Below are 57,671 nucleotides of genomic sequence, written 5' to 3' on the forward strand. Positions count from 1 at the left end.
TTGGCGAACCAAAAATATTTTAGCACCACGGGGAAGTTTTTTTAATACCACGCTGAAAGCTTTTTGGAACCCCGGGCCTAGCCCGGGGTTTTCGTTTCCATAATAAAAAACAGCGCTCGCTCGCGCTGTTTCGTTCGATCTTATAGTCCTTCAGGTTCGAATGTTTTGCAATCTGTTTCACGGCTCGTATCCGCTTCTTTGCCGCGGTGGCTTACAACGAAGATTTGGTCAGCACCACATTTCATTCCTTCTTCGTTGTACACACAATTACTTACCTCACATAAAACGTCCTGTGCCATCGTCTAACACCTCCCCTACGGATAGGGTAAGCAAAAAGAGCGAGGGACATTCGGATTCCAACTTGGCAAATCCTTGAATCATTTTTAGCTTTTCTTAATAATGGCTGTTTTTCTAATAAGCTGATTTATCACTTCGGAAAAAACGATTCCCATAGCAATTGCTCCTGAAATCAAGAAGGCTTTTGCCGCAAGTGCTAACGCAATATTATAGTCATTTTCAACAAAGTTTCGCATGGCGTCATATGCCATTCCACCCGGAACAAGTGGGATGATTCCTGCAACAATAAATATGATAATCGGCGTTCGATACAGCTTAGCAAACACCTGACTAGCCACAGCAATAACAAAGGATGCTATTAACGTCGCATTTACTGCATCCGCACCATTCATCGTAAAAAGAATATAAATAATCCAACCAAGCATGCCAACAAAACCTGATTGTATTAGGGAAGATTTAGGAGCGTTAAATATAATACCAAAAGCGGCGGCAGCCAAAAAACTAAAGAGCAGATGTTGAAAAATGTACATTGGCGTATCGCCTCCTTTTAAAGAAATGATAATACAACAGCAATTCCTGACCCAATCGCAAAAGCAGTTAGTAGTGCTTCTGCTCCTTTAGAGATGCCCGAAACCAAGTGTCCCGCCATTAAATCTCTAACCGCATTGGTTAAAAGCAAACCCGGAACAAGTGGCATAACTGATCCGATAATAATTTTATCTAATTCCACACCCATACCCATACGGACAAATAAAAAGGATAGAATTCCGATAATAATTGAACCAATAAACTCAGAAAAAAACTTGATCGGAACGACTCTGTGAAAATACATCACACTCGTAAATCCAATTCCACCCGTTAGGCAGGCTGGTAAAAAATCGTTCCAACTACCATTAAACATAATTAAAAAACAGCCACTCGCCATTGCTGCTGCTAGAATTTGAATAGTAGTTGAGTACGTTAATTGAGATTCCTCTACCTCTGTTAACGCACGAAAGGCCATTTCTATATCCAGTTCTCCACTCGTTATCCGACGAGATACCCCGTTTACCAAAGCCACTTTATGAAGATCCGTTGTTCTTTCTGTAATTCGCACAAGCTTTGTTTTGGTAGGCTCTGTGCTTTCAATTGAAAAAATAATGCCTGTTGGTGTGACAAAACAATGGGCCTCTCTAACTCCAAAGGCTCGAGCGATTCTCTCCATTGTGTCTTCCACTCGGTATGTTTCAGCCCCGCTTTGGAGCATGATTTTCCCCGCTAATAAACATACTTCCATAATGTCGTAAACGACTTGCTTTTTCTCCACTTTTATCACCTTACTGCTGACTTTTTGAATGTAAAGACTACTTTATCATATTTTTCAGATTAGTGGGTCAACACTTTTTTATGTTATATTTAGAATATCGAAATTTTCAAAAAAGTAGGTGCCACTCTTTGAGAAAACTTGTCGTTACTCATAATCTAGAACAAGTATATGTTAACGAAATGCAAGCTATTTTACCAGACTGGGAAATTGTAGTGGGAAAAGAAATCTATCAAGAACATATTCATAATGCAGAAATTATTTTAGGATGGAAAAAGGATATAAAAGACTTACTAAGAGACTCCTCGACTCTGAAATGGGTGCAAACTTGGAGTGCCGGTGTGAATAATTTACCTCTCCCCATTCTTCATGAGCGTGGAGTAACGGTTACAAGTGCGAATGGTGTCCATGCCTTTCCTATTTCGGAAACCATCTTCGGATTGATGCTTGCACTTACTCGAAATATTCATACCTATGTCCGAAATCAGTCCTCTAAACACTGGCATCATGCTGGCTTAAAGCTTGAGATTCACGGAAAAACGATTGGAATTATCGGTGTTGGAGCGATTGGAAAAGAAACAGCAAAGATTGCAAAAGCGTTTGGAATGAAAGTACTCGGGGTCAGGAACTCCCGTTTGTCTGTGGAAAATGTGGATGAAATGTACATAACAACGGAACTGGATACAGTCCTTCCACAATGTGATTATGTCGTTTCTACCCTTCCTTTAACGAAGGACACAAAAGGATTATTCTCTATGAAACAATTTCAGCTCATGAAGCCCGATTCCTTTTTCATTAATATTGGTCGTGGCGAAATTGTGGTGGAGGAAGATCTTATTCAGGCACTTCAAACCGGGGAAATTGCAGGGGCCGGATTAGATGTATTTGAGGTCGAACCTCTCCCTGAGAACAGTCCTTTATGGGAAATGGAAAATGTGATTGTCACTCCTCATACTTCGGGGTCAACTGAATACTATGACCGTCGAGTAGTAGAAGATATCTTTTTGCCAAACTTGCGACAGTATATAAAGAGTGAGAAACCATCAATTAATGTGGTTGATTTTGTGAAGGGATATTAAAAACACAGGCCCCTTAGAACCTGTGTTTCCGACTCGATGGGACTTTAACCCACAAACGACGCTACCCGTATCAAGGATACGAGAGGTTGCTCTGTTCTTTGAGCTACAAGTCCTTATTATTGTGTCTCAAATACAAGCATATTATGCAAAAAAGGATGTCACACTGTGACATCCTTTTACAGTACCTTACTTAAAAATGATTTGGTTCGTTCCTGCTGCGGATTGGTAAACAGCTCTTCAGGTACATTTTCTTCCACAATATAACCGCCATCCATAAAGATGACCCGATCGCCCACTTCTCTAGCAAACCCCATTTCATGTGTCACCACTACCATGGTCATGCCTTCTTTTGCTAGCTGTTTCATAACCTCTAGCACCTCACCGACCATCTCTGGGTCTAGTGCGGAGGTCGGTTCATCAAAGAGCATGATTTTTGGTTCCATTGCAAGTGCTCGAGCAATCGCCACACGCTGTTTTTGCCCACCTGATAATGAATCAGGATAGGCATCAGCCTTGTCCTCTAGACCCACTTTTCGTAAAAGGTCTAATCCCTTTTGACGAGCCACTTCTCCGTCGATCTTCTTCACCTTCAAAGGGGCCAACACAATATTTTCAATCACGGTTTTATGTGGAAATAGGTTGAATTGCTGAAAAACCATTCCTACATTCTGTCTTACTTGATTGATGTTCACACTTTTATCAGTAAGATCCACACCTTCAATATATACATGACCGCCTGTTACGGATTCCAACAAGTTCAAACAGCGAAGAAACGTCGACTTTCCTGAACCAGAAGGACCGATCACCACGACCACTTCTTGCGGTTGTATTTCAGCATTAATGTTTTTTAGTACTTCGTTGTTGCCAAATGACTTTTTTAGATTACTTACTTTAATCATTCTGTCGATAACCTCCTCTCAAGACGATTTAACAAGAAGCTCAAGGTTAATGTGATAACTAGGTAAATAATAGCTACAGTTATATACGGTTCCCACACACGATAGTATTGTCCTTGCATAGCTCGTCCCCAGTACATAATCTCAGGAGCCGCAATGACTGCTGCTAAAGAGGATTCTTTTATAAGCACGATAAATTCATTTCCTAATGGAGGAATCATTCTCTTAAACGCTTGTGGAAGAATGACGTGTCTCATAGCTTGTACATGAGTCATGCCAAGTGTTCTAGCTGCTTCCATTTGCCCTTTGTCAATCGATTGAATTCCCGCTCGGAAGATTTCTGCAATGTATGCTGCTGCATTCAGTGATAATGCAAGAATAGCCGCTGTCACTGGCTCCGTCTTCCCTGTAAACAATGGAACGAGACCAAAGTGAATGAGCAAAATCTGAACAAATAAAGGAGTTCCTCTGAAAAATGTAATGTATAAGTCAAAAGGCAGTGATAACCACTTGTTTTTCACCATTTTCCCTAACCCAATAGCCAAACCAAGTGCGGTTCCAATGACAATTCCTGCGAGTGATAAACCAAGGGTAAGCAAGGTTCCCTTTAAAAACAATGGCGCATAGTCCATGATGAGATCAAAACGAAAGTCCATCATACTCCTCCTTTACTAGGATGAAAAAAAATGGCGTAACACTATGCAAAAGAGTTACGCCCTAAATAATTCAGTAACCAATTATTGTTGTGCTTTTAAATCTTCAAGGTCCGGCTCAGTCCCAAACCATTCTTTATAAATTTCTGCATATGTTCCGTTTTCATAGATCGTGTTAATGGCTTCATTTATTTCTGCTCTTAACTCACTATCTTTCGGGAACATTAATCCATAATACTCAGCTGCGAATGCGTCCGGATCTTCAACGACAACAAACTTATCATTCGGGTTATTTTTCGCGTACTCTTCAACCACAGTGTTATCGGCAACAACCGCGTCTGCTCCGCCACCTTTAAGCTCCATAATTGCTAGAACGGTATTTTCAAATTTTTTGATATTAGGATTGTTTTCTCCTAGTACACTCTCAATTGCTTCTTGACCTGTTGTTCCGTTTTGAACAGCAACTTTCTTGTCCTTTAAGTCTGCAGCTGATTTAATATCACTGCCTTCTGGAACGAGAATTTTATTTGTTGATAGGAAGTATGCGTGTGAGAAATCATAGGATTCTTTACGCTCATCATTAATGGTAATGGCAGATACAGCAAAGTCAGCAATTCTATCCTCTAATTCTACAAAAACAGGATCCCAACCTACATGAACGATATCAACCTCATAGCCAGCTTCTTTCGCAACTGCATTCACGAAGTCTACATCAAATCCAACAATTTTATCGCCATCCATGTATTCAAATGGTGCGTATGCTGCATCCGTTACGACTCTTAATGTTTTCTTCTCTTCACTAGTTCCCTCATCAGAACCATTGTTCTGATCGCTTGTTCCACAAGCCGCCAACAGCATACTAAACACTAACAAAAATGATAATAAAGATAGTTTTTTCACTACATTGCCCCCTTGAAAATGGTTTTATTTTTTATTGAATCTTTCTCTAGCAAATACCTTACAACTCTAAATTTTCAGTATATTTTGACATGAAACTATTATAACTTTTATCGTTTTTTTATGCAACAATAAAAACTTTGTTAGGATAATTTATTATCACTCTACTGAATTAATGGGCAAGTACTGGTATTCCTACCCTTTTAAGTATTTAAAAATATCTTTAATTAACATTTTCACTATCATTTTTACTGTCAATCAATCTTACATATTCATTGACAACTGCATAAAAGTCACAAAAAACATACAAAGGAAGGGAGAATATCTTTTCATTCTCCCATATTAGATTTAATCCTCATCCTTGATGTCTCTGTCTTCTGGAATGGGCTCGTTTTCTAGCTCTTTGACGAGGTTTTTATATTTTTCAAGCTGTTCAAAATGGGTTTTGAACTGATCTTTGTAAATCATGGGCACACCTTCACCATCATGCAATACCCGAATTTTTCCCTGTAAAATTAAATTTTCTACATACTGAACGGAAACCGATAAATACTCTGCCGTTTCTTTCACTGTTAAGTACATTCATACGTCACTCCTACTATCTATATGAAGCTATTATACCTAATTACTCCTTTTTAACCTATCACTCTAAAGATAATTGGGATTCTAGATGAGCAAAAGCTTGCTCAAGATCAGCGATCAAATCTTCGGTATCCTCGATTCCGACCGATATACGAACGAGCCCTTCAGGTATTCCTAACTCCTTTCGTTCTTCGAGGGTACACTCCACATGACTCGTGGTTCTTGCTGGTCCATAAATCGTCTCTACAGCCCCCAGATTACCGGCTCGATTTGCGTACTGTAACTTTGGCAGTAGAATTTTGATCGCTTTCATCTCCTCTTTTAAAACAAAACTAACGATTCCCCCAAATCCCTTCATTTGTTTTTTCGCAATTTCATGATGACAATGTGTTTCTAATCCCGGATAAAACACTTCCTCTACATGCTTCTGATTTTTCAAATACTGTGCAATTTCGATCGCGCTCTTTTCTTGCTGTCTTACGCGAAGTTTTAATGTTTTCATTCCTCTTAAAATAAGATAGGCGGACCAGGGATCCATCGTGGCGCCATTAATCTCTCGGTAATGATACACTTTTCCCATCAGTTTCTTTGGACCGCATACCACTCCACCCATCGCATCTGCGTGACCACTTAAAAACTTAGTGGCACTATGAATAACGATGTCTACTCCCAGTGATAGAGGGTTTTGATTTATTGGAGTGGCGAATGTATTATCAATGATCACCAAGGCTCCTACTGCTTTTCCTGCCTTCACCATTCTTTTTATATCTGTAATCTTTAGTGTCGGATTTGTTGGTGATTCTAGATATAATACCTTGCACCCCTTCGCCACTTCCGCCTCCATTTCTTCGTGGTTTCCCGTATTACATAACGTCACATTTACATCGATATTGGGTAGAAACTCGGTGAAGATTTTGTTGGTTCCTCCATATGTGTCCTTAACAGACACGACTCGATCGCCTGGCCGTAAAAACGTGTATAGCGTACTGCTAATGGCGGCCATCCCCGATGAAAAGCCGACTGCTGCTTCTGCACCTTCCAGAATTCGTACTTTTTCCTCGAAAGCTTCCACGGTTGAATTTGTCATCCGATTGTATATGTGTCCAGGTTTTAACCCCAGTGCTACATCCTGCCATTCATCTATATCATCATAATTATAGGCAACACTTAAGACGACAGGCACTTGGGTGGCATGAAAAGCAAGAGATGCCTCTTCTCCTGCCCATACCGCTTTTGTTCCGTCCTGTATATGTAAAAAGCTTTTTTTATCCATTGAATCACCTCATTTTATTTTGTCTATTGTATATTGTATAATATACAGAATATTATAACAAATAATAAAGAAAAATAAATTGTTAGATCGTTATAGATTCTACCTTTTTATACTTAAGGTATAATAAAGTACAGATATATTAGCCTTCAGTAAGGAGGAACCGATGATTCATAAAAGATATCGCTCGTTAAAAGATCATGTGTATGATTATATTGCTACAGAAATACAGAACGGAAACTTACTTCCTAATCAGAAAATAAATGAAGTGGCTCTAGCTGAGAAATTGGAAGTGAGCCGTACTCCTGTAAGAGAAGCTTTAATACAGCTTGCATCCGAAAACTTGCTTGAATTTTTCCCTCGAAAAGGATTTATCGTAAAAGAACTTACGATAAAAACCAAGCTTGATGTGTTCCAAGTAGTTGCTGTCCTTGACGCATTAGCAGCTTCTTTATCCTTACAGCTTCTTACAGATGAAGACCTACATAAGATGGAAGAGCTAGTGAAAAAAATTGACCAAGCAATTTCTCAGCGAGATTATGCTGATTATCAAAAATATCAATTCGAATTTCATCAGGTTTATATTGAGAAATGCGATAATGAAACATTAATCGAACTGCTGCAATCATTACAAAATAGTTTTGTTAGACAGATTTACTTAAGTAAGGACGAAGATAAGCTATTTTCTGTACTCACACAAATGAACGAGCAACATGCAAAAATAGTTAAACTTTTTAAGAACAAAGATAAGGACAACCTTGAGCAACTGATTAAAAATGAACACTGGAAAATCACTCACATGGATATGATTTAATCGAACAGACTACGCGTCTGTTCTTTTTGTTTTTCCTACATATTAGTTACATTTCTGTGAAAGATAAGAATAAATGTTTGACATATATGAAAGAAAACATTAACCTAATATAGTTTTTTAAAATAATTAATCCGATAAACTTAGTGGGGGTTTAAACATGAAAAAATTATTATTCGTGCTGTTCACACTCCTTCTTTCTCTAGCTTTAACTGCTTGTGGAGCAAAGGAAGAAGAAGAAAAAACAGCAGCAAACTTATACGAAGAAATTAAAGAAAAAGGTGAGATTACCATCGGTACGGAAGGTACTTATGCACCTTTTACTTTCCATGATGAATCTGGGGATCTAACAGGTTTTGACATTGAGATCGCTGAAGAAGTATTCAAGCGCCTTGATATTAAGCCCGTTTTCGTAGAAACCAAATGGGACGGAATGATTGCTGGACTTGATGCCAAGCGTTATGACATGGTTGCGAACCAAGTAGCGATTCGTGAAGATCGCCTCGAGAAATACGATATGTCTGAACCTTATATTTCGTCAAAAGCGGTACTTATTGTTGGTGAAGCAAACGAAGACATTAAAACATTTGAAGATCTGAATGGAAAAAAAGTAGGACAATCTCTAGACAGTAACTATCGAAAAATTGCAGAAGCAAATGGCGCAACAAACACAGTGGTAGATGGATTTAACCAAGCCATTGATTTAATCACTTCGGGTCGTATTGATGCAACAATCAACGATAATCTATCTTACCTGGATTTAAAAAAGCAACGTCCTGACCTTGCGATTAAAAAGGTGGATGAAGAAGCAGATGTAACAAGCAATGCCTTCTTATTCCGTAAAGATAACAAAGAGCTAGTTGATGCGGTGAACAGTGCATTAGCTGACATGATCGAAGACGGAACATACCTTGAAATCTCAACTAAATGGTTTGGCGAAGACGTATTGAAGTAAAGGACTGAATCGAAATGGTCTTAGATGAAAGAGCGGAACGAATTATAGGAATCCTTAGCGATTCCTTTTTTCCTATTTTAAAAGCTGGTTTATATTTTACGGTTCCATTAACACTGATCACATTTACACTTGGTCTTATATTAGCGTTTTTCACAGCAATAGCTCGCATATCAGGGATTAAACCTCTCGTTGCGATTGCAAAATTTTATGTGTGGATCTTTCGGGGTACACCGTTACTTGTTCAATTATTTATCCTATTTTACGGTCTTCCAAGTGTGGGAATTACGCTTGATCCATTCCCAGCTGCCGTACTTGGTTTTACCTTAAATAAAGGAGCGTATAGCTCGGAAATTATTCGTGCCGCGATCCTGTCTACTCCTAAGGGACAGTGGGAAGCAGCCTTTTCGATTGGTATGACTCGGGCACAAGCCATGAGACGAATCATCCTCCCACAAGCCATTAGAGTATCGGTTCCACCACTTGGAAACTCTTTTATCAGCCTGGTAAAAGACACTTCCCTTGCTGCAACGATCACGGTTACAGAGATGTTTCAAAAAGGACAACAGGTGGCTGCAGCTACGTATGAACCTCTTTGGCTGTATATAGAAGTGGCATTTATTTACTTAATGTTTAGTACGGTGCTGTCCTATGCTCAATCCATGCTCGAACGTCGCTTTGACCGTAGCGTAGCCAAGTAGGAAGGGAGAGTATTGGCGATGATTAAACTAGAAAATTTATATAAAAGCTTTGGAGAGATTGATGTTTTAAAAGGAATTGACTTAGAGGTGGAAAAGGGGAAAACGGCTGTAATTATTGGCCCCTCTGGTTCAGGGAAAACCACCCTTTTGCGCTGTCTGAATTTATTGGAGATTCCAAACCAAGGGTCGATTACCATTGGAGAGAAAGAACTTCAGTTTCAATCAGGAACGAAGCTAAAACCGACTCAAATGACCCTCTTTCGTCAACAAACGGGCATGGTGTTTCAATCGTACAACCTGTTTCCACACTTAACGGTTGTTGAGAACGTAATGGAGGGACAGGTCGTGGTGTTAAAACGCTCAAAATCGGAGGCCAAAAAGCGTTCTCTCGATTTACTCGCCAAGGTTGGACTGAGCGACCGAGCGGAAATGTACCCTCATCAATTATCAGGTGGCCAGCAGCAACGTGTGGGGATTGCCAGAGCAATGGCGATGGATCCGAAAGTCTTATTGTTTGACGAACCCACCTCGGCGCTAGATCCGGAGCTTGTTGGTGACGTGTTAAAAGTCATGAAGGATCTTGCTGAAGAAGGAATGTCGATGGTCGTTGTTACCCATGAAATGGAGTTCGCTAGAGACGTAGCAGACCAAGTCATTTTCATGGATCAAGGACTAATTGCAGAAAAAGGAACACCAGAAGAAATCTTCACCCTCTCCACCAACCCAAGAACGCAGCAGTTTCTAAACAAAGTCGCACGCTGAACTAAACAACAAAAGGGGTAAAGTGTCCTTTCCAGAAGGACGCTTTACCCCTTTTTGTCCACGTGCGGTGACAGACACCCTCCGTGGACACTTTGGCCACATTTGTCTTTTTGTGGTGTCTGTCACCGCCGTTAGGCTGCTTTTTTGGTTTTTGTTTTTTGTTTGTGTGCTCTTGCTACTGGGCCGTAGAAGAAGATTCCACTTGCAAGGAGAGCCACTCCGAACATGAAGGTTTTGATGTCTGCTGTACCCGCGTAGATCACCCATACTGAATATAAGGTCGCTAGTAAAGCAATGACACCGTCCACCACTTTTGATCTTGCTTGGCCTTCATACGTTTCACCTGTGATCACTAGCTTTAACTGAAATACAGCTGCAATGAAGTACGGAACCAGGTAAGATAAGGTTGCAATATAAATAACAAAGTCAAACGCCGCAGAGATGGAATTTGAAATCGTTGAGAAAATAAATAACTGTCCCAATGAGTTTGTGATAATCATTGATAACACCGGAATATTCTTCTCATTTTCCTTTAAGAAAGAAGGTAAAAACAGACCTTGCTTGGCTGCTTGGTACGGAACTTCTGCACTTAACATCACCCAACCAATGGTAGAACCAAATAAGCTGATTAATCCAATACCTGCTAACACTTTTCCAGAAACAGGTCCAAGCACGGAGACAATCGCATCAATTAATGGCTTGTCCGACGCAATTAACGCCTCTTGGCTTAATAAGCCCATCACTAATGTACTTACTCCAATATAGATGGCTAACGCGATGAACAACCCTAGAATCGTTGCACGCTTGACGTCAATTTGCTTCTTGGCACGTCCCGCAAAAACAACCGCCGATTCCACACCGATAAACGCCCAAAGGGTAGCAACCGCTGCATTGCTAATCTGACCCATAAGCCCGACCGTTGCCCCACTCTCATCGAAACGTGGCTCAACCATAGGAAGCATATGCGAAGCCTCAAATGCAAACAACGCAACAATAATGAAGATGAAGAAACCTGCCACCTTAGAAGCTGTTGCCATGAAGTTTAACTTCCCTGCATTTTCTAACCCACGTAAAATAATGAAGTGAGTTCCCCATAATAAAATCGAACAAACCACAAAAGTTAAGGCATTACCAACCTTTAAAGTAAACGAACCAACGGTAAATAACTCAGCCTGACTCGTTAAAATCGGAAAGAACGTTGATAAATAACTTGCGAATGTTGTAATGATCGCAATATTTCCCGCTAAGTTACCAATCCAATAACCCCAAGTCGCCATGAACCCAGAAAGAACAGACCCTCTAGAATTTGGCTTAAAAAGCTCTTTCGCATAAATTTGTGGTCCACCATTTAAATTTGGCTTTCTCATTCCTAAATTCCCGAATACAAGTGCAGTAACTAACACTCCCGCTCCTGTAAATAACCAAGCGAGAATAACCCCCGCCGGACTTGCCGCTTCTGACAGTGAACGTGGCAGCATAAAGATACCCGAACCAACCATATTTCCAACGACTAATGCCGTTAATATCCATAAACCTAACTTCGTTTGTTTTCCCATGATAATATTCCTTTCTATTATACTTCCCCATCTCTCAAGTATAGAGGCACTAATAGACATAAAAAAACACACCAAAACGTGAGTACAGTGTGCTTTACAATAACCGCATCAGGCAAATGGATAGTTCAACATAGCTTTACGAGCTATGACAGTCCTACACCTATTCGATGTAGTCCCAGCTACTATAGTCAGAGAATTATAGTGCTTCGGCGAAAATTCCTTTCAACTGAAATCATGGAGCTCCTCTGGCTCTCATCCAACCTACTAATATTTTCCGCAACCTCTACCTCATCTTGAGCTGATGAGGATCATATTTAATTTAAAATGCTTTACTAGAATAATTCATGGGCGTTTTTATGTCAATGGGATTAATTGCTATTGTACCGTTCGAACATCACTAAACGGATAAAACACAAACTCACTAACTCCGACAATCTTTTCCTTCTTAATAAAACCAAGACCATTCCTTGAGTCCATACTGCGAAGTCGATTGTCACCCAATACAAAATAATGACCTTCCGGAACCATAGTAGGTCCATAATCTCCCGTTAACACACTACCTTGTTCATGCGCCTGCTCCCGATTACTCTCTAAATACTCTTCGCTGTGAACAGCGCCATTGATTAGTAACTGATCATCCCTGATTTCGATCATATCACCAGGTAAACCAATAATTCTTTTGACGTAATTTTCGCCTTCTCCTTTAATAATCACGATGTCCTCACGTTCAATTTTGTCGGTATTGACTTTGTTAACAAATATTTTCTCTTGATCGTGAAGAGTTGGTTCCATGGAGGCACCATCCACAATATAAGGAGCAAAGACAAATGTACGAACGACGACTACGATAGCGAAAGCAATAAACACCGATTTACCCCAGCTAATTATTTCTTGCCTCTTCTTAGTTTCTCCCATCCTATTCTGCTCCCTTTTTATGTAATAAACTTGTTTACATTTTATCATAATCACTTATTACCCACGGTTACCAAAGCTCACTCTCAGCCCATAAATCGTTAGACAAGATTCACCAAAAATATCTAGGAAATGCCAAATAAAAAAGTCAGCACTAGTGCTGACTTCTCATCTATCCTTATTGCTGACTCTTCAATTTTCTGTATTGATACATTTTCCATTGATAATGAATAAAGCAACCAATACAAAAACCTAAAAGGGCAACGGTCGCAGCAATCGCGACTAATATCGTAAATATATACCCTACCACTGGCAGATTAAAGGCAAACCCTATAAAACCTGCCCCTAAACATAGAATGGCGATTTTTTGATTAAACTGCTGTTGCTCCCAATCTTCTTGCAGGTACCTTGATGGTTCCCTTTTTAAAAACCGCTTCGCTACCTCCATGATTGGATTTATACGAAAAATAACTCCACATACACCTGAAAGTAGAGGAATCAATAAAATCCATTCCATATTTGTCACCCATGTAAGGATAACGGAGAGTACAATGATCGACTGGTTGATTTGAACAAGTGGCTTGGGAATCGTACGAACGACGTTAGCTGACATCTATATCACACCTTTATTATAGGATTAGTTGGTAATTTATTTTACCGAATATCCAGGCATTTGTATACAAATTAGGATGACACTAATAGAAGGAAAAAATGATAATTGGCCTAAATCTTTTCTGTAAAATAAGCGGAGGTTTTCCGGTTAAATGCAAAATGGTGCAGGTTTCGTAGTAAATAAGAGGAGGTTTTCCGATTATGCAAAGCAAAATCCCCCATTTTCGAAGTTTTAAAGTCAATAGGCGGAATCTCTCCGTCTATTGAAGCCTTCTTTAGTAATAGTTACTAGTTTAAACGAAAATTTTCCGTCTATTTATCCGCTCCGGTGCTTAACCTGCTCCCCCAACCGATAAGTGAGGACCCCACTTGAACCCAGATGCAGGAGTCAGCAACTTTTATGCTAATAAAGAAACTCGCCAATTTGGCGAGTTTTCCTATTTTTATATACCAATAATGATGCTAATACGACATAGCGCTCCTTTTTTACACACCCTTTTGTTGCTGTTGTTCCTTTAAAATATCACGAATTTCCGAAAGCAATTTTTCCTCCGTTGTTGGTGCCTTTACTTCCGATTTTACTTCTTGCTTCTTTCTAAACTTCTGTAATAATCTTATAAAGAGGAAAATGGAAAAAGCAATAATAAAGAAATCAACGACATTTTGTATGAACTGACCGTATTTAATGGTTGCATCATCATATGTATATTCTAGCTTTGTAAAATCAAATCCACCTAATAAGAGCCCTACAATCGGCATAAGGATATTGTCTACAAGGGAGCTAACAATTTTACTAAACGCACCACCAATAACCACCCCGACAGCCAGGTCAATCACATTTCCTTTTAAAGCAAACTTCTTAAAATCCTGCCACATTTTATGTCCTCCTATTTAAATGTATACATACAGACTAGTATATCTTGAATTAGGGAACGTATGTAAAATTATGCTCATGAAACGAAGATGTCTACATTTTTCGAATTGTTATAGGGTTTTCCAGTCATTTCTTTTGAAATTTTTCTTGAAACATGACATTTGTCATGTCCTACTCTATACATTTATGCCTTTTCATGATCAGCTCATAAACACTACAATAACAGTAGATAAATTCAAAACCTTGTAGGAGGCTTTTATGAGCAAGCAAAAAACGGCTGAATTAAGAAAAAGCGTTGTCCCTTTTGAAAAGTCAGATATAAGTAAAAGTATAAAACAAATGATAAACACATTTATTCCTTTCTTTGGTTTATGGTACTTAGCGTACGCAAGTCTTTCAATTTCTTATTGGCTAACGTTGCCACTCGCTATTGTTGCGGCTGGTTTTGTGATTCGAATCTTTATCATTTTCCATGATTGCTGTCACCAATCGTTCTTTAAAAATCGTAAAGCAAACGCCATAATTGGAAACATCAGTGGGATTATAACGATGTTTCCTTATGAACAGTGGAAGAGAAGCCACAATATCCACCACGCAACAAGTGGAAATTTAGATAAGCGTGGCATTGGTGACATTTGGGTGATGACAGTTGAAGAGTATTTAGCTGCTACACCGACTCAACGTCTTCAATACAGAATGTACCGTAATCCGTTTGTTATGTTCGTTCTAGGACCGATATTCTTGTTCCTTGTTACCAACCGTATTAATGTAAAAGATGCAAAACGTAAAGAGCGTCTCAACACTTATTTCAATAATATTGCGATCGTTGTGTTGTATGCGTTTATGATTTGGTTAGTTGGCTGGAAAGCTTTCCTTCTTGTCCACGCTCCTATTTTGTTTGTTGCTGGTGCATTAGGAATTTGGTTATTTTACGTACAACATCAATATGAAGACAGCTATTTTGAACACGAAGAAGAGTGGAACTATGTGAAGGCGGCTGTTGAAGGAAGCTCTTATTACAAGCTTCCAAAGATCTTGCAATGGGTAACTGGAAACATCGGCTTTCACCATGTGCATCATCTAGCACCTAAGGTTCCGAACTACAATCTAGAAAAAGCACATGAATCAACGCCACCATTACAAAAAGCAACAACCGTTACTCTAGGTACAAGCCTTGAGTCCATTCACTTCAAATTATTTGATGATGAAAATAAGCGCTTTGTAAAATTTAAAGACATTCAACATCTTCTCGAAGAAGGAAAAGCTAGCCTGCACTTAAGCAGAAAGCACCCTACAGCTGACGAGAAATAAATAAAGTAGAATGCTCACCTGGTTAGGTGAGCATTTTTTGTTAGATTTCTTTTACATATCTTTCATCTGGAATCTTGTTTAGCATCACATACAAGCTTGTATTGCCCCCACCATTCACGAAAGACATTTCCTCTTCCCCAGTAAAATGAATCACATCATGTTTGGATACAGCCAAGCTTTCTCCATCCACATGGAAGGTTCCTTCTCCCTCTACCACCTGAATGAACACATTTGTTCCAGGGTGTTTATGGGCAGGCAGTGCTTGATTTTCCGAAAAGTTTAAGACGAATACCGTACTCTCCCCTTCTTTAAAAATGATTCGTTTCGTAAATTTTTCTTCATTATATGTGATAAAAGTAGATAAGCTTTGTTTTTGCATCATGATCAGTTCCTTTCCTTCTATATGAATCAATCATATCGTGTTACGTAATATTTTGATGTGATTTGAATCAATCTTTTTGAGAAAACGGTAGAGGAAAAAAGGGGGATTTTGTCGAATGCATAGATGATGCTAATAGAAAGGAAGATGCCAATTGATTGTAAAAGAATTAACGGTTCCATTAAAGCTTCAAGCGGTACAGTGTTTAGAAAAAAGAATATTGTCTACTCATCATCAGTATCCACAAATACTAGCTGACTTAGCCAAACGAAAAGCCGGCTATTATGGTGAACGATCTCTCTGTTATTATTTTCACCAACTTCCCCCAACCTCCTATCTCTTTCATAACCTTCGCCTCGAACAACATGAATCTATATTTGAGATGGATGTTCTCATCCTTTTTCCTACCTTTGCATTAATCATTGAAACCAAGAACATTATCGGAGAAATTCATTTTGACTCTCAATTCGGTCAACTTATTCGCACATGGAATGACAAAAAGGAAGCTTTCCCAGACCCAATAGCCCAAGCACGTAGGCACCAATCTCTAATGGGAGATTGGCTCTTTCAACAACTAGGTTATAGCATGCCGGTGGAATACCTAATTGTAGTTAGTAATTCATCTACTATTATTAGTACAGATCCCGGAAAAGCTTATCTTTTTAAGCAAGTCATTCACGCAAATAAGCTCCCTCTACGATTAACGGAGCTTCAGTCAAAATATAAATCGGAGATGATGGAAACCTCACAACTTAAGAAATTAAGTAGAAAATTATTAAAGGACCATAAAGAAGCTGAATACGATGTGTTAAAGAAATTCCAAATTCAAGCAGATGAACTTGTAAAAGGAGTTCAATGTCCTAGCTGTCAATTATTTAGGATGCAGCGTAAAAAAGGTCGCTGGACATGCATGAACTGTGGCCATTCAGATCGCCTGGCACATCTTGAGGCGTTGGATGATTATTGGTTACTAATCTCCCCTACGATAACGAATGCAAAATGTCGTGATTTCCTTCAAATTGACTCTCCTTTTGCCGCAAGTCGCCTCTTAAAATCACTACATTTATCTGAAAGTGAAACCCTCAAAGGAAAAAAGTATCATTTTCCGAAAAAAATGAAGTTCTTCCCTGAGAAAAAGTAAGGATTTTTGCGATCCTGAGAATTTATTTGCGATTCTCAGGATTTATTTGCGTTTCTGAAATTTTATTTGCAATTTTCGGAATTTATTTGCGATCCTGAGAATTTATTTGCGATTCTCGGAATTTATTTGCGATCCTGGGAACTTATTTGCGATTCTCGGAATTTATTTGCGATCCTGAGAATTTATTTGCGATCCTAGGAACTTATTTGCGCGCCAGGCATTTTATTTGCGATCCTGAGAACTTATTTGCACGCCAGGCAACTTTTATTTGCGATTCCCAGAACTTATTCCCGCCCCCCAAACTTCTAATCCCCAATCGCCCCCTCCACCGAATAGCGACTCACATCAAGAACGGTTTCCTCTCCAAGAACGAGTTTTGCGAGCTCGCTACCCAAGAACGGGCCGCTCGTCAGGCCAGAGGCTCCCAGTCCATTCGCGACGAAAACACCTTTCAGTCCAGGAACCGGCCCAATCACTGGTAGAAAGTCGGGGGTAAATGGACGAAAGCCCACTCTCGTTTCAACAACCGTCGCTTCCTCTAAGTCCGGAAACAACTCCAATGCTTTTCCGATCATTTCATTTAAGCCACCAGCTGTGACTCTCGTATCAAATTCTTTATTGTCTTCATGTGTAGACCCGACAACGACGCGACCCTCTTCAAACGTTAGTAAGTACTGATTATTCGGAGGCATAACAACCGGCCAATCGGATGTGTCCACACCCGGTAACTCTAAATGAACAATCTGTGCTTTTTGGCCCGAAACTTGAAAATTCACTCCAACAGGCTCCAACACCTCTCGTGCCCAAGCTCCTGTGGTGACAAGCACTCCATCAGCCTCTAACCGCTCTCCATTAACGACCACGCCGCTCACACCATTATCCTCACATACGAGTGTAGCATTCCCACGAACGTATTTCGTCCCCAGCTGAACCGCAGCCTTTACTAATGCATCCCTTATGAGTCTTCCGTCTACCCTAGCTCCGCCGGAAACATAGACCGCTCCATATCCTTCTGCAACGAGAGGAAACAACTTCTTTGTTTCTTCATAAGTTAGGATGTTCACCTCACCGATCTCCGGTGCATCCTCTCTCCGTTTGATGGCCCTATCTGCCATTTGTTTCAGTTTTTCCTCATTTGTATGAAGGCTTAAGGCTCCAACTTTTCGATATCCTGTATTCCCTACTCCGTAAGAGGATAATTTTTCAACTAACTCAGGGTAATAACGCGCCCCGTGCTTCACTAACTCATACCATGCCTTATTTCGCCTTTGCGAAATCCATGGGCATATAATTCCCGCGGCCGCATTCGTTGCTTGTCCCAACTCGCCACGGTCAACAAGGACCACTTTTACTCCTTTTGATGCTAAGTGAAAAGCTGTCGAAGCACCTAATATTCCTGATCCTAATACAATCATTCTTCCCATCATGAACACCTATTTCCTATTGTAATAACATTAATATTACTAAACGTTCTTTATCAGCTCAAATCCTGTCTAACTCAAAAGAATAGTAAATCGAAAAGTCATTGTCTATAATAGATTTATCACCATTTTTATGTAAAAATGTACATATATTTAGGTTAACGAATGAATTATAGAAACGGGATATTCCTGAATGGGAGTGGATGGTTATGAGCACACCTCTTGCGGAACAAGCTCCACCTTCTGAAAAAGGGAAAGAGAAAATATGGACTCGAGACTTTATTCTGATTTGCTTATCTAACTTTTTTGTTTTCCTTGGCTTTCAAATGACATTACCCACCATTCCATTATTTGTGGAAAACCTCGGTGGAAATGATCAGCTGATTGGAGTGGTTGTGGGAATCTTTACTTTCTCGGCTCTTCTAATTCGACCTTACGCTGGGCATGCACTAGAAAGTAAGGGGCGCCGATTTATTTATCTTGTTGGATTAGGAATTTTTGTCTTATCCACTGGAGCATTCGGGATTGCTGGAGGTCTTGTTCTCTTATTTATTTTAAGAATTATTCAAGGAGTAGGGTGGGGACTTTCCACGACTGCTTCAGGTACAATCGCGACCGATCTGATCCCACCCACACGTCGCGGGGAAGGAATGGGGTATTACGGCCTTTCTGGTAACTTAGCCCTTGCCATGGGGCCAACACTCGGACTAGCGCTTGTAGGTTATCTTAGCTTTACTGAACTCTTCTTAATTTGCGGAGTACTAGGTGCAGTTGCGATCGCCTTATCTTCTCGTATACGATTTAAACCCGTAGAACCAGTAACTACGACCAATCATAAAAAGCTCGACCTTTACGAAAAAACCGCCTTGCCTCCTTCGATATTGCTTCTTTTTATCACTGTGACGTTTGGTGGAACCGCTTCATTCCTTCCTTTATATACAGTGAAAAAGGGAATTGAAGGAATTGAATGGTACTTTCTTCTTTATGCCATTGCTCTTCTCATCTCAAGAACCTTCGCTGGAAAGCTCTATGATCAAAAAGGACATCACTTTGTATTCCCGGCTGGTTCGATCATGATTATGGCTGCCATGATCCTGCTTGCCTGGGTTCCGAATAGCACGATCCTCTATTTAGCGGCCATTATTTATGGGTTAGGCTTTGGGACCGTTCAACCAGCTCTTCAAGCTTGGAGTGTTCAAAATTCTCCTATTAGTAGGCGCGGAATGGCTAATGCTACCTTTTTCTCCTTCTTCGATTTGGGCGTGGGAATTGGCTCAATCGTGTTCGGACAAATTGCTTTCTATTTAGACTACCATAGCATCTACATCGCATCAGCCATTTCTGTCCTTATTGCAATCCTTCTTTACTACACTGTATTTGGAAGAGAAAAGGCGAGAGCGCATTAAGCACTCCCGCCTTTACTTATTCCACAAATTGATCGTAAATCTCATCAAAGATTCTTGCCATTTCCATATCCAGCGAAGTAAGACCTCCTGCATTCCAAGAGCTTAGTTTAATCGTTACTACTTTATAATCAATCGAGATGAACGGATGGTGATTACGCTGTTCCGAATAATTTGCTAGTTCATTCACAAAGGACACACCCGTTAAATAGTTTTGAAAACGATATTTCTTGCTCATCCATTTACCCTCGTCCCATTTCCAGCCAGGCAAATTTTTCACATATGTAATGATTTCTTGTTCAAGCAATTTCTCCACATACATTCCCCCTTAAAAAGCTAAACCATAAATAGAAAATCTCTCAAACTGATTTGCTTGTGAACAAATCACCTCAGATCTCAGCTGAAACATGCCCATGTTTTCTAAAAAGTCGATATACTCTTCACTTGCATAGTACAAAATCAGCTTGATATCTCGATCATTCTCCTCAACCGATTGAAGGATACGATGAATTATATTCCGAAAAATATGAATAGAGAACGGGTTAAAAAAGTAAAAAATATGATCTTGCTTGTGAATCGGATATTCCTCTGCAAAACCGAAAAAAAAGTGAATAGGATTATCTGAGCCATACTTTTTTCGATAATTTTTTCTATTTTTCAATGCAAGCTGATAATACTCCTCATTCATTTCCACACCAGTTACCGTTGCTCCTGTATAGTGATAAAGAAAGAAATTCAGCCTTCCTTTTCCACAGCCAAAGTCCACGATACGGTCAGATGCTTTGAATTCGTACTCACGAATGAGTTGATGCAAATGCAAATAGGGGGTGGCTTCATACCGGTGAAATTGCAAGGACTTGTAAAAATGGAGTTGTTCACCTGTTGTGACGATATGTATGCTCTTATCAATATCCTGCTCTCTCATGTTAGCTCCTCTGGTACGTAAAATTTCCCTTTAATCCCACTTGCATGATAAAAACCGTCTATAAAGATTTTATTAAGGAGAACCTGTTGTGCCCGATACTGGATGGCTATAACAGGATGTCCCCCAAAATCATAGCTGGGGTCACCTAGCACAGTAAACTGATTCACTACCACATTACGATATGCTGATATCACCATCGCTCTTGGAGTGGACGCTTCATACAAGGAAGTAAAGATAGGAGCTATGGCAACCAAATTCATGGCTTTTATGTTATAAGCCGTTTTCGACTCTGGGTCATTTCCTTTATGATGACCGATATGCCGAAAATTGAAGGCACGATTATCATGAACCGACAGATGTCCAAGGATGGTGACATCGGAAGCCGCTGAAGCATTGTGATGAGCCTTGATTTCCACTCCTCCAAAGCATCTAGTTGTGGTATTGTTTGCAAGCCACACATACCTGGAGCCATCATCTATTTCAATGCCGTTTGAATTCGAAAATCCAGGTTCATGCGCTCTTCCACTCGGATCACATATATGCGAGTTCGATATAAAAATATAATCACTGTGATGAGTGGTAATTCCGTCATCTCCAAATCCATATCCATTGCATTCATCAAGCCAGATATACTGACTTCTCCCTGGACCAATGAATCCGTCTTTTATGTAATAGTAAAGAGTAGAAGAAAGGTCAAAGGCATGTAACCCTGCATCAATGGCTTCCACCTTTCTCACCCACCCATATTTCACATGAGCAAAGGTGAAGCAACTCGATCGATTGTTTCCACTCGCTGTTTTTTCATCGCTTGATAGTCGTTTGACATTCCAATCTAGGGTCATCCCTTCCACATAAATATGGTGATTCCCACTTATGTGGTGTTTATTGGTGATAAGAATGGCGGATTTTAGGGCATCATGATGGAGTTTAATGGTTGTTTTTCCCTTTCCTGCCCCAACAAGGATGGTGTTGGAGGGAAGTTTGATTCCTTTTGTGACAAATACACCTTCAGGAATGATGATCTTACAGTTGCCTCGTCCGATTGCTTTTCGAAAAGCATTTGTATTGTCGGTCACTCCATCACCAACTGCCCCAAAGTCGACCACATTTCTTTCGTACTTTATTTCACGTTGAAGCTTGTGTAATTCAACGTCTAGATCTGGAAGCCATGAGGGGATCGCCTCCCCCTTTTCATTTACGAGGGTACTCAGGTTAGTAAATGAAGGACTATGACTGGTGATTTTTTGAAAAAGGGTGTCAGTCTCTCGGATCAGTTGATCTAAAGGGGTTGAGTATCTTGACCAACACCGAATCAATTCAGGATTTTGTTCTGGACTATGATGCTTTGTTAGGTGAAGCAGAACCTGTCACCTCCAGATGAAGATAGTTTATACCTTCATAGTAGTACACCATTCGTTACAATAACAAGGATTGGGTGCAAAATTGAGGGAATAAGTGGGGAGATTTCTTAGAAAGGCATTTTTTATCTTCTAAAGAACTGCCTTTCTAATAATTTAACAATGTCTCTAGCCAAACTTTCTGCATTTCCTTCAAATAATTGAAACATTAATGATTGCAAAATATGTTGGAAGTGACTATCCTCCGACCCCTCTGCCGGCAAAAAGATCGACCAGTGTATTTCAGGTATGGCCACAATAAATCCATTTGAATCCAATTTGTTCATATATACATCTGTCACTTTTTCAGAAGAGTGAATAGGCAATTGAAAAATCATCCATTATCACCACCTTTTTCTATATATTTAGTGATTGGAGGTAATTTTTTGAGGGTAATAAAAAAAGAGCACTCAAATATTGAGTGCCCTTACCTACTTTACACCATAATTTTGCAAATATCGTTTGTAAATTCAACTGGATCTTCGATTGGTAACCCCTCAATGAGCAATGCCTGATTGTAAAGAAGCCCTGTAAACAAGGCGAGCTTGTCCTTATCATTAGCAAACGCATCCTTTAAGGAAGCAAATACTTCGTGGTTCACGTTGATCTCTAACACTTTGTCTGCTTTAACATTTTGGCTATTTGGCATCGCTTGGAGCACTTTCTCCATCTCAATGGACACGTCACCTTCTGTTGTTAAGCAAACAGGATGAGATTTTAGACGCTTGGATACACGTACGGCTTTTACCTTTTCTCCAAGGGCCGATTTCATGTATTCAAACAGTTCTGCGTTCTCCGTTTGTTCTGCTGCCTCTTTTTCATCTGCTTGCTCTTCAATTCCTAAATCACCACTAGAGACGGATTTGAATTCTTTTTCCTTATAATTCATCAGCATACGAATCGCAAACTCATCAATGTCGTCTGTGAAATAAAGGATTTCATAGCCTTTATCCGCCACAAGTTCGGTCTGAGGAAGCTTTTCAATGCGCTCCACTGACTCACCTGATGCATAGTAAATATACTTTTGATCCTCTGGCATTCTTGATACATACTCATCTAACGTAACAAGCTTCTTTTCCTTTGATGAATAGAACATGAGGAGATCCTGAAGCGTCTCTTTATTGCTACCAAAATCGCTATAAACACCAAACTTTAATTGGCGGCCAAAGGATTGGAAAAAGGCTTCGAACTTTTCACGGTCATCCTTTAACAAGCTTTGTAGCTGACCTTTAATTTTGTTTTTGATATTTTTCGCAATGAGTTTTAATTGGCGATCATGCTGTAACATTTCTCTTGAGATATTAAGAGATAAATCTTCTGAATCAACCATCCCTTTCACAAAGCTGAAATAGTCCGGTAATAGATCTCCACATTTATTCATGATGAGAACACCGTTTGAATAAAGCTCTAAGCCTTTTTCATACTCCTGCGTGTAGTAATCAAATGGAATTTTTTCAGGTATATATAACACTGCATTGTAGCGGACCGCACCATCTACGCTGATATGAATATGCTTTAATGGTTTATCAAAGCCGTAATGTTTTTCCGCGTAAAAGTTTTCGTAATCCTCTGTTGTTAATTCATTTTTATTCTTTCTCCAGATCGGCACCATGCTATTAATGGTTTGCTCTTCTGTAACCTCTTCGTATTCCGACTCACTGCCTTCTTTTAAACGACTGCTCGTAGTATCCATTTTAATGGGGTAACGAATGAAGTCTGAGTATTTTTTAACAATGGATTTGAGACGATATTCTTCTAAGAACTCATCATAGTTATCGTCTTCTGTATTTGGCTTAATGGTAAGGATGATTTCCGTGCCCACTTCACTTTTTTCATACGGCTCAATGGTATACCCATCCGCACCTTGCGACTCCCACTTATAAGCCGTGTCGCTTCCTAGTGATTTGGTGATCACTGTAACCACGTCTGCCACCATGAAGGCAGAATAAAACCCAACACCAAACTGCCCAATAATGTCGTGACCATCCTTCAGCTCGTTTTCGGATTTAAAGGCCAGTGAGCCACTTTTAGCGATGACCCCAAGATTGTTTTCAAGCTCTTCCTTGGTCATACCAATACCTGTGTCGGTAATCGTTAGTTTTCTGCTCTCTTTATCAGCTGCAATCTTTATAAAATAGTTGTCTTTGTCAAAAGTGATGTTATCGTCTGTTAAGGCACGATAATAAATTTTATCAATCGCATCACTTGCGTTTGATAACAACTCACGTAGAAAAATTTCTCTGTGTGTGTAAATGGAGTGAATCATCATGTCTAACAATCTCTTTGACTCTGCCTGGAACTGCTTCTTTTCCATTCAAAAATCCCCTCTCATCAATCAATGTATGTAATCCCTTTAGCACTCTACCACTCAGAGTGCTAATCACTAATTAAATATCACAAAAAAGCTCCCCCTGTCAACAGATTCGAAAGACCTTCCGGTGACAGACGCCGCCCGTGGACAAAATGCCCCTTTTTGTCCACGAAGGGTGTCTGTCACCGCTCGTGGACACTTCGGTCCCTTTTGTACGCCTGGGGTGGACAGTTTAGTTGACATAGAGTGCTTCGCCTTCTATTTTCAACCCTCCAGGAGCTTTTATATACAACACATCCATTCCAATGTTGCCGTACGAGCTATTTTGAAACAAATTAACCTTTTCTGCGGAGAATTGTTGGAATGGGAAACCACTTGATATCTCCGCTAATGTGACCGATACATGAGAGGGATTCTTGATTTCAAGTTCATTCCCTTGCATCTCTAATTGAACTTCGCCTCGTTTTTCCGTAAGATCCATTCCGTTCACAATGGTTTTTCCCGCATAATGAGTAATCTGAATTTCTTCCCCCATATCCGGGCTTTTCTCTATAAACACTTGAACGTAATAATCATTAACGGGAGTAATTCCAAGCTCGTCACTCGCAAGTGGAAATGTCCACTTCTCCACCACATCTAATCCATTCTCCTCCTCAAAGGACCCTCTAAACGCCTCATTCATCACTTGATCCTGAAGCTTCATACTCTTTTCCACTTCCACTTCAGACAGCATGTTGATGGAAGCACTATTCATAGGCAGAATCAACGAAGCACCAGCTAGCAGAATCAGCATACCTACATAACCAAGAAGTAGTAATCTTGTGGTTTTCAATCCGATCCATGCCTTTTTCTTCGATTTGGACAGTTGCGAAACGACTGCAGCTATCACCAAGATTAATAGAATAATGGCCCACATCATACCCCCACCTCCAAACGATTTCCTAACATACAAGCTCCTAGAAAAAATAATACGGAAGTGATGACACTCTTAACCGTAAATAGAAGAAACGAAGCCTCCATTACATAAAATCTCCCTATATCGACTAATAATGCCCCTTCTCCCCCTAAGTACGCTTGGATAGTAATAACAACAATAAGAAGCACCGGAAGTAAAAATGCAACGATCTTATTCATTTGTGCAAGCATTCCAATAAAATAACCAACGCTAGCAAACAGAAGAATATATAGAAAAAATCCTACTAATCCCTTACATACATCTAACGCCGATAGCTGATCGACCGCAACCGCAGGTGTTTTCAATACCTGTGTAACCAGTAATCTTAAAACATAAGTTGTTAATAGCCCTGTTATGGCAGCAATCGCACTTGCTGTCATGAGAAACAATGCATTCGCATAATGGCTTACCTGTCGTGTCGTTACAAAATTGAAGTCATCGTATCTATGCTGTTTTGTGGTCAGTGAGATCCCGTTTGAGAAAGCCCAAATCAAAGTAAAAATAGCTACCAAACTACCACTATAGGTTCTTACATCGTAACTAAAGGTACCGGCACTACCTCCCATAGAGCCCGTTCCGCTAATCGAAAATAATACCCCAAGCACTTGGATAAACATTAAAGAGGTAAAAACCCCTAAATAAGCCTGCAGTTTATAGCGATACTGTTTGAAAATCACGTCTTGAACATTACTCTCTGTCAAATACATGATCAATCCCTCCCTTTGACTTGCTAGTTATATACATACATAAATCACTAACGGAAACAGGTGACAGCTCAAGCCCTTGCAACCTTGCTTGCTGCTCTAATTCTCCCCCGCGTTTCACGACAGCATAGGTCTGATCAATCCCAACGGCTTGCTGAAAAATTACCTCATCATTTTTTAATAACACTTCCACAAGGGGAGTTCTTCCGGTAAAACCAACCGCATATTCTTTCAAATTCCCCATACTTTCATGAAGATGAACGGCCCCTTCTTTTACTAACAAAATCTCCTCAAAGAGTTCCTCCATTTCATTTAACAGGTGACTGGATATGATGATCATTCGTGGAAAGGCTATATAATCTTTTAAAATAGCTCGGTAAAAATCCTTTCGAACGGCCGCATCCATTCCTGTTGTTGGTTCATCAAATAAGGTTAGTGGCGCCCTAGTTGACAGTCCCATTATCGTGTTGAACGTGCTTCGCATCCCTTTCGAGAGACTGGCGTGGTAGGACTGTTGCGATATAGAAAAATAATCTAATAGCCGATGAGCTAAATCACGATTCCAATTTGGATAGAAGCTTTCAGCAGCCTTTAGAATTTCTTCTAAAGTGAGCGCAGGATTAAAGGTAACTTCATCACTCATAAAAATGGTGTTAGCAGACACTTTTAAGCTATTAAATGGCTCTTCCGAAAAAACATTGATCTCCCCAGATGTTTTTTCAAGAAAGCCTGCCATTAGTTTTAATAGAGTGGATTTACCAGCTCCGTTACGACCAATCAACCCTATGATCTTTTCACCCTCTAGAGAAAAAGAGATATTTCTTAAAGCTTGATTCCTTCCATATGTTTTGGTCAGGTTCTTGCATTCAACGATATTCATTACTCCTCCCCCTCCTTTTGAATCATCTTCATTAGTTCTTCCTTACTTACTCCTAATTGACGCGCTTCTCTAACGGTTTCTTCAATGAGCTCCTTCAGTTTGGTGTTGGTTCGTTTTGTGAGGATGATCTTCTTTGCCTCTGTAGCCACAAACATTCCAAGCCCTCTCCTTTTGTACAAAATGTCTTCATCCGCTAACAAATTCAACCCTTTTGCCGCTGTAGCAGGATTAATGTTGAACATTTCCGCCAGCTGATATTGAGAGTAAATTTTTTCGTCAGGTCGAATGGAATCACTTAATATCTCCCCTTCAAGATACTCAGCAATTTGTACATAGATTGGCTTCATACTATTTGAGTTTAAGATCACGTTCCTCACCTCCTATATTCATATGGTATGCTAGTGCATTACTGATGTAATGTACTATATATGATAAAAATGGAAAAATCAAGAATATATTGAACAACGTAACAATTTGCAACTTTATTCATTTTTTATTTTTACCGTCCATATAATGTAATGAATGTATTCGAACTAGAAATATGACAGCTTGGAGGAGACCGCATGAATGAGTTTCTCGAAACAATGCAGCGAAAGCTTGGGGAATTAAAAGATCAATCATGGACGGTGGAAAGCCTGCTCGATAAAATTGCAACTGGCACACCTATTCGTATGTCAGAAGAGCTTGTCAACCGCCTGCTACATCTTCAGCCATTAGAAGGAACCTCCAATTTACAATGTTCGTTCGAAGGGGAGCATCTCGTCTTAACAGGAAATACAAAGGTGATGCTCGTACCTGTTCCCTTTCGACTTGAACTGAAACCTATTATGGCAAAAGGCAGACGGATACAGTTTGAAGTAGTCGACTTAAAGCCTAGTCTAAAGGAATCCATGAAAAAGAAACTCTTAAAAGATGCGGATGGAGTCACGTACGAAGATAACAAGCTCACCATTAACTTTAATGACATTGAAGTCGTTCGAGACATACCGTTCGGAAAACTAGCTGGTGTAAGAATTAAAGACAAAGTCCTTTGGTGTAAAATTGTTATGTAATAAGAAAAGCGCAAGAGTAATCAATAAAAAAAGAGAGTCGGTCAAATTTCAATCGACTCTCTCTATTATTATGCTAATTCATAAGGTGTCACATTTCTCTCAATAACTCTGATACCTTTAGGGGAAACCAGCTGTCCCTTCGCACTATAAAATGCGTTTGAAGCAACAATTTGATCCATCGCAATCTTCACAGCAGCCGTATCAACAGGTTCTTTTGGAGATTCCATACTAATGGTTGTTGTTTCACCTGTTTCTGTTATGAATTGTAATTCCAATGTTTTGGCCAATTTACTCACCTCCTAATGTTTAATCACTCAACTCCACTTACGCGTTTACCAATTCAAAATTGTCAGCTCGTTCAATATTCACTACTGGTAGTGAACAAAGACTTGCTAATGCTTGACCCGCTTGAAAAAGTTGATCCGCAGTAGCCTCCTTACGCACATTACTAAATGTCTTCGTTTTAATGATTACTTCTCCTTTTGAATTTAGTCCATTTTCAAACAATACTTTAAGCTTCGTATCCATGATCATCGCCTGTGCCATCTCTATCACCTCCTCTCACCTTCTATATAGAAAGAAAAGAGGCATTTGGACAGGTTGTTAATAATTTTTTTTAGTTATTCTTTCTACAACTCAATTATGTGGATAATGTGTATAACTTTGTTTATAAAATGTGGATAGTGTGGATTATTTGAGTTATATACAGTTTATTAACAACATTTTCACAATAGTAATCCACAACATGTGAGTAACCTGTTAATTAGTCAAAAAATTGAAACTTTGTTGTTATTAAGAACGTCATAGATTATGATAAAAATAGAAATATATACCAGTAGAGTTGTTCCCTTCTAAGGAGTGAAGTTCATGAAGAAAAAAGCAAGCAAAAAGAGACATGTTCCCTTACGAGTAAATCTCCTATTTTTTATTGTGTTTGTCTTATTTGTTATCCTCATTGTGCGCTTAGGCACTGTGCAAATGGTTCAGGGAGTAGCCTACAAGGACGAACTCGAAAGGACCAATGAAATCGTTGTAAGCCAACCTGTTCCACGCGGAAAAATGTACGATCGAAACGGTAAAATAGTCGTAAATAATATTGCTCAAAACGCGATTACATACACAAACTGGGGAGCCAGTCAGGAGGAAATGTTAAAAACAGCAGAAAATCTCTCCCAACTCATCAAGATGGATACAAAGAAGGTGAGAGATCGTGACAAAAAAGATTATTGGATCCTAAAAAATCCTTTATTGGTGAAAGAGAAAATTTCCAAATCTGAAGAAGAGGCCATGAGAGATGCAACAAAGAGTGAAAAAGAATTTAACAAAAAATATTATGACACTTTGCTAGAAAGAATCACCGCGGAAGATCTAGCCTCTCTAAAAGAGAAAGATATACAGGTCATTGCCATTTACCGTGAATTTGCGAGTGGATACGAGTATACCCCTCATCTCGTAAAGAATGTTGGGGTAACAGATGAGGAATTCTCAAAGGTAAGTGAGAATCTCAACTTTTTACCTGGGGTAGATACGGTTACGGACTGGGAGCGAACGTATTCATTCGAAAATACCTTAAAAACAATATTAGGAAAAACCACTACTAGTGAAGAAGGGATACCAGCCGAACAGCTAGATTACTATCTCTCTCGTGGCTATAGTAGAAACGACCGTGTCGGAAAAAGCTATTTGGAATATCAATATGAAGATGTTCTGCGCGGAAATAAATCCAAAATTAAATATTTAAAGGACAAATCAGGAAATATCGTCGGAACGGTCCCTGTATCCGATGGTACGCGCGGCAAGGATCTCATTCTAACCATAGATATGGACTTACAGCTCGCGGTTGAAAAAATCCTTGAAGAAGAGCTTCTCGCTACCAAACGTGGATTTGGTGGAACAAAGTTTCTAGACCGCGCCTTTGTTGTATTAATGGATCCAAATACCGGAGAAATCCTAACAATGGCTGGAAAGCTTTTAGCAAGAAGCGAAGAAACGGGTAACCTAGAAATCCAGGACTTTGCACTTGGCAACATTACTACCTCCTATAATGTCGGTTCCTCCGTGAAGGGAGCAACCGTGCTTACCGGATACCAAACAGGTGCAATTTCTCCGGGTACTTCCCTTTATGACGGACCAATTGCCATTAAAGGAACTCCCGTGAAAAAATCTTGGAGAAATATGGGTACGATTAATGACTTATACGCACTAGAACAATCCTCTAACGTCTATATGTTCCGTACCGCTATAAAAATTGGAGGAGCACAGTATGTACCAAATGCTCCATTAAGCTTAGCTCCAGATACTTTTTCAAAAATCAGAGATTCCTTTGCTCAATTTGGCTTAGGTGCAAAAACAGGAATTGACTTACCAAATGAAATGACCGGCTTTAAAGGCCCTTCAACGAAGCCAGGTTTTGCCCTTGACTTAGTTATTGGACAATACGATACGTACACAACGATGCAGCTTGCTCAATATGCCGCAACGATTGCTAACGGAGGCTACCGCATTCAGCCGCATATTGTAAAAGAAATCCGGGAGCCTAGTACGACTAGTGATAAGCTTGGCCCCGTTTACCAAGAAATCCAACCAAATATCTTAAATCGTGTAAGCATGAAGGATGAATGGGTCGAACGAGTTCAAACCGGCTTCCGCCGAGTGATGACCTCCGGAACAGGAGCTAAAGCTTTCGGTTCTGCCCCTTATAGCCCTGCAGGAAAAACAGGTACCGCTCAATCCTTCTACGACGGGCCGGACCGCGATCAGTATCCAAAGAATGCACCACCTGAAGTGATGAATGTTAGCTTAGTCAGCTACGCCCCATCAAGTAACCCGGAGGTAGCCATGGCCGTCATTGTTCCCTGGGTGTATACAGGAGACACAGGTCCCTCTCCGAACTTAACCATCGGGCGCAGGGTACTAGATACGTATTTTCAGATGAAATAGACTGAACTCCCGCATGGTGGCGGGAGTTTTTTCACTTATAGGGGAGTTTTGACCCTTCGCAACGAATTATCGATGGTTTTAAATGGATTTTTAATAGATTGATTGTGATTCTGGCGATTTATTTGCGATTCCCAGATTTTATTTGCGATCCTGGAAATTTATTTGCGATTCCCAGATTTTATTTGCGATCCTGGAAATTATTTTTGATTCCCAGATTTTATTTGCGATCCTGATCATTTAATTACACCCACAAAACCTGTCCCCTTCCAAACCTATAAGCTCCCCTTATCCCCAATCATAATATTTCCATATTGTACTTATTACCACTTTCTTCCTACACTTAAACTATCAAACACCGAAAGGACCGATTGTATGAACTTTTCATTTTTAAAAATTGATCATATTCAACTTGCTGCACCGGATGGCAGCGAGGATCAAGCAAGCTGCGATTAAGCAAAGGGGAATTAAAGATAAGAAACAATTAACCAAATATACATTAAAGGCAGCACTTGTCCCTGACGTTCTTCTCTCACTCGTTTATGTAAACCTAGGATTTTTACAATCGGTGGCAAAGGTATTACCATTTGCCTCTGTTGGTCTCGAGTGGATTACTCCTGCTTTAGTAGGAACAGCTAATGGATGGCTACTCGGAACTTTCGAAAAGAAGCCTGTTCAATCTCATCTAGTAGAAACAAAAGCATCCTAATTTCTTAATCATAGAATGGAACCACTTTCCATTCTATTTTTTTTATAAAAATGAAACCCTTTCTTCTCTCACTCGTATACAATAGAGTAGTAGAAATATACATTACAGGGGGAAAACAAAAGGAATGAAAAAGTTACTATCAGCTTTGCTAATGGCAGCACTCATTTTTTCACCAGTTGGAAACATTGTATTCCAAGACACCACTACGACAGTGGAAGCAAAATCGTATAAATCAGGAAAGAAAAGCTTCAACAATAATTCAAATACAACAACCAATAACAACAATTCATTCTTTCAAAATAAAAAATCAGATTCCACAACGACAAAGTCTTCAACAACAGCAAATAAGGGGTTCTTCTCCGGCGGTCTGATGAAGGGGCTTATGCTTGGTGGGCTTGCGGGTCTATTATTTGGTAGTCTATTTGCAAACATGGGAATCTTAGGTTCCATCCTTGGATTCATGGTAAATGTGTTTGCTATTATCGCCTTAATTAGTATCATTCGCATGGTTTTTACCGCTCTTAAAAAGAAAAAGAAGCAAGAGAACACAAACCCATGGAGAAGTTAATTATTTCTGAACAAGAGATTATTAATGCTATTTGTGTTTATATCGCTAAAAAAAAGCAAATAAACCCTGAAGCAGTCGAAGTAGAGCTTATGTATGACGATGATTACGGCTTTTCTGCTGAAGTGTTTGTAGATGATCGAAAACAAGTGCTTATCACTGCAAATTTAATTGAAGCGTTACGCCTCTGGATCGATGAGTATTTAGGAAGAGATCCCTATGCTCCTATCAAGCTACATTTAGACGACAACGAAGGAATCATCGCTTATACTGGATAAAAATAATAACCTCATCCACCTTTGGATGAGGTTATTGTATGTTACTTAAGCTTGGTAAAACGACTTCAATGGTTGTTCCTACATTTACTTCACTTGAGATATGTACGGTGCCACTATGGCCTTCAATAATATTTTTACTCACCATAAACCCTAAGCCCGTTCCCGTTTCTTTCGTTGTATAAAAGGGCTGCCCGATCTTGGATAGAACTTCTTTCGGTATTCCACAGCCAGTATCTTTGAAACGAATGGTTATACTAGAAGTGAGCATACAATTTTCCATTTCAATATGTAAATTGCCTCCGTCAGGCATGGCATCAAAAGAATTTTTCATAAAATTAATGAACACTTGCTTTATTTGGTTCTCATCGCAATGAATATTTGGTAGATGACTCTGGTGCTTAAAATCTACCTGAACACTTTTCAAATTCGCTTCTGCATCTAACAGTGAAATACATTGCTTTAAGGTTAAGCGTAAATCGGTCTCTTTAAAATTGTTTTTTTGTGGCTTTGCAAGTGATAATAATTCACTTAATATCAGTTCAATTCGGGCTATTTCTGATTCTACAATTTCATAATATAGCTGTTTTTCATTGGAGTTTTGTAAGAGCTTTAAAAAGCCTTTGATAGCCGTGATAGGATTTCGAATTTCATGTGCAATAGCTGCTGACAATTGTCCGGCAATAGACAGTTTTTCCGACTGAATCATTAGTTCTTCTGCTTGTTTCCGGTCTGTTAGATCACGAAAACTAACAGCGATTCCGTTTTTGATTCCCTGATGGTCTTTAATCGGAAAGCTTGTGAGCATTACATCCATCGCCATTCCATTTTTCTTCTTTATAGATGTTTCGTACCCTTCCACACATTCTCCACGAAGGACCTTTTCCTTTAACTTCTCTTCTTCATCTGCTAAAAATCTCACATCTTGCATTTTAACCCCGATTAATTCCTGAAGATTCCAACCAAACTCTTCTTCAAACGCCGAATTTGCTTTTGTTAAAATCCCTTTTTCATCGAAAATCAAAATTGGATCTAAATGATGATCCATAAAAGAATTTAACTGGGATTTAAGCCTTTCCATTTCTGGTTCCATCTGTTTACTAGATGTGATATCGACCACTTGGCCAATAATATAATCTGCTTGAGACGTACTCACCTTGTGGGCACTGATTGAACCCCAAATTACTTCACCATTCTTATGTACAAACCGCTTTTCTAATTGAAAAGAATCTTTCTCTCCAGCTAGTAACTTTCGATAATTTGAATCTATCGTTACATAGTCTTCTTCATATAATAAATACCTTAGCCCTAATTGAACCATTTCTTCATTTGAATATCCCGTAAAACGACAAAAGGACGAGTTTGTTTTCACAATCCTCCCATTTATTCCCACCAACACCATTCCTAATGGCGCATGGGTAAATGCCTCAAACAATAGTTCTTTATCCATCGCATATAATTCCAAGTAAGTTTCTGTCAATTCCCTATCCCCTATGAACGAAAATTAGCGGATTCCCTTAAAGGTTTGCTCCTGCAAATATATAGGATCGCCCTTACTTCTCATTATTTTAACCTGCCAAACCTGCTCCTAAAGATTTCTTATCTATCTAATAGTATTTGGCCAAAGGTCAATCACTGCTCAATGAAATAGTTCTCTACTAAATGTCTTAAATTTCTTTTGTCTATCTCTTCCTCTAACAACTGTATAAATTCATGATCTAAAGCCAACTTCAATGCTGCAGCATAAGCATCCATCAACTCTTTGTCTGATATTTTCAAAACTTACTATACCCCTTTTTCCATTAACTTGCTGCAATCCGAAAGAATGTACTAGTTAGGATTTTTTAATCATGCAGCGTAAATACTATTAGATTGTTTCTTCTCCCTTACGTAAGTCATTTATAATAAAGGTAGAGCAACAATGAAGGTTGTACCTTCCCCAGGTTTACTCGATACCTCAATAATTCCACCATGATTTTCTACTATTTTTTGACATACTGATAGCCCGATTCCTGCTCCTCTTTCTTTTGTGGTGAAAAAAGGAGTGAAAATTCTTTTTATCGTTTCCTCTTCCATACCTGAACCATTATCTTTTACAGAGATCTCAATGGTATTTTCATTAAGTTTTGTTCTTAGAATAATGCTCCCTTTCCCTCTGTTTTTACTAGCCTGGATCGCATCCATCGCATTTCGAATCAAATTTAGCACTACTTTTTTCATTTGCTTTTGATCTAGTTCCTGAACAGGGAGTATTTGTTCCTTCACATACTTGATTTCACAATTTATTTTCAAGGCTTCTTTTTGAGAAGTTTGAATCACTTCCATTAATACCTTTTGTATATTTACTTGCTGTTTATTAGGAGCTGTTGGTCGAGTAGAACTAACATATTCATAGATTAAATTATTTGCATAATCTACTTCTTCAAGTGCAATATCGGCATAATGGTCTTTACCGGTCTCTATTAGATAAGGCTTTAGCAATTGAAGGAAGCCCCGAATACTTACTAATGGTTTTTTCAAATCTCCGGCTATAATAGAAGCAATATTCCCAAGGCTTGAAAGGTTATCATGCTTCATAACCACTTGCTCCATCCTTTTTAAGGTGGCTTCAAGCTGTTCTTGTTTCTCAAGCAACGTAAGATTTTCACTCTCTAGTTGAGTTTCTAACTTTCGAATGATGGTTTGTATTTGCTGAATACTTTCCTGTTTTTCTATACAAAACACATATAAACGATTTTCATCTTCCCACTGGGTATACACATCGAATAAAGTAAGATTGAAATCCTTTCTGACTAAATTCAGTTCTACCTTTGTTTTTGCGAATACTGGTTTTAAGAATCGTTCCGCTTTCTTCCTACTTCCTAAATCAACAAGTTCAAGAAAGCTCCTTGCATTAGGAAATTGGAGTTGCGTCTCTTCTGAAACTCCTATAATAGTAAAATCTTGTTCCACCACAAAAAATGGAAACGGGAAGGTTTGGAATGATTTTTCAATTATATACATATACTCTTTCACATATCTTGTTCTCTTTAAGCCACGAACGTAGATGGTATAAACCCTCTATCACGACAACGTTACTTGGACAATAACTATATAATTGATACAAGGATGTGATTCTCCCTCCTACAATAATTTCAGGATTATAGTCTAACTGATTGAGTTCTTTTAAGCATTCTAAAAGAGTAGGAAGATTGTATATGATCGATAAGGAAATCCCGATTACCCTCACTCTTTATCTTAACAAAGAATGGTATTTTCAAACAAAACTTTCATTCTTATCCATAGGTATATACATATAATAGTAAATAATTGTATTCGCATTTGTCTATAAAAAAACACACAAAGAAGGAACTGCCTCAGCAAATGCAGTCCCTCTACCTATCTGTTATTGAGCCATAAATGAAAGAGACCTTCCTTTATACCCAAATTGTACATCTAGTAAACATTTAAAAATCCTTTTTACACTGTACTATAAGTTTGACTTTGAATTCTTTCTATTAATAACTCAGCTAATTTTTCACATTTTCTATAATCCTTAAGCTGTGGCTGTAATTCTATTTTTAAGGTGGCCACTAAGGAGGTCTGCACATAGAGCATATCCCTAAATTCATCCACCGCTCCACAAAAAGAAGGATAAAAGGAATCGCCTGTTCCAACCACAGCCGTGGCAAGTTCCCGAACATTTTGCTGTTCTATTTCCTGATACAAAGGCGTCATTTCTTCTGGGATCTCTCCATTGCCCCACGTATAGGTTCCAATGACCAATCCATCATAGTCGTGGATGTTAGCGAGGAGAAAATCTTCTACTAGAAACAAGTCTGTAGATACAGATCGCGTTTGAAAGCAGCCTGCTACCATACGAACAAGTTCTTCCGTATTCCCCGTGACAGATGAATAAACAATCGCTATTTTCCCCTTATAATTCGTCAAAGCCATTGGACTGCGTCACCTTTGTATAGGTACGGGATTTCTGTTCAAAAAAGTCTGATTTGGTGTCATTGATCATTTCGTCACTAAACACTTGAATCCATGGCATCACGTTGTCACGATCACCATAAAGATGATCCAGACCCAATTGTCGAAGTCTTTTATTGGCCAAATACTCCACATATTGTCCGAACTCCTCTAGGTCAATTCCGTTGATCTCCGCTAATATTTCTCCCGCCCATTCCTTCTCAAGATCCACCGCTTCTTTGATGCGATCATACGCATATTGAATGTTTGCCTCATTATTTAGCTCTGGATTTTCCGTTAACATAATACGAACAAACTGAGAAATGAAATACGCATGCTGCATCTCATCTCTTTGAATATAGCTAATCATCGTACTAGTTTTAAGCATTTTTTGCTGACGTGCTAGATTATAGAAAAAGGCAAATCCCGCATAGAAATAGATTCCTTCTAAAATAATTGAGTTAATGGCTAGTTCATAGAGGTTTTGAGCTGATGGATGTGAACGGAATTTTTCATACGCATCCAAGATAAGCTGATTTCTTTTTTGAACGATCGGATCATCCTTTGCCTGATTGAAGCGCGCATTTTGTTCACTAACAGGAACTAATGAACTTAATATATACGAGTACGATTCATTGTGAACGGCCTCCTGTTGAGCAATGACCGCAAAGATGGCCTTGAAGCTTGAATCGGACACATAGTCTAGAACTTGACTCATCGTTGGCGTTTGAAGGCTATCCAGGGAGGCAAGCTGCGTATTGACCCGTAAAAAGATATCCTTTTCGTGCGAAGATAATGAATCCCATTGTTTAATATCATCTTGCATATTGATTTCTTGTGCCTTCCAAAAATTAGACAGCAATGTTTGATACAGATCATACATTTGTGGGTAGGCGATATCATTCCAGTTTAATAGACCAGAAGATTGTCCGTTAATAATACCTGTTGAACGATTAGGGTAGGTTGGGTTCAACAGTTTGATTTTATTTAATGGGGCATTGATTGACATGGTCCCTTCTCCTTTCAAGCTTAGCTATGGCAAGCTTCACATTCTTCAATCTCTGACTGCGAAGTACTTCTTACGTAATACGTCGTTTTTAACCCTTGCTTCCAAGCTTCTACGTGTAAATGGAGCAAGTCTTTTGCTTTTATATCGTGTCTCACATACAAGTTAAAACTGATAGACTGATCAATATGACGCTGACGTGCTGCGTTTTGACGAATACTCCAAACTTGGTCTAACTCATGCCTTGCTCTTCGGTAGTACGTGTATGTGCGATGGTTCAAGTCAGGTGCGGTTACCTTGAACTTAAAGTTCTTCTTTTCCTCCGCATATTCCACTGCGTACAACGGATCAATTCCGTCAGTTGAGCCACCAATTTTTGCAGTCGACGAATTTGGAGCAATCGCCATCAGCCAGCCATTACGAATACCGTTTGCCTTTACTTGTTCTTTTAACTCACTCCAACGGTCGGACGTGTAATTTCTCCGCTCGAAATATCTTCCTGTAGCCCATTCAGACGTCTCAAATTGACTGAAGGCACCTTTTTCTTTGGCAAGCTCCATAGATGCTCGAATCGTGTAATAAGCAATATTTTCGTATAGTTCATCAGCAAACTGGACCGCTTCTTCTGATTCCCAATGGATCGATTGTAAGGCCAACAGATGATGCCACCCGAACGTCCCTAAGCCGACCGCTCGATATTTTTGATTCGTTAACTCGGCTTGTCCAACTGGAATGGTATTCAGATCAATAACATTGTCTAGCATCCGCACTTGAATCGCTATTAATCGTTCCAGCTCATTAGCACCATAAGCCTTTGCCAGGTTGATCGATGAGAGATTACATACAACAAATTCTCCGGGCTTTCTCACGATTACTAGATTGCCATCTTCGTCCTTGTATTCTTTTACAATCGTTGTACTCGACATGTTTTGGGCGATTTCTGTACATAAATTACTGCAGTAGATAGATGTTCGTCCTTCTGCACGCTTGTTTGGATTTTGACGATTCACCTCATCTCGATAGAACATGTAAGGTGTACCTGTTTCTAGCTGAGCCACCATTATTCGGGCCATAATATCCATCGCACGGTAGGTTTTTCTTGGTAAGAGTGGCTGATTCACAGCTTCTTCGTATTTTTCTGTAAAATACTTTCGATCTTTTTCATCATAAAAATCTTCAAGCCCAAGCGGGTTCCCACTCTCATCCTTCCAGCCCATCAGCTGCTTCACTTGGTGCGGACAGAATGTATGCCATTCTCCAATACTTCTGCCGTTTTCATCTTTCTCTTGAAGTTTTTCCATAAATAAATCAGGGATGGTAACTCCTGTGAAAATGTCATGAGCCTTTCTTCTCTCATCCCCATTATTGGTCTTTAGTTCAAGAAAGCCATTCATTACGTCTTTATGGAATATATCTAAGTAAATGGCAACCGCCCCTTGTCTTTGACCTAATTGATCAACACTTACGGCTGTATCATTAATCAAGCGGATCCAAGGTACGACTCCAGAGGACATTCCTTTAAACCTCTTGATATCGGAACCTAGCGCGCGAACCTTTCCGTAATAAATCCCGATGCCACCGCCTTCTTTACTTAAGCGAGCGATATCCCAATTGTTCAAATAAATGCCGTCAAGCGAATCATCGACTGTGTCGATAAAACAAGAGGACAGCTGACCAAAGTTCTTGCCTGCATTTGATAATGTTGGTGTGGCTACCGTCATATATAAATGACTAAGGGCCCAGTAGGCTTCTTTTACTAACTCTAGTCTTTTGCCTTTAGATTCATTCATCATGATGGTCATCGCAATAACCATGAATCTTTCTTGCGGTAACTCATATACATTTCTATCATGATCTCTTGCAAGGTAACGATCAGCAAATAAAAACAGACCAATATAGTTGAAAAGCTTATCTCGTTCAGGACTGATTGTGTCCGCTAATTCTTTAATTTCTCCCTCTGTATACATTTGCAGCAGTTTAGGAGAGTAGATCCCTTTCTCTGTTAACGTTTCTAGCAAATCGTAAAAGTTCCCATATGTATGTGATGAATCGTAGTTTCGATTTTGCGAAGCTTGTTTGTATAATTCGGTTAAGTATATGCGCGCGGCAACAAATGTCCAATCTGGCTGGTCCATCGCGATTTTATTTAAAGAATAAAATAAAGCTTGTTGGCTCACTTCTTTTTTTGCTGCCTCTAATTCATTTACCATTTTTGTCATCTCAGTGGCGTCTAATTGATAAGTTGAAGAACACTCTTCAATCGCTCTTAACACCGATTTATAATCTTCATGTACATCTACTACTGTCATGATCGTCCCTCCTGAAAATAAAAATCCGCTCAAGTGGTTCCTTGAGCGGATGAAACGATTTCAGCAAAAGACAAACAGGCAAAAATACTTTTTGTCTTCTGTCGCCATCGTTTCATCTTCCCAAATCCCCGAAGAAGTTGAAACATCTTAAGTAAGATAGGTCTCCTGACTTATGCTTCACTCTACTTTGAACCCTTCCCATTAGGCACCTACATCTCGTAAGCAATCTTCACAGTGGCTTGTTCATTTTGTCAGCATTTACAGTTGCGGGGGCAGTTCTGGTCTTTCACCAGATTCCCTATTAAGCCGTACGGCATCTTATCTTAAGGCAACAACACAATATATAGTTGAGTTTTCACTTATGTATATCCATATCTAGATTTAATACAAACTTAATAGTAACGGTAGTTTAGTAGATACGCAAGTATAAAATCTTGGATTTGGTAAAATATTGTTGTTGACTTTAGGGGCAGGCGGAATCTCGGAATGGATTTGAAGAGATTGTTTTTTTCGGCACTGTTTCGATTCTTTTTGCAATAAATGGAGTGGAAACTAAGGGATGAAAGGGCATTTCTGAATGGATTTTGGTATTTTTTTAGGAGGATTAGTAGATTAGTTTGGGATTTTATTTGTGATTTAAAAAATTTATTTGCGATTCTGAGATTTTATTTGCGATTCCGGGATTTTATTTGCGATTCGAAAAATTTATTTGCGATTCTAACACTTTACTTGCTATTTTAAAAAAAGACCCTCAATTTCGAGGGTCCCCTTCAGATACGAGCATTAATTTTCAGCTAGCTTTGCCGGTACAACCTTTGACACTTCTTTTCCTTCGATTGGATCCTCTGCTTGTGTGGCGCGTTTGATAAAGAATGCGAGGATGAAGGCGACAATTGAAATCCCTGTAGCTACTAGGAATGCATCATTAATTCCTTCGAGCATCGCCTTCATCATAATCTGCTCTTTCATTTGAGCGATCATTTCAGCAGTTGGCTGTGCGGCTCCTGCTCCTTGACTTGCAGCCGTCTTCATCGCTTCGTCAGCCAATTCTTTGGCGTGTGTTTCTGTACGATTGGACATAACCGTAACTAGTAATGCGGTTCCGATTGCCCCAGCCACTTGGTTTAACGTATTGTTCATTGCCGTACCATGTGGATAGAAACGCGTCGGAAGTTGATTTAATCCGTTTGTTGAAACAGGCATCATAACAAATGACATCCCAACCATTCGAACTGTGTAAAGGATGACTAAGTGCGTATAGCTTAAGTCTACCGTTAGCTGACTAAACTCATACGTGGTGATTACCGTGATTCCTAAACCAATTAGCGCCAATACTCGCCCACCAAATTTATCAAACAGTCTCCCGGTAATAGGAGACATAATCGCCATGGCGATGGCACCTGGTAGGAGCATTAACCCAGCGTCTAGTGGAGAAATTCCACGAATCGTTTGAACATAAATGGGAATAAGGATCATTCCTGAGAATAATGCCATGTTTGTTACCATGGATATAGAAGATGACAAGGCAAACATGGGGTATTTAAACACTTTAAAGTTTAACAACGGATTGTCTTGCTTTATTTGTTTTAAAATAAAAGTTACTAGCGAAATGAAACCGACTGCAATAGCCAGATACACATGCGGACTGTCCCACCCCTTGCTTCCTGCCGAACTGAAGCCGTAAAGAATCCCACCAAAACCAATACTTGATAAAACTAATGAGAAAAAGTCTAAACGAAGATTGCTCTTTTCTTTCTTATCTTTTAATAGGAAGAAACCGATTAATACCACTATTACTGAAATAGGGGTAATAAAGTGGAAAAGCATTCTCCAATCATAGTGTTCAATAATCCACCCTGATAATGTTGGACCAATGGCAGGGGCAAACATGATGATTAAGCCAAAAACCCCCATCGCTGTTCCTCTTTTTTCAATTGGAAAGCTAACGAGCATGACGTTCATAAGCAATGGCATCATAATGGCAGATCCTGATGCTTGAAGCATACGTCCAGCTAAAAGAATCGGAAATTCGTGAGCCACACCAGCCACTAAAGTACCAATTGTAAATAAACTCATGGCGACTAAAAATAAATTTCGAACTGAATATTTCTGTATTAAGAAGGCAGTAGCCGGAATTAATATCCCGTTAACTAGCATAAAGCCAGTAGTTAACCATTGAACCGTGGCAGCTTCTACCTCTAAATCCTTCATGATGGATGGCAAAGCAATATTTAATAAGGTGTTATTTAAAAACGTGATGAAAGCCCCAATTAACAGAACTCCAATAATCCCGTATGGCGGCCGTTTATCTTGTTTTTCAGCCATGTATGTTCCTCCTATACTATAAGTCCAATAAAATGTACTTCTGTTATACACTTTACATATATTATACCCTGAGTATAAAAATTGCAATGAAAAAACACAGCTAAATAATGGGTTTGTAACCTTCAGAAAAATAAGTTACTATACTTTTATACAGTGAGTCCAAATACTAATTCGGGTGATACAATGAATGATCGGAAGCAACACGTTATTAATACAGCCCACCAGCTTTTTGTAGAAAAGGGATTTCAAGCAACTTCCATTCAAGACATATTAGATTTTAGTAGTATATCTAAAGGAACCTTTTATAATTACTTTTCTTCAAAAAACGAGCTACTCATGGCCATTTTCCGAGTGATCCAAAAAAAGTTTGAACATGAAAGAAACGAACTTTTAATCGGAAAAGACCCGTCAGATATCGAAGTGTTCATCAAGCAAATGGAATTGCAAGTGAAGACCAATCGAGCAAGTAATCTTATACCTTTATATGAAGAAGTGCTATTTTTAAATGATTCTGAGTTAAAAAAGTTTATTAGTGATTTTCAGTTGCGAATGTTACGTTGGGTATACGAACGCTTTCATGAAATTTTTGGCGAGAGCATGAAACCCTATCTTCTTGATGCTGCCATTATGTTTACCGCTATTTTCCACCATAACCTTAAGTATGAGAGAATGGCGAATAGCTTAAAGAGCAATCCTGAACGGGTAGTAAGATATAGTGTTAATCGACTTTTGGCACTAATGAAGAATGTAGGGGAAACCGGTGAGCAACTTCTTTCACCGGAACTGTTGGATGATTGGTCTCCAACTTGTCATAAGAAAGATAAATCTTATCAAGAACAACTTACACTTGAAATTATGAGTCTAAAAAAAGAGAGCATGCATATGACTGACTCTGTGAAATATATCGAGCTGCTCGATTTCATCTTAGAGGAGCTTTTGCAGCCTAGCCAAAAGAGGCAGTTTGTAGTGGAAAGTGCAGTAAGAACCTTAGAGGATCACTTTGGAAAAGCAAAACTACAACAACTACGTTCGTATCTTCAATAACAAAGCTAGCAGGTCATGGGTCCCTTTGTCTTGGCCTTAATCGAGTAACTAGCATAATAAGCGGAGAATTTCCGGTTAGATGCAGAATGGAGCGGATTTCGGAGGTAAATAAGGGGAGGTTTTCCGCTTATGCAAAGCAAAATCTCCTATTTTGGGATTTTTTGAGCCATTAGGCGGAATCTCTCCGTTTATTTAAGCTTTTTTTAATAACAATTACTAATTAATCGGAATTTCTCCGTCTATTTTTCAGCTCGGGTGCTTAACCTGATCCCTCAACTGATAAGTGCGGACCCTCTTAAACCTAAATGTGGGAATCAGCAGCTTTTTATCGACCAGTTTTAATTGTACAATACTTAATCATGTTAATTACTACAAGACGTATGCAAATTCATACGTCTTGTCTTGTGTATTTTAATTAATAAAGTACCCAAAAAACGGAACCCTTTAGTTATTGGCCTGCTAGCTTTTTTTTAAGCTTCTTGTAATTGCTTTTCATCAATAAGTGTTTTTGCGGCTCTTAACCCTAATAAGTAACTGTCACATCCAAAACCGCTAATCTGACCTTGAGCAATTTCTGCAAATACAGAACGATGTCTAAATTCATCTCTTGCATGGATATTAGACATATGAATCTCAATAAACGGTACTTCTAAAATATCTAAAGCATCGCGAATTCCGTAGCTATAGTGGGTCCAGGCACCAGCATTAATAATCACTGCATCGACTTTTTCACGATAGGCTTGATGAATGCGATCTACCATCTCTCCCTCACAGTTCGTTTGGAATGTTTCAAGTTCTAGATCTAACTCTTCTGCTAACTTTTTCATGTTTTCATTAATTTCATCTAGGGTAATCGTTCCATACACCTTCGGATTACGTTTTCCAAACATATTAAGATTCACACCGTTTAGCATAAGCACCTTTTTCATCATAGATTCCCTCTTCCTCTTGCTCATTATTTCACAAACTTGTTTATACGACTATTCTAAAACAGACAATCCATAAATACCAATCGGTTTTTTGGTGAGATCTATAGGCTTACCCTATGAAAAATAAAAAAAAGAGTCTTAGTTAAGTGAATTTCTTTCAATATAACTTTTAAACTTTTCCACTACAGGTGATAGGTAACGATTCTTTACACTCGCCATGTAGATAATTTGTTCTGGGAGCGGCTCCTGAAAAGGTAGAACTTTAATGTCAAACAGGTCTAAGGTGGAGGATCGCGGAAGGATTCCCACTCCTTGTTTGGCTGCCACTAAGCCCACCAATGCCGTATCTTCTGCTACTTCACAAGATATATATGGAGTGATCCCGGCATCCGTAAATAATTGATCGATTACGGGACGAAATAGACTTTTCTTGTTAAAACAAATGAATTTTTCCTCAGCAATATCCATTAATTCCACGGAATCCTTGGATGCTAACGGATGATCTTTATGAGTGATGAGTACAATATCTCTCTTCATTAATGGAATAAAATCAATTTCTGGTTCATGTTCCGCATACGTACAAAAAGCAAGGTCATAATTTTCTTCCTTTAAGCCTTGGATGATATTCTGTGTGGTTCCTTGAATACAAGAAAAGGTTACTTGTCCGCCCTCATTTTCTTCCATAAAAGACTGAATAATCGATGGGACAAAATCGGCTCCTAAGGAGAAAATGAATGCTAAGTCAATGATACCCGTATTGGCATTGGTGAGCTTTTGAAGATTCCTTTCACCCTTTTCAAGCTCCTCTAATCCATTTTCCACATAGGTTAAAAAATAGTGGCCGTATTTGGTCAGCTTAATATTTCGACCAACCTTTTCAAATAACTTGATACTTAATTCTTTTTCAAGCTCGCCGATTGCCTGGCTAAGACTTGGTTGTGTGATATATAGCTGAGCGGCTGCTTTTGTATAATGCTGTGTTTTGGCTAGCACACGAAAATATTGTAAATGTTTCAGGTTCATAAACAGAGCCCTCCCTGTTTCCAAGCTTTAAACAAAGTATATGATGTTTTTTAGGTAAGAAAAAGGACTGAATATGAACAAAAAAGCACTCTTTGAGTGCTTTCTTTTGTTCTTTATTTCATGGTTTTCCAGCTTCCCACATGGTGGATTGCCAGTCCCTTATATCCAAGAGTGGTTCCGTAATGGGAGGCAACCAAATCAAGCTGCTCATTCATGTAGGCTTCCCCTTCTTCAAAAAAGGAAATTATATCGCCTTCGTCTGTTGCACCTGTTTCTACACCGATGACTAATGCCTTATTGTGTTTGCCGGCAAAGGCTATTTCATTTTTGACGATTTCAATGATAGCTGGGGCGGTATCACGGTAGGCCATAATCGTTACACTATTCGTTTTTGTAATAACCCACTCTGCTAGATTTCCTTTGCCAAACGTATTGTTGTAAGACACTTCATCAAACCAGAATGGCAGGTCGGCTTCAAGAGGTAGTTTTAATGTGTCAGCAGAGGCACTCGCTTTAGTTATTAATTCTTGATAACTTTTAACAGTTGCCGCTCGTTTCGTATTCCAACCGCTATATAAGTAAGGCTCTACATCTAAATGAATACCCGTAAATTTTTGAGAAGCGGTTGACCCAGCTTGATAGGTTTTTAACCAGTTCATTAACGCATCTTGATTTCGATATCCTTTTGGAGCTACCCAGCTTGGTGCTCCGTCTAGAGCATATACTTTTATCCCTTTTACTGATGCCTTCGTAGTAAAGCTACGGTACACATTCATTGGGATATCACGATCGATTTGTACATAGACTTTGTTGATTTGCTTTTGTTCGAGAAAGCTTATTGTTCCCTCTTCATCACTAACAATTTCCCACGGATTCCATAGCCAGGTGGAGCGATCTACAGTAGAAGCACTCATTTTTGATCCAAAGCCTCCTATTGAAAAAAGCAACACAACAATCATTGATACTACTAGCTTTTTCATTTCAAGTTCCCCCATTCTGCCAGCCGAGGCTCACAAAATGAGACCTGGCAACCTGACAACCATTCGCTAGATCAAGCGATTAGGCTCACGGCTTTGCGTCCTTCCCTTTCGGAGAAGTTTGCCTTTTACAGTTTTTCTTTTATTATACTTTATTAAAACCAACTTTTGTCTCAGGTATTTTTACCCAATCAGCAATTTTCTTAATCTTTTTATAATGAAGAAAGATAGAACTCCGATGAAGGCAATGTACAACTCAATAATCCATAAGCTTTTGATGTATCCAGTTTGGTAGAAGGCTAAAGGAAAATCAATTGCCGCATGAGCGATAATTGCGAGCAGTACGTATTGGAACTTCTTTTTAATGACCGCTAGTAAAACAAGTAAAGTGAAAGCGATTTGCATAAAGAGAGCAAAGAAACGCTCTGGTATTCCCCATAGGTAGTGAGAAACTCCTTGATTTAATAATGTTTCTTTAATGGTTGCTGCTTGATCACTCGGAAGACTAGCTCCGATAGAGGCATCAAATGTACCTGCATTGATCATCGTTGCAAAGAGAAGGAATGGTACAACCGTTGAAAGGGCAATAACTACGGCTTCAATGCCACCCCAGCCTACCCCGAAAGACAGCCCACCTTTGTAATCCTGATATTTTTTCAACAGCCAGATAAATAAGATATAGCGCCCTACTTCCTCAAATATCCCTGCCGCAAAACCGCCGTATAATCCAAATAACCATGGATGTTCCGCATAGTTTGGAAAATTGGTTATGGCTGCAACATGAAGAAGTTTCTCTAATACTTGAGTGATAATAACAAACCCGATGCTACCTATTATTAACGGCTTGAGTGAAATTCCTACCTGTTTTTTTGTTATTAGAATGGCGTTAGTAAATAGAAGAATGGAAAAAATAATAACTGCGACCATGCTTAAGATTGTTGCATTGCTAATCATCGTAAATCCCCCCTTGTTTTTATTATCATTATTGATAATGATAATATTAAAGTAAGAGTTATATTCTGTCAATGGGGTTTTGTTCTTTTTTCCAATTAAAAAAGCACCTCTTTAATGAAGTGACCCCATAAAGTTAGACATTTATTTCATCAGGCAACTCTTAAGGTCTGAGTCCGAGTCCGGTATTGTACCGGACTCAGACCTTTTAATTTGGCTTTAATCCTTTTGTTATTGTAGTAATCAATATATTCTTCTAATTCAATTTTAAAATGTTCTACACTTTCAAACTCTTGAGTATATAAAAATTCCGATTTTAGAATGCCGAAAAAGTTCTCTATTACTGCGTTATCGTAACAGTTTCCCTTACGTGACATACTTTGTGTAATCTCATTTTCTTTTAAAGCTTTTTGATATTGGGGCATCTGATAATGCCAGCCTTGGTCTGAGTGGATTAGTAATTTGTGTCCATCTGTCAGTCTTTCAAATGCCTTTTTCAACATCTTTGATACAAGAGAATATCTTGGTTTTGATTCGATAGTATAGGCTATAATTTCTCCATTAAATAAATCTAACATCGGTGACAAGTACAGCTTTTCACCAAACAATTTAAACTCAGTAATATCTGTAACCCATTTTTCATTCGGGCTTTCAGCCTTGAAGTTACGGTCAAGTATATTGGGTGCTATCTTACCAACCTTCCCTTTATAAGAACGATATTTCTTCATTCGAACAATACTTTTTAGCCCTAACTCTTTCATGAGGCGTTGGACTTTTTTGTGATTAACGTTATGTCCTTGGTTCTTTAGCTCATCCTTAATACGACGATAACCATATCGCCCTTTGTGATCATGATAGATTGCTTGAATCATGATTTTTAATTCTATATCTTTGTCTGGTCGGCTAAATAGCTTCACGTAATAATAGTATGTACTACGTGGAATATCTGCTAATTTAAGTAAACCTTTTAATGGAAATTCATTCCTTAGTTCATACACTACTTTCGCTTTGTCTTGCTTTGTAATGCTTCCTTGTTCTGAACTAAGGCATTCAACTTTTTTAAGTATGCATTCTCCATACGTAACCGTTCTATTTCTTCTTGTAGTGCTTCTACAGATCCTTCAACAGGTATAGCTTTCTTAGTTTTCTTCTTCATAGTTAAACGCCCCTTTTTTTTGGATTGAAGGGCGTCCACTCCTTCTGACTCGAATTGCAATCTCCATTTACGGATTAAACCAGGAGATGAAATCCTAAAAATAGCCGCTGTTTCATTTGGTGACGTCCCATTATCATTCATATAGTTAAGTACGTCTAGTTTAAACTGCGCGGAGTAACTTGTATAGGATTTAGTAAATGCTTCAGCACCGTTTTGTTCATATTGCCTAACCCAGTTCATAACTACACTTTTATTTGCCCCTATTGATTCTCCGATGTTAGCATGACTACCTTGTCCCTCTAGATAGCGTTTAACAGCTAATAATTTATCTTCTGATGTAAATTTAGTCATATAAAAAACTGCACCCCTCATTGTTAGATTAGTGTCTAACAATTGGGGTGCAGTTCATTAAGAAGTGCTTATCTTCTGGCTATATGAACCTTTAATTGTTTCCCTTTTACCGTTGTATGTTTCATTTCGGACAATACCTGTGCCCCTTTGCCATTCAAGATTTCTACATAAGAGACGGTGTCAAGAATCGTGATAATTCCGATATCCTGTGCAGAAACACCATCAATTTTAGAAATGGTTCCGACAAAATCAACGGCGCGCAGCTTCTTTTTCTTGCCGCCATTAAAATAGAGTTTGGTGATATCCTTATTGAGTTCCTCGCTTTTTAGTTGCTTAATCTCCGGCTCTGAACCAATCTTCTCTTCAAAGGCAGATCGTGATCTCTCCACTTGCCCCGAAGCAGGTTTCTCCTTCTGTGGAATATGAAAACCAATGAGCTGCTCAATTTCGTCTAACAGTCGTTTTTCTCTTTCTGTAACAAACGTAGTAGCCTTTCCTTTCATCCCCGCCCGGCCAGTTCTTCCCGTGCGATGGACATAGCTCTCTTTTTCATATGGAATATCAAAGTTAATCACGAGTGAAATATTTTCAATATCAATCCCGCGGGCAGCCACATCGGTTGCGATCAGGTAGCGGAACTCTCCCCGTTTGAATTCACTCATCACATCTAGACGATCTTCCTGAATCATTCCACCATGTATTTTATCGCAATCATACCCAAGCTTCGTTAAATGATCGACAACCATATCCACACGGTCCTTTGTCCGGCAAAAAATGATACAGCTATCCGGGTTTTCGATAATCGTTACATTTTGCAATAATTGAAGCTTTTCATCTTCCTCCGCCCAATACAAGGAATGTTCAATTAGGTTACCTGTATTGCTTGAAGGTTCTATCTCAACCTCCAACGGTGAGCGCAGATAGTTTTGAGCGAGCTTTTTTACCGCATCAGGAAGAGTGGCTGAAAAGAGCATCGTCACTCGATTTTTTGGCATTTCTTCTATAATGGCCTCTACTTGCTCGATAAAGCCCATGTTTAGCATTTCGTCAGCCTCGTCTATTACAAGGAAGCGAACTTGATCGAGTAGAAGGGTGCCTTTTTGAATATGATCCAGCAGTCGACCTGGTGTCCCTACAACGACATGAGTCTTTTGTTTAAGTTTCGTTTTCTGATACATAAAGGATTGTTTTCCGTATACTTCTACTGCATTGATTCGTTTTAACCGTCCGATATTTATAAAATCTTCTTTTATCTGTACAGCTAACTCCCGAGTAGGGGTGAGTACTAGAGCTTGCGGTTTATTTTCTGTCCAATCAACCAATTCACAAATCGGAATGGCAAAGGATGCTGTTTTTCCACTTCCTGTGCGTGACTTTACGATCACATCCCGCTCCTCTAAGACAAGAGGAATAATTTTTCTTTGGACTTCAGTTGGATGTTGATATTGTAGGCTCGCTAAAGTACTCAATATTTCTTCACTTAAGGTGAAATCTGTAAAATCCATAAAACAGCCTCTTTTCAAAATTTCTTTACAATACTACATTTTACCGAACGTATTCTTTTTATGAAAACAACATGTAAAGTACATTCATTTGACCACATAATCAGTAAAATGTACATGTTTCTTTAGGAACAGAGGGAAAATACTTTCACGATGCCTATATTTATTTTCAGCAGCTAAATCTTTTACGGGAGGCACTCATCGTGCTAAATCATGTAGATGTAGTAATTGTTGGAGCTGGACTATCTGGTCTTGCTGCTGGATGGGAGTTAAGGAAGCATGGAAAAAGCTTTGCTATTTTAGAAGCTCAAAACCGTGTTGGAGGTCGTGTATTAACGATTACCCATGAAGATTCAACGATTGATCTTGGTGCCCAGTGGGTTTCTCCATTCCAGCCTCGTATACAGTCCTTATTGGAATTTTTCAATATAAAGACCATCCCTTCATACAAACAGGGAAAAACCATATATGATTTACATAACAAGCGCATGCTTAGTTCAAAAACTTCCCCACCTGTTTCACCACAAGGAATGCTAGATTTATTTCTAACTCGAAAGAAGATCCATCAATTAACGAAGCTTATTCAGAAAGAAGGATTATTACATTCATCTTTAATGAGAGAGTATGATGCGCTAACTATGGACAGCTGGATTGAAAGACAAATGTTCTCAAAATACGGAAAAGCATTCTTCCGTATTTTCTGTGAAGAACTTTCCTCCCTTGAGCTTAGCGAATTTTCCTTCTTAGACATCCTTTGGTTCATCCAATCCGCCGGTGGAATGGATCAGATTTTGACTGCAGAAGATATGTGGATAACGAATGGGGCGCAAACCTTACCACTAAGAATGGCTAAAATTATGCAGGATCAAATTTACTTAAATCAACCTGTAAGAAAAATTGAGTGGAGAGACAGTGGTGCAACCGTCCACACTGATTCCGAGTGTTGGACTAGCAAAAAAGTCATCGTTGCCATCCCTCCTGCTTTCAGCGCAAAAATACAATACAATCCCCCACTGCCTGCACTTCGCGAACAGCTTTGTCAGCGGGTTGGGCAAGGATCGATCATAAAATCAGTAATCGTATATAACACCCCCTTTTGGAGAGAAGATGGATTATCTGGCAGCTCTTACTACGATTGCGGACCGATTCGAGCTACGATGGATAGCACCACACCAGACCAGCCTCATGGAGTTCTAACCGCATTGATCGGGGGAAAATACGCAAGAAGTTTGGGTCCATTGACGAAAGAAGCACGGAGGAAAGAGATTATAGCTTGTATTGCCCATTTATTCGGAAGCAAGGCACTTGAGCCTATCAGTGTTTATGAGAAGGATTGGGCAGAGGATTCCTGGTCAAGAGGAGGCTATGCTGCCCATTTTGCAACCGGCGTGATCACTGAATATGGAGCCGCTTTAACAGACCCTGTTGGACCTATTCATTGGGCGGGGACGGAAACGGCTAAGGAATGGCGCCTTTATATGGAGGGTGCCATTGAATCTGGAGAACGCGCAGCAAAAGAAACCCTAAAATAAAAATGGGTGTCTGTCACCCTTCGTGGACACTTTTGCTTTTTTGTCCGCGTGGGGTGGACACTAGCTATAACGATTCTATTACTTGTTATTATTTTACATATAAACATTTTTCTTTTGATTGTAGTTTCGATACAATGATGAGGAAAGTTGGTGACAGTATGTATGTTTAAAATTCTTCTCATTGAAGATGATTCTAGTCTTTTTCATGAAATAAAAGAGCGACTAACTCAGTGGTCTTATGAAGTTCACGGGATCCAAGACTTCGCCCTCGTTCTTGAGGAGTTTACGAAGGTCAAGCCTGATTTAGTCATCATTGATATTCAACTTCCAAAATACGATGGTTTTCACTGGTGCCGCCTGATCAGAGCCCATTCCAATGTGCCGATCATCTTCCTTTCTTCACGTGATCATCCGACAGATATGGTCATGAGCATGCAGCTAGGGGCAGACGATTTTGTTCAAAAGCCCTTCCATTTTGACGTGTTAATTGCGAAAATCCAAGCGATTCTACGCAGAGTCTACAACTATAGCAATCACACAGTCGAGTTGAAATCATGGTGCGGTGCTACGGTGGATTACGAGAAAAATACAGTAACGAACAACAACGGATCGATCGAGCTGACGAAAAATGAAATGTACATTTTAAAAATATTAATCGAAAAAAAGAACAGCATTGTGAGCCGCGAGACCATCATTAAAAGCCTTTGGGATGATGAACGGTTTGTTAGTGATAATACACTAACAGTCAATGTCAATCGATTAAGGAAAAAACTGGATGAGCTACAGCTTGGCCACTATATAGAAACCAAAGTAGGACAGGGCTATATCGCCATCGAAGAGGGATCTCTTTCATGATCAAAGTATTCGTAAAGGAACGCCGTAGTTGGATTCTCTTTTATTTCTTCATCCATCTCTTAATTGTATTTGTGGCTTTTATCGATTCTGCGATTCCGCTCAAACCCATTCTATACATTGTATTTTTATCCTTTCTCCTATTCTTGATCTTCCTTTTCAGCAGGTATCAAAAGGAGACTCGTTTTTTCAAAGGGATTGAAGAGTGGGAGAACAATCTCGATCTATCTCAGATCCCACAAGCAGAAACTCCCTTTGAGGGGATCATAGAAAAAAGTGTCTATAAACAAACCGAATTGCTAAGAAATCAGTTCAATCACCATCAACTATCCTTAGAAGACGAGAAGGACCAGATGTTGGCCTGGATTCATGAAGTAAAGACTCCTTTAACCGCTATGCATCTCATTATTGACCGTATTCCCGATGAAAAAACAAAGGCAAGTCTCACTCATGAATGGCTACGAGTTCACTTATTACTCGACCAACAGCTTCACCAGAAACGTCTTTACTTTATTGAGAATGACCTTTTTATCGAAAAAGTAGATCTTCACACACTAGTGATTCCAGAAATCAAGACCTTACAATCTTGGTGTATTCAAAAAGGCATTGGCATAGATGTTAGTCTCCAAGAACGAGAGATCCTAACAGATGCGAAATGGTTCGCTTTTATCCTCCGTCAGCTGTTAACCAATGCCGTCAAATACAGCAACCAGTCAGATATTTACATAAGAAGCTTCTTGAAAGTCGATCATATCGTCATAGAAATACAAGACTTCGGGCGTGGGATTGATCCGAGGGACATGCCACGTATTTTCGAAAAAGGGTTCACGTCTACTTCCACCCATCAAGATCACTCTGCTACTGGAATGGGATTATATTTGGCGAAAAAAGCGGCTGATTCCCTTTTGATACAAATATCGGTTCAATCTACTCCAGGAGAGGGTTCAACTTTTATGCTCACTTTACCTAATCGTAATGAATTCGTAAAAATAACAGGCATGTGACAAAGATGTCACATGCCTGCTTCAAATGTTAGATGAATCGAAGGATACGAGCCCCCAATCCATTTATAATCAAGTCATTGAAGGAAGGAGAGGTTAAGATTGAATATTCTAGAAGCCAAACAAATACACAAAAGCTACGGAAATAAATTCAATAAACAAGAGGTATTAAAAGGCATCAATATGATCATTAAACAAGGCGAATTCGTCAGTATCATGGGAGCCTCTGGATCTGGAAAAACCACTCTATTAAATGTGCTTTCCTCGATTGACCATGTGAGCCAAGGCTCTATTTTTGTGGAAGGAAAAGAAATTACCCAGATGCGTGACAAAGAACTCGCCCTTTTCCGTCAAAAAAACTTAGGATTTATTTTTCAGGATTACAATTTATTAGATACACTCACAGTCAAAGAAAACATTTTGCTTCCTTTATCTATTACGAAAACACCGAAAAAGGAAGCGGACCAAAAGTTTACGGAAGTAGCCAATGAGCTAGGGATCGCAGAGCTTCAACATAAGTATCCCAATGAAATTTCCGGAGGACAAAAACAACGAACATCAGCTGCCCGTGCGTTCATTCATGAGCCGAGTCTGATCTTTGCTGACGAACCAACAGGTGCACTTGATTCAAAGGCTGCTTCCGATTTATTAAATAAGCTTAGCCACTTGAACCAAAAGCGAAAATCCACTATCGTGATGGTCACTCATGATCCTGTCGCAGCGAGCTACTGTTCAAGAGTCATCTTCCTTCGTGACGGACAAATATATACCCAGCTAAATCGTGGGTCAGAAACAAGGCAAGCCTTTTTCCAAGATATTATGAAAACACAAGGAGTGTTAGGAGGAGTAACAGATGACCATTAATCAACTCATCCTTCGTTCCTTTAAAAAGAATATCAAAAACTATTATCTGTATGTATTTGCCTTGATTTTTAGTGTTTCTCTTTATTTTGCGTTTGTGACCCTCCAATATGACTCTGCTATGGACGCAGCAAAGGGGACTATTAAAGGCGGAGCTTCGATACGAGCCGCTTCCGTCCTTCTTGTTGGAATTGTTACCGTCTTTCTCGTGTATGCCAATATGATCTTTATTAAAAGACGCAGTAAAGAAATCGGACTGTTTCATTTGATTGGCATGACGAAACGAAAGATTTTCCACATTCTTGGAGTGGAAAATGCGCTTCTCTACTTTTTGTCGTTAGGTATTGGTATTTTCGTTGGGTTTTCCATTTCTAAATTAATCATGATGATTCTGCTAAAAATTACAGGAGTAGATGCCGTCACGAGCTTACATTTTTCAAGCCAAGCATTTGTTCAAACCGTCATTGTGTTTACACTCATTTTCTTATTAATTCTTGGGATGAATGCCCTATTTATAAGAAAACAGACGATTTTATCCTTATTTCGAGTCACCTCTTCTGCTGAACAAAAGGTACAAAAGCTATCTGTCTGGGAGATGTTCATGGGCATTGCGGGGATTTCACTCATTGCCTTTGGTTATTTTGTTTCCACCAAACTGTTTAGCGGGGACATTACAGAAATGACTCAACTATTCATTGCCATGGTGATCATTTTAGCATCCGTTATTATTGGAACCTATTTCTTTTACAAAGGATCAGTAAGCTTTATTTTTAACCTGATTCGAAAAAGGAAGGATGGTTACTTAAATATTAAGGAAGTTCTCTCTTTATCTTCGATTATGTTTCGAATGAAGTCGAATTCGTTGCTGTTAACCATTGTCACAACAGTTTCTGCACTTGCCATCGGATTGTTATCGTTAAGTTATATCTCATACTATTCCGCAGAAAAATCAGCTGAAGATAGTGTAATAAAAGATTTTGCCTTCACTAGTACAGAAGATGCACAAACGTTTAAGGATGCTTTAAAAAGTGAAGATCTACCATTTGAGGAGACAGTGATTGAGGTTGTGATGGTTCAGGCAAATTTGAAACCGATCATAAAAACGGATGGAGAATTAATGGATGTGGACCTAACTCACATGGAAATGCCTGTCGTTAGCGAAAAATCTGTTCCTGGTATTGATGTGTCGCCAACTGAAACGTTGTTTACAGGATACAGTGATATGCTATCCAAATTTATGGCTCTTGACGACTCCGGAAACATTGAATTTCACAGTAAATCCGAAACCATTCCGCTTGATTATATTGGGTTAAGAGATGAGTTTATTGTTTCATGGTATTTTACAAACGGTGGTCAGCCGGTTGCGATCGTGGATGATACCTTGTTTGCTACCCTTCAACAAGACTTCGATCCAGAAGTACAGAGGGAATCCACTGTCTTTATCGGGATTGAGATGAAGAAGGAAAAGTCGATCCAACAAGCAAATGATCTTTATCTTGATCTAGGACTTGATGAAAATTACATGAATGATTCACAACTTCAAATGAGCACAGACCAGAAACAGCTCATGGGGCTCATGATGTTTATCGTTGGTTTCCTTGGACTTACCTTCCTTATTACATCCGGTTGTATTCTTTACTTTAAGCAAATGGACGAAAGCGAAGATGAGAAATCAAATTACACCATCTTACGTAAGCTCGGTTTTACTCAAGGCGACTTAACAAAAGGAATCGGCTGGAAACAGGTATTCAATTTTGGCATTCCATTAGTCATCGGTCTTTCCCATAGCTATTTTGCGGTCCTATCTGGCTGGTTCTTTTTCGGGGCTGAGCTTTGGACGCCAATGGCACTGGTCATGATTCTATATACAGGCTTATACTCCATTTTCGAATTTCTGTCCGTGCTTAATTATAAAAAAGTGATCAGAAATGCACTTTAACCCCAGCCTATTTAATATAACAAACCTACAGAAAAGACCATCCCTCTATTATAGAATAGGGATGGTCTTTAAAGTTAAGGATCTATTTTACAAGGATATGATATTCCCAAGGTTCCAAATCAAATGGTTGTTTGTTTTCTATACTAACGGTTTCCTTTGAAGGGAACAAGTGATAGTTTCCGACAGACTTTGAGTCCACAGTTACACTGCCGGAGATAGGGTCTCCAGAAAGATTAACTAAAACCATTACCTTTGAATTACCTTTTTGTCGTTCAAAAGCTAATATGTTTTCGTAAGAAGTGTCCAATAAATTAATTTCCCCACCAGCATCTCCATTCCACAATGCCTTATTTTCCTTTTTAAGGCGGATTAAATCCTGATAGAACTTTTGATCCGATAAATCTTGCCAAGAGATTTCATCTTTATCAAAAAACGCCAACCTCTTATTTAATCCTGCTTCTTGACCTGAATAAATTAATGGCATACCTGGCAAGGTAAATGTTAAAGCAGCCATCGTTTTTTCAGATTCACCAAATAGCTCTGATGTAGTACCTTCCCACGAATTATCATCATGATTCGTTGTCCAATGCATTGGATAAGAACCACTTGGATATAGGCGTTCCATTTTTGAAATATATGATTTTACATGTGTTGCGTCCCTATTCCCAATGGCTATATCTCTCATTATATGATTTAGTTCCCAACCATAATTAGAATTAAATGCATGATCTAGCAGGTTATAGACGGTATTATCCTCCGCTAACATGTATACTGGTTTTATTTTATTTAATTCTTTTCGAGCAGTCTCCCAAAAATCTAGAGGCACTCCTACAGCATAATCAGCACGATACCCGTCAATGTCTGTTTCTTTAACCCAATATTTCATAGCGTCAATCATCGCAGTTCTCATTTCCGTATTGTTAAAGTTCAAATCGGCAACATCCAACCAGTTTGTACCAGGAGGGTGAGTGATATTCCCCTCAATATCCAGAGTGTACCATTCTTTATTTTCAGTCCAAATATGATCTTTTCCAGTGTGATTCCCCACCCAGTCTAGCATCACTTTGAATCCCATGCTATGTGCTTTTTCTACTAATCTTTTGAAATCGTCTAATGTGCCAAACTCTGGATTAATTGCTTTATAATCTTGTATTGCATAGTAGGAACCTAATGTTCCAATCCTTCCCTCACTCGAAATCGGATGAATGGGCATAAACCACAATATCTCTACGCCTAACTCCTTTAATCTCGGCAGATGAGCTTCAAACGCCTCAAACGTTCCTTCAGAAGTATATTGTCTGACGTTCACTTCATATATGGTAGAATCCTTTGACCAATTAGGATGAAAAGTTTTACTCTTTTCTATATTCGTTTCTCCATCAGGGGAAGTGTACACAAAGTCATCTCCTTCTGTAATAAATACTTCTTTATATTCAG

General features: G+C 39.2%; 58 protein-coding genes and 3 riboswitches (1 of these 61 running past the window's edge). Of the genes, 19 read left to right on the forward strand and 39 right to left on the reverse strand.

Annotation, left to right across the window (positions count from 1 at the left end; genetic code table 11):
- Positions 1-140: 140 nt before the first annotated feature.
- The 3 genes from ACQ5H4_RS16700 to ACQ5H4_RS16710 form a co-directional block, all read right to left on the reverse strand.
- Positions 141-299 carry a DUF1540 domain-containing protein gene (locus ACQ5H4_RS16700; protein ID WP_430776134.1) on the reverse strand — a complete coding sequence of 53 codons (159 nt, stop codon included), beginning with the start codon at positions 297-299 and terminating at the stop codon, positions 141-143.
- Between the two features lie 84 nt (positions 300-383).
- Positions 384-827, reverse strand: a complete 444-nt coding sequence (locus ACQ5H4_RS16705) for a threonine/serine exporter family protein (protein ID WP_430776135.1) — start codon at positions 825-827, stop codon at positions 384-386.
- Between the two features lie 17 nt (positions 828-844).
- Positions 845-1,573, reverse strand: a complete 729-nt coding sequence (locus ACQ5H4_RS16710; protein WP_430776245.1) for a threonine/serine exporter family protein — start codon at positions 1,571-1,573, stop codon at positions 845-847.
- Between the two features lie 110 nt (positions 1,574-1,683).
- Here ACQ5H4_RS16710 and ACQ5H4_RS16715 point away from each other — a divergent pair, with 110 nt between their 5' ends.
- Positions 1,684-2,679, forward strand: coding sequence for a D-2-hydroxyacid dehydrogenase (locus ACQ5H4_RS16715; RefSeq protein WP_430776136.1), 996 nt, complete (start codon positions 1,684-1,686; stop codon positions 2,677-2,679).
- Between the two features lie 176 nt (positions 2,680-2,855).
- Here the strand turns inward: ACQ5H4_RS16715 and ACQ5H4_RS16720 are convergent, their stop codons facing one another.
- The 5 genes from ACQ5H4_RS16720 to ACQ5H4_RS16740 all read right to left on the reverse strand — a co-directional run bounded on the left by ACQ5H4_RS16720 (position 2,856) and on the right by ACQ5H4_RS16740 (position 6,980).
- Positions 2,856-3,578 (reverse strand): amino acid ABC transporter ATP-binding protein, encoded by a 723-nt coding sequence (locus tag ACQ5H4_RS16720; protein ID WP_430776137.1) that lies wholly within the window; start codon positions 3,576-3,578, stop codon positions 2,856-2,858.
- A complete protein-coding gene (locus tag ACQ5H4_RS16725) occupies positions 3,575-4,231 on the reverse strand; it encodes an amino acid ABC transporter permease (protein WP_430776138.1) in 657 nt (218 codons plus the stop codon). Before ACQ5H4_RS16725 ends, ACQ5H4_RS16720 begins: the two co-directional genes overlap by 4 nt.
- Positions 4,232-4,312: 81 nt before the next feature.
- Entirely contained in the window at positions 4,313-5,128 is an 816-nt protein-coding gene (locus ACQ5H4_RS16730; RefSeq protein WP_430776139.1) for a basic amino acid ABC transporter substrate-binding protein, read from the reverse strand.
- Between the two features lie 345 nt (positions 5,129-5,473).
- Positions 5,474-5,707, reverse strand: a complete 234-nt coding sequence (locus ACQ5H4_RS16735; protein ID WP_430776140.1) for an excisionase family DNA-binding protein — start codon at positions 5,705-5,707, stop codon at positions 5,474-5,476.
- Positions 5,708-5,768: 61 nt separating this feature from the next.
- Positions 5,769-6,980 (reverse strand): cystathionine gamma-synthase family protein, encoded by a 1,212-nt coding sequence (locus ACQ5H4_RS16740; RefSeq protein WP_430776141.1) that lies wholly within the window; start codon positions 6,978-6,980, stop codon positions 5,769-5,771.
- 163 nt (positions 6,981-7,143) lie between these two features.
- Between ACQ5H4_RS16740 and ACQ5H4_RS16745 the strand changes: the two genes are divergently transcribed.
- The 4 genes from ACQ5H4_RS16745 (at position 7,144) to ACQ5H4_RS16760 (ending at position 10,203) form a co-directional block, all read left to right on the forward strand.
- Complete coding sequence (locus tag ACQ5H4_RS16745; protein WP_430776142.1) at positions 7,144-7,791, forward strand: GntR family transcriptional regulator; 648 nt, start codon at positions 7,144-7,146, stop codon at positions 7,789-7,791.
- Between the two features lie 157 nt (positions 7,792-7,948).
- Entirely contained in the window at positions 7,949-8,743 is a 795-nt protein-coding gene (locus ACQ5H4_RS16750; protein ID WP_430776143.1) for an amino acid ABC transporter substrate-binding protein, read from the forward strand.
- A gap of 14 nt (positions 8,744-8,757) precedes the next feature.
- Positions 8,758-9,441: an amino acid ABC transporter permease gene (locus tag ACQ5H4_RS16755; protein ID WP_430776144.1), complete on the forward strand. Its 684-nt coding sequence runs from the start codon at positions 8,758-8,760 to the stop codon at positions 9,439-9,441.
- A gap of 18 nt (positions 9,442-9,459) precedes the next feature.
- A complete protein-coding gene (locus ACQ5H4_RS16760; protein WP_430776145.1) occupies positions 9,460-10,203 on the forward strand; it encodes an amino acid ABC transporter ATP-binding protein in 744 nt (247 codons plus the stop codon).
- Positions 10,204-10,334: 131 nt separating this feature from the next.
- Here ACQ5H4_RS16760 and ACQ5H4_RS16765 read toward each other — a convergent pair whose 3' ends face one another.
- The 4 genes from ACQ5H4_RS16765 to mscL all read right to left on the reverse strand — a co-directional run bounded on the left by ACQ5H4_RS16765 (position 10,335) and on the right by mscL (position 14,159).
- On the reverse strand, positions 10,335-11,759 hold the full coding sequence (locus ACQ5H4_RS16765) for an amino acid permease (RefSeq protein ID WP_430776146.1): 1,425 nt from the start codon (positions 11,757-11,759) through the stop codon (positions 10,335-10,337).
- Between the two features lie 113 nt (positions 11,760-11,872).
- Positions 11,873-12,053, reverse strand: a riboswitch (Lysine riboswitch).
- Between the two features lie 81 nt (positions 12,054-12,134).
- The gene (gene lepB / locus ACQ5H4_RS16770; protein WP_430776147.1) at positions 12,135-12,674 is read right to left on the reverse strand and encodes a signal peptidase I; all 540 of its coding nucleotides are present in this window, start codon (positions 12,672-12,674) and stop codon (positions 12,135-12,137) included.
- Positions 12,675-12,849: 175 nt separating this feature from the next.
- On the reverse strand, positions 12,850-13,284 hold the full coding sequence (locus tag ACQ5H4_RS16775) for a DUF4395 domain-containing protein (protein WP_430776148.1): 435 nt from the start codon (positions 13,282-13,284) through the stop codon (positions 12,850-12,852).
- A 485-nt stretch (positions 13,285-13,769) separates the two neighbouring features.
- Positions 13,770-14,159, reverse strand: coding sequence for a large conductance mechanosensitive channel protein MscL (gene mscL, locus ACQ5H4_RS16780; RefSeq protein ID WP_119706654.1), 390 nt, complete (start codon positions 14,157-14,159; stop codon positions 13,770-13,772).
- 256 nt (positions 14,160-14,415) lie between these two features.
- Here mscL and desA point away from each other — a divergent pair, with 256 nt between their 5' ends.
- The gene (gene desA / locus ACQ5H4_RS16785; protein ID WP_430776149.1) at positions 14,416-15,468 is read left to right on the forward strand and encodes a Delta(5) desaturase DesA; all 1,053 of its coding nucleotides are present in this window, start codon (positions 14,416-14,418) and stop codon (positions 15,466-15,468) included.
- Positions 15,469-15,508: 40 nt separating this feature from the next.
- On the opposite strand, the gene ACQ5H4_RS16790 is transcribed toward desA, so the two are convergent.
- Entirely contained in the window at positions 15,509-15,847 is a 339-nt protein-coding gene (locus tag ACQ5H4_RS16790) for a cupin domain-containing protein (RefSeq protein ID WP_430776150.1), read from the reverse strand.
- Between the two features lie 154 nt (positions 15,848-16,001).
- On the opposite strand from ACQ5H4_RS16790, the gene ACQ5H4_RS16795 reads away from it, so the two are divergent.
- Positions 16,002-16,988: a nuclease-related domain-containing protein gene (locus ACQ5H4_RS16795; protein ID WP_430776151.1), complete on the forward strand. Its 987-nt coding sequence runs from the start codon at positions 16,002-16,004 to the stop codon at positions 16,986-16,988.
- A 305-nt stretch (positions 16,989-17,293) separates the two neighbouring features.
- Here ACQ5H4_RS16795 and ACQ5H4_RS16800 read toward each other — a convergent pair whose 3' ends face one another.
- Positions 17,294-18,412 carry an NAD(P)/FAD-dependent oxidoreductase gene (locus ACQ5H4_RS16800; protein WP_430776152.1) on the reverse strand — a complete coding sequence of 373 codons (1,119 nt, stop codon included), beginning with the start codon at positions 18,410-18,412 and terminating at the stop codon, positions 17,294-17,296.
- Between the two features lie 206 nt (positions 18,413-18,618).
- Between ACQ5H4_RS16800 and ACQ5H4_RS16805 the strand changes: the two genes are divergently transcribed.
- Positions 18,619-19,815: an MFS transporter gene (locus tag ACQ5H4_RS16805; protein WP_430776153.1), complete on the forward strand. Its 1,197-nt coding sequence runs from the start codon at positions 18,619-18,621 to the stop codon at positions 19,813-19,815.
- Between the two features lie 16 nt (positions 19,816-19,831).
- Here the strand turns inward: ACQ5H4_RS16805 and ACQ5H4_RS16810 are convergent, their stop codons facing one another.
- The 9 genes from ACQ5H4_RS16810 to ACQ5H4_RS16850 form a co-directional block, all read right to left on the reverse strand.
- Positions 19,832-20,128: a 4a-hydroxytetrahydrobiopterin dehydratase gene (locus ACQ5H4_RS16810; RefSeq protein WP_430776154.1), complete on the reverse strand. Its 297-nt coding sequence runs from the start codon at positions 20,126-20,128 to the stop codon at positions 19,832-19,834.
- 12 nt (positions 20,129-20,140) lie between these two features.
- Positions 20,141-20,737, reverse strand: a complete 597-nt coding sequence (locus ACQ5H4_RS16815; protein ID WP_430776155.1) for a class I SAM-dependent methyltransferase — start codon at positions 20,735-20,737, stop codon at positions 20,141-20,143.
- Positions 20,734-22,053 (reverse strand): glycosyl hydrolase family 28-related protein, encoded by a 1,320-nt coding sequence (locus tag ACQ5H4_RS16820; RefSeq protein ID WP_430776156.1) that lies wholly within the window; start codon positions 22,051-22,053, stop codon positions 20,734-20,736. The genes ACQ5H4_RS16815 and ACQ5H4_RS16820 overlap by 4 nt, the downstream gene beginning before the upstream one ends.
- 167 nt (positions 22,054-22,220) lie before the next feature.
- Positions 22,221-22,472, reverse strand: a complete 252-nt coding sequence (locus tag ACQ5H4_RS16825; protein ID WP_430776157.1) for a YueH family protein — start codon at positions 22,470-22,472, stop codon at positions 22,221-22,223.
- A 98-nt stretch (positions 22,473-22,570) separates the two neighbouring features.
- On the reverse strand, positions 22,571-24,448 hold the full coding sequence (gene htpG, locus ACQ5H4_RS16830; RefSeq protein WP_430776158.1) for a molecular chaperone HtpG: 1,878 nt from the start codon (positions 24,446-24,448) through the stop codon (positions 22,571-22,573).
- Between the two features lie 229 nt (positions 24,449-24,677).
- The gene (locus tag ACQ5H4_RS16835) at positions 24,678-25,364 is read right to left on the reverse strand and encodes a hypothetical protein (protein ID WP_430776159.1); all 687 of its coding nucleotides are present in this window, start codon (positions 25,362-25,364) and stop codon (positions 24,678-24,680) included.
- Positions 25,361-26,107: a hypothetical protein gene (locus ACQ5H4_RS16840; protein WP_430776160.1), complete on the reverse strand. Its 747-nt coding sequence runs from the start codon at positions 26,105-26,107 to the stop codon at positions 25,361-25,363. The genes ACQ5H4_RS16835 and ACQ5H4_RS16840 overlap by 4 nt, the downstream gene beginning before the upstream one ends.
- Positions 26,088-26,984 (reverse strand): ATP-binding cassette domain-containing protein, encoded by an 897-nt coding sequence (locus ACQ5H4_RS16845; protein WP_430776161.1) that lies wholly within the window; start codon positions 26,982-26,984, stop codon positions 26,088-26,090. The genes ACQ5H4_RS16840 and ACQ5H4_RS16845 overlap by 20 nt, the downstream gene beginning before the upstream one ends.
- Complete coding sequence (locus ACQ5H4_RS16850; RefSeq protein WP_430776162.1) at positions 26,984-27,352, reverse strand: GntR family transcriptional regulator; 369 nt, start codon at positions 27,350-27,352, stop codon at positions 26,984-26,986. The genes ACQ5H4_RS16845 and ACQ5H4_RS16850 overlap by 1 nt, the downstream gene beginning before the upstream one ends.
- Before the next feature lie 195 nt (positions 27,353-27,547).
- Here ACQ5H4_RS16850 and ACQ5H4_RS16855 point away from each other — a divergent pair, with 195 nt between their 5' ends.
- Positions 27,548-28,036, forward strand: coding sequence for a hypothetical protein (locus tag ACQ5H4_RS16855; RefSeq protein ID WP_119706639.1), 489 nt, complete (start codon positions 27,548-27,550; stop codon positions 28,034-28,036).
- Between the two features lie 68 nt (positions 28,037-28,104).
- Here ACQ5H4_RS16855 and ACQ5H4_RS16860 read toward each other — a convergent pair whose 3' ends face one another.
- A complete protein-coding gene (locus ACQ5H4_RS16860; RefSeq protein WP_430776163.1) occupies positions 28,105-28,323 on the reverse strand; it encodes a DUF2922 domain-containing protein in 219 nt (72 codons plus the stop codon).
- A 37-nt stretch (positions 28,324-28,360) separates the two neighbouring features.
- Entirely contained in the window at positions 28,361-28,582 is a 222-nt protein-coding gene (locus tag ACQ5H4_RS16865; protein WP_119706637.1) for a DUF1659 domain-containing protein, read from the reverse strand.
- A 321-nt stretch (positions 28,583-28,903) separates the two neighbouring features.
- Here ACQ5H4_RS16865 and ACQ5H4_RS16870 point away from each other — a divergent pair, with 321 nt between their 5' ends.
- From ACQ5H4_RS16870 to ACQ5H4_RS16885, 4 genes are all read left to right on the forward strand, one after another.
- Positions 28,904-30,976, forward strand: a complete 2,073-nt coding sequence (locus ACQ5H4_RS16870; protein WP_430776164.1) for a peptidoglycan D,D-transpeptidase FtsI family protein — start codon at positions 28,904-28,906, stop codon at positions 30,974-30,976.
- A 421-nt stretch (positions 30,977-31,397) separates the two neighbouring features.
- Positions 31,398-31,682: a hypothetical protein gene (locus ACQ5H4_RS16875; RefSeq protein WP_430776165.1), complete on the forward strand. Its 285-nt coding sequence runs from the start codon at positions 31,398-31,400 to the stop codon at positions 31,680-31,682.
- Between the two features lie 124 nt (positions 31,683-31,806).
- A complete protein-coding gene (locus ACQ5H4_RS16880) occupies positions 31,807-32,250 on the forward strand; it encodes a hypothetical protein (protein WP_430776166.1) in 444 nt (147 codons plus the stop codon).
- On the forward strand, positions 32,238-32,525 hold the full coding sequence (locus tag ACQ5H4_RS16885; RefSeq protein WP_430776167.1) for a YxcD family protein: 288 nt from the start codon (positions 32,238-32,240) through the stop codon (positions 32,523-32,525). Before ACQ5H4_RS16880 ends, ACQ5H4_RS16885 begins: the two co-directional genes overlap by 13 nt.
- A 31-nt stretch (positions 32,526-32,556) precedes the next feature.
- On the opposite strand, the gene ACQ5H4_RS16890 is transcribed toward ACQ5H4_RS16885, so the two are convergent.
- The 7 genes from ACQ5H4_RS16890 to ACQ5H4_RS16920 all read right to left on the reverse strand — a co-directional run bounded on the left by ACQ5H4_RS16890 (position 32,557) and on the right by ACQ5H4_RS16920 (position 42,116).
- Positions 32,557-34,002: a PAS domain S-box protein gene (locus tag ACQ5H4_RS16890; protein WP_430776168.1), complete on the reverse strand. Its 1,446-nt coding sequence runs from the start codon at positions 34,000-34,002 to the stop codon at positions 32,557-32,559.
- A gap of 152 nt (positions 34,003-34,154) precedes the next feature.
- Entirely contained in the window at positions 34,155-34,301 is a 147-nt protein-coding gene (gene sda / locus ACQ5H4_RS16895) for a sporulation histidine kinase inhibitor Sda (RefSeq protein WP_430776169.1), read from the reverse strand.
- 120 nt (positions 34,302-34,421) lie between these two features.
- Complete coding sequence (locus ACQ5H4_RS16900) at positions 34,422-35,537, reverse strand: two-component system sensor histidine kinase NtrB (RefSeq protein ID WP_430776170.1); 1,116 nt, start codon at positions 35,535-35,537, stop codon at positions 34,422-34,424.
- A gap of 444 nt (positions 35,538-35,981) precedes the next feature.
- Positions 35,982-36,458: a flavodoxin domain-containing protein gene (locus ACQ5H4_RS16905; protein ID WP_430776171.1), complete on the reverse strand. Its 477-nt coding sequence runs from the start codon at positions 36,456-36,458 to the stop codon at positions 35,982-35,984.
- Positions 36,439-37,485, reverse strand: a complete 1,047-nt coding sequence (locus ACQ5H4_RS16910) for a ribonucleotide-diphosphate reductase subunit beta (RefSeq protein ID WP_430776172.1) — start codon at positions 37,483-37,485, stop codon at positions 36,439-36,441. The genes ACQ5H4_RS16905 and ACQ5H4_RS16910 overlap by 20 nt, the downstream gene beginning before the upstream one ends.
- Positions 37,486-37,505: 20 nt before the next feature.
- A complete protein-coding gene (locus tag ACQ5H4_RS16915; protein WP_430776173.1) occupies positions 37,506-39,791 on the reverse strand; it encodes a ribonucleoside-diphosphate reductase subunit alpha in 2,286 nt (761 codons plus the stop codon).
- 139 nt (positions 39,792-39,930) lie between these two features.
- Positions 39,931-40,127: riboswitch (cobalamin riboswitch) on the reverse strand.
- A gap of 447 nt (positions 40,128-40,574) precedes the next feature.
- Positions 40,575-42,116, reverse strand: coding sequence for a DHA2 family efflux MFS transporter permease subunit (locus ACQ5H4_RS16920; RefSeq protein WP_430776174.1), 1,542 nt, complete (start codon positions 42,114-42,116; stop codon positions 40,575-40,577).
- A 183-nt stretch (positions 42,117-42,299) separates the two neighbouring features.
- Here ACQ5H4_RS16920 and ACQ5H4_RS16925 point away from each other — a divergent pair, with 183 nt between their 5' ends.
- Positions 42,300-43,160, forward strand: coding sequence for a TetR/AcrR family transcriptional regulator (locus ACQ5H4_RS16925; RefSeq protein ID WP_430776175.1), 861 nt, complete (start codon positions 42,300-42,302; stop codon positions 43,158-43,160).
- Between the two features lie 470 nt (positions 43,161-43,630).
- Here ACQ5H4_RS16925 and aroQ read toward each other — a convergent pair whose 3' ends face one another.
- The 6 genes from aroQ to ACQ5H4_RS16955 all read right to left on the reverse strand — a co-directional run bounded on the left by aroQ (position 43,631) and on the right by ACQ5H4_RS16955 (position 50,052).
- The gene (aroQ, locus tag ACQ5H4_RS16930) at positions 43,631-44,089 is read right to left on the reverse strand and encodes a type II 3-dehydroquinate dehydratase (RefSeq protein WP_430776176.1); all 459 of its coding nucleotides are present in this window, start codon (positions 44,087-44,089) and stop codon (positions 43,631-43,633) included.
- A gap of 138 nt (positions 44,090-44,227) precedes the next feature.
- On the reverse strand, positions 44,228-45,112 hold the full coding sequence (locus ACQ5H4_RS16935) for a LysR family transcriptional regulator (RefSeq protein WP_430776177.1): 885 nt from the start codon (positions 45,110-45,112) through the stop codon (positions 44,228-44,230).
- 113 nt (positions 45,113-45,225) lie between these two features.
- A complete protein-coding gene (locus ACQ5H4_RS16940; protein WP_430776178.1) occupies positions 45,226-46,092 on the reverse strand; it encodes an amidase in 867 nt (288 codons plus the stop codon).
- 43 nt (positions 46,093-46,135) lie between these two features.
- A riboswitch (cyclic di-GMP riboswitch) is annotated at positions 46,136-46,225 on the reverse strand.
- Between the two features lie 47 nt (positions 46,226-46,272).
- Positions 46,273-47,043 carry a YhfC family intramembrane metalloprotease gene (locus tag ACQ5H4_RS16945; RefSeq protein WP_430776179.1) on the reverse strand — a complete coding sequence of 257 codons (771 nt, stop codon included), beginning with the start codon at positions 47,041-47,043 and terminating at the stop codon, positions 46,273-46,275.
- A gap of 149 nt (positions 47,044-47,192) precedes the next feature.
- Positions 47,193-48,547 (reverse strand): IS3 family transposase gene (locus tag ACQ5H4_RS16950; protein WP_430776180.1). Its coding sequence is split into 2 segments (ribosomal slippage): positions 47,193-48,103 and positions 48,103-48,547, totalling 1,356 coding nucleotides; the frame shifts between segments, so codons are not numbered across the junction.
- A gap of 68 nt (positions 48,548-48,615) precedes the next feature.
- Positions 48,616-50,052, reverse strand: a complete 1,437-nt coding sequence (locus ACQ5H4_RS16955) for a DEAD/DEAH box helicase (protein WP_430776181.1) — start codon at positions 50,050-50,052, stop codon at positions 48,616-48,618.
- Between the two features lie 200 nt (positions 50,053-50,252).
- Here ACQ5H4_RS16955 and ACQ5H4_RS16960 point away from each other — a divergent pair, with 200 nt between their 5' ends.
- The 5 genes from ACQ5H4_RS16960 to ACQ5H4_RS16980 all read left to right on the forward strand — a co-directional run bounded on the left by ACQ5H4_RS16960 (position 50,253) and on the right by ACQ5H4_RS16980 (position 56,234).
- Positions 50,253-51,581, forward strand: coding sequence for a flavin monoamine oxidase family protein (locus tag ACQ5H4_RS16960; RefSeq protein WP_430776182.1), 1,329 nt, complete (start codon positions 50,253-50,255; stop codon positions 51,579-51,581).
- A 162-nt stretch (positions 51,582-51,743) separates the two neighbouring features.
- Positions 51,744-52,436: a response regulator transcription factor gene (locus ACQ5H4_RS16965; RefSeq protein WP_430776183.1), complete on the forward strand. Its 693-nt coding sequence runs from the start codon at positions 51,744-51,746 to the stop codon at positions 52,434-52,436.
- Positions 52,433-53,437, forward strand: coding sequence for a sensor histidine kinase (locus tag ACQ5H4_RS16970; RefSeq protein ID WP_430776184.1), 1,005 nt, complete (start codon positions 52,433-52,435; stop codon positions 53,435-53,437). The genes ACQ5H4_RS16965 and ACQ5H4_RS16970 overlap by 4 nt, the downstream gene beginning before the upstream one ends.
- Positions 53,438-53,536: 99 nt before the next feature.
- Positions 53,537-54,298 (forward strand): ABC transporter ATP-binding protein, encoded by a 762-nt coding sequence (locus ACQ5H4_RS16975; RefSeq protein ID WP_430776185.1) that lies wholly within the window; start codon positions 53,537-53,539, stop codon positions 54,296-54,298.
- The gene (locus tag ACQ5H4_RS16980) at positions 54,288-56,234 is read left to right on the forward strand and encodes an FtsX-like permease family protein (protein WP_430776186.1); all 1,947 of its coding nucleotides are present in this window, start codon (positions 54,288-54,290) and stop codon (positions 56,232-56,234) included. Before ACQ5H4_RS16975 ends, ACQ5H4_RS16980 begins: the two co-directional genes overlap by 11 nt.
- 82 nt (positions 56,235-56,316) lie before the next feature.
- On the opposite strand, the gene ACQ5H4_RS16985 is transcribed toward ACQ5H4_RS16980, so the two are convergent.
- On the reverse strand, positions 56,317-57,671 hold the 3' portion of the coding sequence (locus tag ACQ5H4_RS16985) for an alpha-amylase family glycosyl hydrolase (protein ID WP_430776187.1). Its footprint extends 403 nt past the window's final position; the window shows 1,355 of its 1,758 coding nt (coding positions 404-1,758); the start codon falls outside the window, past its right edge; the stop codon is at positions 56,317-56,319.

The sequence above is a fragment of the Bacillus coreaensis genome (assembly GCF_050586445.1).
Taxonomy (GTDB): Bacteria; Bacillota; Bacilli; order Bacillales; family Cytobacillaceae; genus Robertmurraya_A; species Robertmurraya_A coreaensis.

Bases quoted from the DNA above. Each gene is read 5' to 3' on its own strand.
- ACQ5H4_RS16700 (WP_430776134.1), bottom strand. From the start codon at position 299: ATGGCACAGGACGTTTTATGTGAGGTAAGTAATTGTGTGTACAACGAA.
- ACQ5H4_RS16705 (WP_430776135.1), bottom strand. From the start codon at position 827: ATGTACATTTTTCAACATCTGCTCTTTAGTTTTTTGGCTGCCGCCGCT.
- ACQ5H4_RS16710 (WP_430776245.1), bottom strand. From the start codon at position 1,573: ATGGAAGTATGTTTATTAGCGGGGAAAATCATGCTCCAAAGCGGGGCT.
- ACQ5H4_RS16715 (WP_430776136.1), top strand. From the start codon at position 1,684: ATGTTATATTTAGAATATCGAAATTTTCAAAAAAGTAGGTGCCACTCT.
- ACQ5H4_RS16720 (WP_430776137.1), bottom strand. From the start codon at position 3,578: ATGATTAAAGTAAGTAATCTAAAAAAGTCATTTGGCAACAACGAAGTA.
- ACQ5H4_RS16725 (WP_430776138.1), bottom strand. From the start codon at position 4,231: ATGGACTTTCGTTTTGATCTCATCATGGACTATGCGCCATTGTTTTTA.
- ACQ5H4_RS16735 (WP_430776140.1), bottom strand. From the start codon at position 5,707: ATGTACTTAACAGTGAAAGAAACGGCAGAGTATTTATCGGTTTCCGTT.
- ACQ5H4_RS16740 (WP_430776141.1), bottom strand. From the start codon at position 6,980: ATGGATAAAAAAAGCTTTTTACATATACAGGACGGAACAAAAGCGGTA.
- ACQ5H4_RS16745 (WP_430776142.1), top strand. From the start codon at position 7,144: ATGATTCATAAAAGATATCGCTCGTTAAAAGATCATGTGTATGATTAT.
- ACQ5H4_RS16750 (WP_430776143.1), top strand. From the start codon at position 7,949: ATGAAAAAATTATTATTCGTGCTGTTCACACTCCTTCTTTCTCTAGCT.
- ACQ5H4_RS16755 (WP_430776144.1), top strand. From the start codon at position 8,758: ATGGTCTTAGATGAAAGAGCGGAACGAATTATAGGAATCCTTAGCGAT.
- ACQ5H4_RS16760 (WP_430776145.1), top strand. From the start codon at position 9,460: ATGATTAAACTAGAAAATTTATATAAAAGCTTTGGAGAGATTGATGTT.
- ACQ5H4_RS16765 (WP_430776146.1), bottom strand. From the start codon at position 11,759: ATGGGAAAACAAACGAAGTTAGGTTTATGGATATTAACGGCATTAGTC.
- lepB (WP_430776147.1), bottom strand. From the start codon at position 12,674: ATGGGAGAAACTAAGAAGAGGCAAGAAATAATTAGCTGGGGTAAATCG.
- ACQ5H4_RS16775 (WP_430776148.1), bottom strand. From the start codon at position 13,284: ATGTCAGCTAACGTCGTTCGTACGATTCCCAAGCCACTTGTTCAAATC.
- mscL (WP_119706654.1), bottom strand. From the start codon at position 14,159: ATGTGGCAGGATTTTAAGAAGTTTGCTTTAAAAGGAAATGTGATTGAC.
- desA (WP_430776149.1), top strand. From the start codon at position 14,416: ATGAGCAAGCAAAAAACGGCTGAATTAAGAAAAAGCGTTGTCCCTTTT.
- ACQ5H4_RS16790 (WP_430776150.1), bottom strand. From the start codon at position 15,847: ATGCAAAAACAAAGCTTATCTACTTTTATCACATATAATGAAGAAAAA.
- ACQ5H4_RS16800 (WP_430776152.1), bottom strand. From the start codon at position 18,412: ATGGGAAGAATGATTGTATTAGGATCAGGAATATTAGGTGCTTCGACA.
- ACQ5H4_RS16805 (WP_430776153.1), top strand. From the start codon at position 18,619: ATGAGCACACCTCTTGCGGAACAAGCTCCACCTTCTGAAAAAGGGAAA.
- ACQ5H4_RS16815 (WP_430776155.1), bottom strand. From the start codon at position 20,737: ATGAGAGAGCAGGATATTGATAAGAGCATACATATCGTCACAACAGGT.
- ACQ5H4_RS16825 (WP_430776157.1), bottom strand. From the start codon at position 22,472: ATGATTTTTCAATTGCCTATTCACTCTTCTGAAAAAGTGACAGATGTA.
- htpG (WP_430776158.1), bottom strand. From the start codon at position 24,448: ATGGAAAAGAAGCAGTTCCAGGCAGAGTCAAAGAGATTGTTAGACATG.
- ACQ5H4_RS16835 (WP_430776159.1), bottom strand. From the start codon at position 25,364: ATGATGTGGGCCATTATTCTATTAATCTTGGTGATAGCTGCAGTCGTT.
- ACQ5H4_RS16840 (WP_430776160.1), bottom strand. From the start codon at position 26,107: ATGTATTTGACAGAGAGTAATGTTCAAGACGTGATTTTCAAACAGTAT.
- ACQ5H4_RS16845 (WP_430776161.1), bottom strand. From the start codon at position 26,984: ATGAATATCGTTGAATGCAAGAACCTGACCAAAACATATGGAAGGAAT.
- ACQ5H4_RS16855 (WP_119706639.1), top strand. From the start codon at position 27,548: ATGAATGAGTTTCTCGAAACAATGCAGCGAAAGCTTGGGGAATTAAAA.
- ACQ5H4_RS16865 (WP_119706637.1), bottom strand. From the start codon at position 28,582: ATGGCACAGGCGATGATCATGGATACGAAGCTTAAAGTATTGTTTGAA.
- ACQ5H4_RS16870 (WP_430776164.1), top strand. From the start codon at position 28,904: ATGAAGAAAAAAGCAAGCAAAAAGAGACATGTTCCCTTACGAGTAAAT.
- ACQ5H4_RS16875 (WP_430776165.1), top strand. From the start codon at position 31,398: ATGGCAGCGAGGATCAAGCAAGCTGCGATTAAGCAAAGGGGAATTAAA.
- ACQ5H4_RS16880 (WP_430776166.1), top strand. From the start codon at position 31,807: ATGAAAAAGTTACTATCAGCTTTGCTAATGGCAGCACTCATTTTTTCA.
- ACQ5H4_RS16885 (WP_430776167.1), top strand. From the start codon at position 32,238: ATGGAGAAGTTAATTATTTCTGAACAAGAGATTATTAATGCTATTTGT.
- ACQ5H4_RS16905 (WP_430776171.1), bottom strand. From the start codon at position 36,458: ATGGCTTTGACGAATTATAAGGGGAAAATAGCGATTGTTTATTCATCT.
- ACQ5H4_RS16910 (WP_430776172.1), bottom strand. From the start codon at position 37,485: ATGTCAATCAATGCCCCATTAAATAAAATCAAACTGTTGAACCCAACC.
- ACQ5H4_RS16915 (WP_430776173.1), bottom strand. From the start codon at position 39,791: ATGACAGTAGTAGATGTACATGAAGATTATAAATCGGTGTTAAGAGCG.
- ACQ5H4_RS16920 (WP_430776174.1), bottom strand. From the start codon at position 42,116: ATGGCTGAAAAACAAGATAAACGGCCGCCATACGGGATTATTGGAGTT.
- ACQ5H4_RS16925 (WP_430776175.1), top strand. From the start codon at position 42,300: ATGAATGATCGGAAGCAACACGTTATTAATACAGCCCACCAGCTTTTT.
- aroQ (WP_430776176.1), bottom strand. From the start codon at position 44,089: ATGAAAAAGGTGCTTATGCTAAACGGTGTGAATCTTAATATGTTTGGA.
- ACQ5H4_RS16935 (WP_430776177.1), bottom strand. From the start codon at position 45,112: ATGAACCTGAAACATTTACAATATTTTCGTGTGCTAGCCAAAACACAG.
- ACQ5H4_RS16940 (WP_430776178.1), bottom strand. From the start codon at position 46,092: ATGAAAAAGCTAGTAGTATCAATGATTGTTGTGTTGCTTTTTTCAATA.
- ACQ5H4_RS16945 (WP_430776179.1), bottom strand. From the start codon at position 47,043: ATGATTAGCAATGCAACAATCTTAAGCATGGTCGCAGTTATTATTTTT.
- ACQ5H4_RS16955 (WP_430776181.1), bottom strand. From the start codon at position 50,052: ATGGATTTTACAGATTTCACCTTAAGTGAAGAAATATTGAGTACTTTA.
- ACQ5H4_RS16965 (WP_430776183.1), top strand. From the start codon at position 51,744: ATGTTTAAAATTCTTCTCATTGAAGATGATTCTAGTCTTTTTCATGAA.
- ACQ5H4_RS16970 (WP_430776184.1), top strand. From the start codon at position 52,433: ATGATCAAAGTATTCGTAAAGGAACGCCGTAGTTGGATTCTCTTTTAT.
- ACQ5H4_RS16980 (WP_430776186.1), top strand. From the start codon at position 54,288: ATGACCATTAATCAACTCATCCTTCGTTCCTTTAAAAAGAATATCAAA.